The 57,671-nt window shown below is 55.0% G+C and carries 51 protein-coding genes, 1 tRNA gene and 4 pseudogenes (2 of these 56 running past the window's edge); 31 read left to right on the top strand and 25 right to left on the bottom strand.

What is annotated here, in order from left to right; translation table 11 throughout:
- Positions 1-794: the 5' portion of a LacI family DNA-binding transcriptional regulator gene (locus tag AC2TDJ_RS13675; protein WP_480842989.1), read on the bottom strand. 409 nt of this gene lie to the left of the window's left edge; only the first 794 of its 1,203 coding nucleotides appear in the window; its start codon is at positions 792-794; the stop codon falls past the left edge of the window.
- Positions 795-817: 23 nt separating this feature from the next.
- Here AC2TDJ_RS13675 and AC2TDJ_RS13670 point away from each other — a divergent pair, with 23 nt between their 5' ends.
- The 7 genes and pseudogenes from AC2TDJ_RS13670 to AC2TDJ_RS13640 all read left to right on the top strand — a co-directional run bounded on the left by AC2TDJ_RS13670 (position 818) and on the right by AC2TDJ_RS13640 (position 7,101).
- Positions 818-2,086: an ABC transporter substrate-binding protein gene (locus tag AC2TDJ_RS13670; RefSeq protein WP_480842988.1), complete on the top strand. Its 1,269-nt coding sequence runs from the start codon at positions 818-820 to the stop codon at positions 2,084-2,086.
- Between the two features lie 74 nt (positions 2,087-2,160).
- A complete protein-coding gene (locus AC2TDJ_RS13665; protein ID WP_480842987.1) occupies positions 2,161-3,006 on the top strand; it encodes a carbohydrate ABC transporter permease in 846 nt (281 codons plus the stop codon).
- Positions 3,003-3,839, top strand: coding sequence for a carbohydrate ABC transporter permease (locus tag AC2TDJ_RS13660; protein WP_480842986.1), 837 nt, complete (start codon positions 3,003-3,005; stop codon positions 3,837-3,839). Before AC2TDJ_RS13665 ends, AC2TDJ_RS13660 begins: the two co-directional genes overlap by 4 nt.
- Positions 3,840-3,862: 23 nt before the next feature.
- Positions 3,863-4,903, top strand: a complete 1,041-nt coding sequence (locus tag AC2TDJ_RS13655) for an ABC transporter ATP-binding protein (RefSeq protein WP_480842985.1) — start codon at positions 3,863-3,865, stop codon at positions 4,901-4,903.
- Positions 4,904-4,915: 12 nt separating this feature from the next.
- Positions 4,916-6,193, top strand: coding sequence for an amylo-alpha-1,6-glucosidase (locus AC2TDJ_RS13650; protein ID WP_480842984.1), 1,278 nt, complete (start codon positions 4,916-4,918; stop codon positions 6,191-6,193).
- Positions 6,190-6,714: pseudogene (locus AC2TDJ_RS13645) on the top strand (D-lyxose/D-mannose family sugar isomerase); the annotation flags it as partial. The gene AC2TDJ_RS13650 and the pseudogene AC2TDJ_RS13645, both read left to right, overlap by 4 nt.
- An 84-nt stretch (positions 6,715-6,798) precedes the next feature.
- Positions 6,799-7,101 (top strand): hypothetical protein, encoded by a 303-nt coding sequence (locus tag AC2TDJ_RS13640; protein ID WP_480842983.1) that lies wholly within the window; start codon positions 6,799-6,801, stop codon positions 7,099-7,101.
- Positions 7,102-7,405: 304 nt separating this feature from the next.
- Here AC2TDJ_RS13640 and AC2TDJ_RS13635 read toward each other — a convergent pair whose 3' ends face one another.
- From AC2TDJ_RS13635 to AC2TDJ_RS13625, 3 genes are read right to left on the bottom strand one after another with little or no spacing between them, the layout of a single operon-like run.
- Positions 7,406-8,167 carry an SDR family oxidoreductase gene (locus AC2TDJ_RS13635; protein ID WP_480843038.1) on the bottom strand — a complete coding sequence of 254 codons (762 nt, stop codon included), beginning with the start codon at positions 8,165-8,167 and terminating at the stop codon, positions 7,406-7,408.
- A 2-nt stretch (positions 8,168-8,169) separates the two neighbouring features.
- A complete protein-coding gene (locus AC2TDJ_RS13630; protein ID WP_480842982.1) occupies positions 8,170-9,210 on the bottom strand; it encodes a zinc-dependent alcohol dehydrogenase in 1,041 nt (346 codons plus the stop codon).
- On the bottom strand, positions 9,200-10,324 hold the full coding sequence (locus AC2TDJ_RS13625; RefSeq protein ID WP_480842981.1) for a mandelate racemase/muconate lactonizing enzyme family protein: 1,125 nt from the start codon (positions 10,322-10,324) through the stop codon (positions 9,200-9,202). The genes AC2TDJ_RS13630 and AC2TDJ_RS13625 overlap by 11 nt, the downstream gene beginning before the upstream one ends.
- 175 nt (positions 10,325-10,499) lie before the next feature.
- Between AC2TDJ_RS13625 and AC2TDJ_RS13620 the strand changes: the two genes are divergently transcribed.
- Both AC2TDJ_RS13620 and AC2TDJ_RS13615 read left to right on the top strand, forming a co-directional pair.
- On the top strand, positions 10,500-11,207 hold the full coding sequence (locus AC2TDJ_RS13620) for an FCD domain-containing protein (protein WP_480842980.1): 708 nt from the start codon (positions 10,500-10,502) through the stop codon (positions 11,205-11,207).
- The gene (locus tag AC2TDJ_RS13615) at positions 11,208-12,134 is read left to right on the top strand and encodes a sugar kinase (RefSeq protein WP_480842979.1); all 927 of its coding nucleotides are present in this window, start codon (positions 11,208-11,210) and stop codon (positions 12,132-12,134) included. It begins immediately after the preceding gene.
- A gap of 49 nt (positions 12,135-12,183) precedes the next feature.
- Here the strand turns inward: AC2TDJ_RS13615 and AC2TDJ_RS13610 are convergent, their stop codons facing one another.
- The 9 genes from AC2TDJ_RS13610 to AC2TDJ_RS13570 all read right to left on the bottom strand — a co-directional run bounded on the left by AC2TDJ_RS13610 (position 12,184) and on the right by AC2TDJ_RS13570 (position 22,949).
- Entirely contained in the window at positions 12,184-13,617 is a 1,434-nt protein-coding gene (locus tag AC2TDJ_RS13610; RefSeq protein WP_480842978.1) for an aldehyde dehydrogenase family protein, read from the bottom strand.
- Between the two features lie 22 nt (positions 13,618-13,639).
- Positions 13,640-15,142, bottom strand: coding sequence for a sugar ABC transporter ATP-binding protein (locus AC2TDJ_RS13605; protein WP_480842977.1), 1,503 nt, complete (start codon positions 15,140-15,142; stop codon positions 13,640-13,642).
- Entirely contained in the window at positions 15,139-16,119 is a 981-nt protein-coding gene (locus AC2TDJ_RS13600; RefSeq protein WP_480842976.1) for an ABC transporter permease, read from the bottom strand. The genes AC2TDJ_RS13605 and AC2TDJ_RS13600 overlap by 4 nt, the downstream gene beginning before the upstream one ends.
- 61 nt (positions 16,120-16,180) lie before the next feature.
- The gene (locus AC2TDJ_RS13595; protein WP_480842975.1) at positions 16,181-17,215 is read right to left on the bottom strand and encodes a sugar ABC transporter substrate-binding protein; all 1,035 of its coding nucleotides are present in this window, start codon (positions 17,213-17,215) and stop codon (positions 16,181-16,183) included.
- Positions 17,216-17,290: 75 nt separating this feature from the next.
- A complete protein-coding gene (locus AC2TDJ_RS13590; RefSeq protein WP_480842974.1) occupies positions 17,291-18,247 on the bottom strand; it encodes an ABC transporter permease in 957 nt (318 codons plus the stop codon).
- Between the two features lie 144 nt (positions 18,248-18,391).
- Complete coding sequence (locus AC2TDJ_RS13585) at positions 18,392-20,008, bottom strand: GMC family oxidoreductase (protein ID WP_480842973.1); 1,617 nt, start codon at positions 20,006-20,008, stop codon at positions 18,392-18,394.
- 63 nt (positions 20,009-20,071) lie between these two features.
- Positions 20,072-21,103 (bottom strand): zinc-binding dehydrogenase, encoded by a 1,032-nt coding sequence (locus tag AC2TDJ_RS13580; protein WP_480842972.1) that lies wholly within the window; start codon positions 21,101-21,103, stop codon positions 20,072-20,074.
- A gap of 13 nt (positions 21,104-21,116) precedes the next feature.
- Positions 21,117-21,833, bottom strand: coding sequence for an SDR family NAD(P)-dependent oxidoreductase (locus AC2TDJ_RS13575; RefSeq protein ID WP_480842971.1), 717 nt, complete (start codon positions 21,831-21,833; stop codon positions 21,117-21,119).
- A 3-nt stretch (positions 21,834-21,836) separates the two neighbouring features.
- Positions 21,837-22,949 (bottom strand): carbohydrate ABC transporter substrate-binding protein, encoded by a 1,113-nt coding sequence (locus tag AC2TDJ_RS13570; RefSeq protein WP_480842970.1) that lies wholly within the window; start codon positions 22,947-22,949, stop codon positions 21,837-21,839.
- 170 nt (positions 22,950-23,119) lie between these two features.
- On the opposite strand from AC2TDJ_RS13570, the gene AC2TDJ_RS13565 reads away from it, so the two are divergent.
- The 9 genes and pseudogenes from AC2TDJ_RS13565 (at position 23,120) to AC2TDJ_RS13525 (ending at position 31,332) form a co-directional block, all read left to right on the top strand.
- Positions 23,120-24,112, top strand: a complete 993-nt coding sequence (locus tag AC2TDJ_RS13565; protein WP_480842969.1) for a C4-dicarboxylate TRAP transporter substrate-binding protein — start codon at positions 23,120-23,122, stop codon at positions 24,110-24,112.
- Between the two features lie 67 nt (positions 24,113-24,179).
- Positions 24,180-24,662, top strand: a complete 483-nt coding sequence (locus tag AC2TDJ_RS13560; protein WP_480842968.1) for a TRAP transporter small permease — start codon at positions 24,180-24,182, stop codon at positions 24,660-24,662.
- Complete coding sequence (locus AC2TDJ_RS13555) at positions 24,659-25,939, top strand: TRAP transporter large permease (RefSeq protein ID WP_480842967.1); 1,281 nt, start codon at positions 24,659-24,661, stop codon at positions 25,937-25,939. Before AC2TDJ_RS13560 ends, AC2TDJ_RS13555 begins: the two co-directional genes overlap by 4 nt.
- A gap of 7 nt (positions 25,940-25,946) precedes the next feature.
- Complete coding sequence (locus AC2TDJ_RS13550) at positions 25,947-26,711, top strand: enoyl-CoA hydratase/isomerase family protein (RefSeq protein ID WP_480842966.1); 765 nt, start codon at positions 25,947-25,949, stop codon at positions 26,709-26,711.
- Positions 26,708-27,517 carry an IclR family transcriptional regulator gene (locus tag AC2TDJ_RS13545; protein ID WP_480842965.1) on the top strand — a complete coding sequence of 270 codons (810 nt, stop codon included), beginning with the start codon at positions 26,708-26,710 and terminating at the stop codon, positions 27,515-27,517. The genes AC2TDJ_RS13550 and AC2TDJ_RS13545 overlap by 4 nt, the downstream gene beginning before the upstream one ends.
- A gap of 16 nt (positions 27,518-27,533) precedes the next feature.
- On the top strand, positions 27,534-28,700 hold the full coding sequence (locus AC2TDJ_RS13540) for a CaiB/BaiF CoA transferase family protein (protein ID WP_480842964.1): 1,167 nt from the start codon (positions 27,534-27,536) through the stop codon (positions 28,698-28,700).
- A 3-nt stretch (positions 28,701-28,703) separates the two neighbouring features.
- A complete protein-coding gene (locus AC2TDJ_RS13535; RefSeq protein WP_480842963.1) occupies positions 28,704-29,846 on the top strand; it encodes a CaiB/BaiF CoA transferase family protein in 1,143 nt (380 codons plus the stop codon).
- Positions 29,847-29,978: 132 nt separating this feature from the next.
- A pseudogene (locus AC2TDJ_RS13530) lies at positions 29,979-30,662 on the top strand (IS6 family transposase).
- Between the two features lie 241 nt (positions 30,663-30,903).
- On the top strand, positions 30,904-31,332 hold the full coding sequence (locus tag AC2TDJ_RS13525) for a hypothetical protein (RefSeq protein WP_480842962.1): 429 nt from the start codon (positions 30,904-30,906) through the stop codon (positions 31,330-31,332).
- A gap of 303 nt (positions 31,333-31,635) precedes the next feature.
- Here the strand turns inward: AC2TDJ_RS13525 and AC2TDJ_RS13520 are convergent, their stop codons facing one another.
- From AC2TDJ_RS13520 to AC2TDJ_RS13490, 7 genes are all read right to left on the bottom strand, one after another.
- Positions 31,636-32,589, bottom strand: coding sequence for a phosphotransferase enzyme family protein (locus tag AC2TDJ_RS13520; protein ID WP_480842961.1), 954 nt, complete (start codon positions 32,587-32,589; stop codon positions 31,636-31,638).
- A complete protein-coding gene (locus AC2TDJ_RS13515; protein ID WP_480842960.1) occupies positions 32,589-33,899 on the bottom strand; it encodes an aspartate aminotransferase family protein in 1,311 nt (436 codons plus the stop codon). The genes AC2TDJ_RS13520 and AC2TDJ_RS13515 overlap by 1 nt, the downstream gene beginning before the upstream one ends.
- A gap of 8 nt (positions 33,900-33,907) precedes the next feature.
- Positions 33,908-34,936 carry a GlxA family transcriptional regulator gene (locus tag AC2TDJ_RS13510; protein ID WP_480842959.1) on the bottom strand — a complete coding sequence of 343 codons (1,029 nt, stop codon included), beginning with the start codon at positions 34,934-34,936 and terminating at the stop codon, positions 33,908-33,910.
- A gap of 17 nt (positions 34,937-34,953) precedes the next feature.
- Positions 34,954-36,441 (bottom strand): aldehyde dehydrogenase family protein, encoded by a 1,488-nt coding sequence (locus AC2TDJ_RS13505; RefSeq protein ID WP_480842958.1) that lies wholly within the window; start codon positions 36,439-36,441, stop codon positions 34,954-34,956.
- 5 nt (positions 36,442-36,446) lie between these two features.
- Positions 36,447-37,967, bottom strand: coding sequence for a tripartite tricarboxylate transporter permease (locus AC2TDJ_RS13500; RefSeq protein ID WP_480842957.1), 1,521 nt, complete (start codon positions 37,965-37,967; stop codon positions 36,447-36,449).
- A gap of 10 nt (positions 37,968-37,977) precedes the next feature.
- Complete coding sequence (locus AC2TDJ_RS13495) at positions 37,978-38,517, bottom strand: tripartite tricarboxylate transporter TctB family protein (RefSeq protein WP_480842956.1); 540 nt, start codon at positions 38,515-38,517, stop codon at positions 37,978-37,980.
- A gap of 77 nt (positions 38,518-38,594) precedes the next feature.
- Positions 38,595-39,530, bottom strand: coding sequence for a tripartite tricarboxylate transporter substrate binding protein (locus AC2TDJ_RS13490; RefSeq protein WP_480842955.1), 936 nt, complete (start codon positions 39,528-39,530; stop codon positions 38,595-38,597).
- Positions 39,531-39,866: 336 nt separating this feature from the next.
- On the opposite strand from AC2TDJ_RS13490, the gene AC2TDJ_RS13485 reads away from it, so the two are divergent.
- The 6 genes from AC2TDJ_RS13485 (at position 39,867) to AC2TDJ_RS13460 (ending at position 48,640) form a co-directional block, all read left to right on the top strand.
- Complete coding sequence (locus AC2TDJ_RS13485) at positions 39,867-40,523, top strand: hypothetical protein (RefSeq protein WP_480842954.1); 657 nt, start codon at positions 39,867-39,869, stop codon at positions 40,521-40,523.
- Positions 40,524-40,537: 14 nt separating this feature from the next.
- Complete coding sequence (locus tag AC2TDJ_RS13480; RefSeq protein WP_480842953.1) at positions 40,538-41,890, top strand: aminotransferase class III-fold pyridoxal phosphate-dependent enzyme; 1,353 nt, start codon at positions 40,538-40,540, stop codon at positions 41,888-41,890.
- Between the two features lie 13 nt (positions 41,891-41,903).
- Positions 41,904-44,369: an FAD-dependent oxidoreductase gene (locus AC2TDJ_RS13475; RefSeq protein ID WP_480842952.1), complete on the top strand. Its 2,466-nt coding sequence runs from the start codon at positions 41,904-41,906 to the stop codon at positions 44,367-44,369.
- A 24-nt stretch (positions 44,370-44,393) separates the two neighbouring features.
- Positions 44,394-45,623: a Tm-1-like ATP-binding domain-containing protein gene (locus AC2TDJ_RS13470; RefSeq protein WP_480842951.1), complete on the top strand. Its 1,230-nt coding sequence runs from the start codon at positions 44,394-44,396 to the stop codon at positions 45,621-45,623.
- Positions 45,624-45,637: 14 nt separating this feature from the next.
- A complete protein-coding gene (locus AC2TDJ_RS13465) occupies positions 45,638-47,695 on the top strand; it encodes an oxidoreductase (protein WP_480842950.1) in 2,058 nt (685 codons plus the stop codon).
- A gap of 183 nt (positions 47,696-47,878) precedes the next feature.
- Positions 47,879-48,640: an IclR family transcriptional regulator gene (locus AC2TDJ_RS13460; RefSeq protein ID WP_480842949.1), complete on the top strand. Its 762-nt coding sequence runs from the start codon at positions 47,879-47,881 to the stop codon at positions 48,638-48,640.
- A gap of 129 nt (positions 48,641-48,769) precedes the next feature.
- Here AC2TDJ_RS13460 and AC2TDJ_RS13455 read toward each other — a convergent pair.
- Positions 48,770-48,869: pseudogene (locus tag AC2TDJ_RS13455) on the bottom strand (IS6 family transposase); the annotation flags it as partial.
- Between the two features lie 359 nt (positions 48,870-49,228).
- Here AC2TDJ_RS13455 and AC2TDJ_RS13450 point away from each other — a divergent pair.
- On the top strand, positions 49,229-49,582 hold the full coding sequence (locus AC2TDJ_RS13450; RefSeq protein WP_480842948.1) for a glycine zipper family protein: 354 nt from the start codon (positions 49,229-49,231) through the stop codon (positions 49,580-49,582).
- 131 nt (positions 49,583-49,713) lie between these two features.
- Positions 49,714-50,796 carry a linear amide C-N hydrolase gene (locus tag AC2TDJ_RS13445; protein ID WP_480842947.1) on the top strand — a complete coding sequence of 361 codons (1,083 nt, stop codon included), beginning with the start codon at positions 49,714-49,716 and terminating at the stop codon, positions 50,794-50,796.
- A gap of 307 nt (positions 50,797-51,103) precedes the next feature.
- On the opposite strand, the pseudogene AC2TDJ_RS13440 reads toward AC2TDJ_RS13445, so the two are convergent.
- Positions 51,104-51,430, bottom strand: a pseudogene (locus tag AC2TDJ_RS13440) (DDE-type integrase/transposase/recombinase); the annotation flags it as partial.
- A gap of 563 nt (positions 51,431-51,993) precedes the next feature.
- On the opposite strand from AC2TDJ_RS13440, the gene AC2TDJ_RS13435 reads away from it, so the two are divergent.
- Entirely contained in the window at positions 51,994-52,875 is an 882-nt protein-coding gene (locus AC2TDJ_RS13435) for an SDR family oxidoreductase (RefSeq protein WP_480842946.1), read from the top strand.
- Here the strand turns inward: AC2TDJ_RS13435 and AC2TDJ_RS13430 are convergent.
- Positions 52,872-53,774: a LysR family transcriptional regulator gene (locus AC2TDJ_RS13430; RefSeq protein ID WP_480842945.1), complete on the bottom strand. Its 903-nt coding sequence runs from the start codon at positions 53,772-53,774 to the stop codon at positions 52,872-52,874. The genes AC2TDJ_RS13435 and AC2TDJ_RS13430 overlap by 4 nt on opposite strands.
- Positions 53,775-53,877: 103 nt before the next feature.
- On the opposite strand from AC2TDJ_RS13430, the gene AC2TDJ_RS13425 reads away from it, so the two are divergent.
- Together AC2TDJ_RS13425 and AC2TDJ_RS13420 are read left to right on the top strand one after the other, a co-directional pair.
- A complete protein-coding gene (locus AC2TDJ_RS13425; protein WP_480842944.1) occupies positions 53,878-54,303 on the top strand; it encodes a PACE efflux transporter in 426 nt (141 codons plus the stop codon).
- Between the two features lie 151 nt (positions 54,304-54,454).
- Positions 54,455-55,690 (top strand): adenylate/guanylate cyclase domain-containing protein, encoded by a 1,236-nt coding sequence (locus tag AC2TDJ_RS13420; RefSeq protein ID WP_480842943.1) that lies wholly within the window; start codon positions 54,455-54,457, stop codon positions 55,688-55,690.
- A 351-nt stretch (positions 55,691-56,041) separates the two neighbouring features.
- Here the strand turns inward: AC2TDJ_RS13420 and AC2TDJ_RS13415 are convergent.
- A tRNA-Ala gene (locus AC2TDJ_RS13415) sits at positions 56,042-56,117 on the bottom strand.
- Positions 56,118-56,256: 139 nt separating this feature from the next.
- Positions 56,257-56,577 carry a TIGR02300 family protein gene (locus AC2TDJ_RS13410; RefSeq protein WP_480842942.1) on the bottom strand — a complete coding sequence of 107 codons (321 nt, stop codon included), beginning with the start codon at positions 56,575-56,577 and terminating at the stop codon, positions 56,257-56,259.
- A 100-nt stretch (positions 56,578-56,677) separates the two neighbouring features.
- Between AC2TDJ_RS13410 and AC2TDJ_RS13405 the strand changes: the two genes are divergently transcribed.
- Both AC2TDJ_RS13405 and AC2TDJ_RS13400 read left to right on the top strand, forming a co-directional pair.
- On the top strand, positions 56,678-57,373 hold the full coding sequence (locus tag AC2TDJ_RS13405) for a M48 family metallopeptidase (RefSeq protein WP_480842941.1): 696 nt from the start codon (positions 56,678-56,680) through the stop codon (positions 57,371-57,373).
- Between the two features lie 30 nt (positions 57,374-57,403).
- On the top strand, positions 57,404-57,671 hold the start of the coding sequence (locus AC2TDJ_RS13400; protein ID WP_480842940.1) for a GntR family transcriptional regulator. 380 nt of this gene lie beyond the right edge of the window; the window shows 268 of its 648 coding nt (coding positions 1-268); the start codon lies at positions 57,404-57,406; its stop codon lies off the right edge, out of view.

Below are 57,671 nucleotides of genomic sequence, written 5' to 3'. Positions count from 1 at the left end.
TATCCTGCTATACGCTCTTCACGCACTGATGTTTGCTCGGTACCGCCAAAATAGGCAATGTGCCTGTGCCCTAAATCGATCAAATGCTGTGTTGCCCGAGTGAGAGCTTCGGTGTTTAGAACGCCTACATAGTCAAGAGACTTCGACACCTTTCTCATGAAGGTGACAGTGGGTACGTTATGAGCCTTTATGAGCTCCAGTGATTCTTCCTGTGTGTCGAGCGCCGGAACCCAGATCAATCCGCCGCGGCCAAATCGAATACATGCCTCCATGAGGCGGTCTTGGCGTTGAAGATCCCCTTGCGCATCGAGGATTGAGACCATGAAACCTTCACTTTCAAGAAGGTCTACGGCGCTGCTCACAACTTCTGAATTAAATGGGTTCGCCAGTTTATTCAGCATAAAGCCGACTTCGCGATTTTCACCGGATCGCATGGTAGCCGCCGCGTGATTTGGAACGTAACGAAGTCGTTTCGCTGCGCTCAGAACTTTCTGACGCGTCTGTTCTGAAATTCGACCCGTGTTGCGCATGACCTGACTAACGGTGGGAACCGACACGCCCGCTTCTTTGGCAACGCTAGATAGGGTGGGCTTTTTTATCATGATGACTGCAGTTTCCAGGTATAACGTTCTTCTTAATTTGCAGGTGACTCTGATTACTTCAAGTAAATTATGAAAAAAGCGAAAAGGCCTCGGGCTTGACTCGTGATATAACGATGTATCATATTGTCGATATTCGCCATTGGCTAACCCAAGTTCTTCGGCGAGGGAGGGAGGTTGCCAGGTTTCGGTCAACCTCAGGCATAACGGAGGAAAACATGTCTATTCATTCGAAACTGGCGGGTGCCGTATCCGGTGTTGCCATGCTTGTCGGCGCCGCTGCCGTACAAGCGGAAACTCTGTTCTGGTCTACGCAGGCCCGACCTGCCGAAGAAGCGCAGGCGATGCGGACCGAAGTCCTCGGCGGCTTTGATCGCGAGGTTGATTACCAGCCGAACGAAGATGGGCCGTGGCTGACACGTCTGCAAGCCGAACTGCAAGCTGGTTCTGGCAGCATTGACTTGCTGGGCTCATTGCATGGTAACTTCTCGGCGATGAATCCCGAAGACCTAGTGGATCTCGGTGATTTGGGCGTCATGTCGTCCTCAGACACTTTTAACGATCTTGCCAAGCTGGGAACTGACAGCCTTCATTACATGCCCTGGATGCAAGCAAGCTATATCATGGCCGCGAACACTGAAGCGCTGCAGTACCTGCCTGAAGGCGCGGATATCAGTGCACTGACCTATGACCAGTTGATCGCATGGGCGGCGAATGTGGAAGAAGCGACTGGTCAGAAGAAATTCGGCTTTCCTGCAGGCCCCAAGGGTCTGAAACACCGCTTCTTCCAGGGATACCTCTACCCGTCCTACACTGACGGTGTTGTCCGCACGTTTGCATCGCCGGAGGCAGTGACGGCGTGGGAGAAATTCAAAGAGCTGTGGAGCCACACAAACCCTGCATCGACCAACTTCTCTTTCATGCAGGAACAACTGTTGAACGGCGATGCCTGGATCGTTTTCGATCACACCTCGCGCTTGGCGCAAGCCTTCAACGAGCGCCCTGACGACTTCGTTGCCTTCCCGGCACCTGCGGGTCCGACTGGTCGCGGTTTCATGCCTGTTCTGGCAGGTGTTGCCATCCCGCGTACTGCACCGGACGCCGAAGGCGCGAAAGCTCTGGTGACATATCTGATGCAGCCCGAAACACAAATTGCGACGCTAAAGGCCACAAACTTCTTCCCCGTGGTTGACGTTGAATTGCCCGACGACCTGCCACCTTCGGTAAAGGCGGCTGGTGAAGCAGTTGCCACAATGAGCGGATCGGCAGACGCCAATCCTGGACTATTGCCTGCAGGCCTGGGCAGCATGGGTGGTGATTTCAACCGCGTCTATGTGGACACGTTCGAGCGCATTGTTTTGGCGGGGCAACCCATCGAGCAGGTTCTGGAAGATCAAAAGAAGCAGCTTGAAAAGATCATGAACGAAACTGGCGCTCCTTGCTGGGCTCCTGATGCGCCTTCAGACGGCCCATGTCCCGTCGAATAAACCCAAACAAGCAATTGGGCCGTTTTGACGGCGGCCCATTTCCCAGCATTTTAAAATTTCAAAGGAGCGGTCCGATGGAAGCGCGGCTATTGCCATACTTTCTGATCCTCCCGGTGACCCTGTTTCTCTGTCTGTTTTTCCTCTACCCGTTTGTGCTGGTCGCGCAGGAGGCGTTTGGAACGGAGAACGGTTTCTCACTGGATAACTTTCGCGAGGTTGTGAGCTACTGGAAGTTCCCGATCTCGATGAAGAATACATTCCTTCTGGCCGCAGCTGTAGTGCCGATCCAGCTGGCACTGTCCCTTCTGATGGCCACGATGGTCACGAAGATGCAAAAGGGCCGCGATTTGGTTCTGTACATTTGGACCATTCCGCTTGGCATCTCTGACCTTGCTGCCGGTATCATCTGGCTGGCGATCTTCGAGCAATCGGGTTTCCTGAACTCGATGATGGTGGGACTTGGTGTCACGGACCAACCTGTGAGTTTACTTAGTTATCAAACCCCGTGGATCGTGTTCCTGGCGATTATGCTGGCCGAGATTTGGCGCGCGACCGCGATCATGCTCGTGATACTGGTGGCGGGCATCGGTCTGATCCCTAAAGAATACTATGAGGCCGCCGATGTGTTTGGTGCCTCTCGCTGGAAGCAATTCACCCGGATCACCCTGCCAATGTTGCGTCCATCGTTGCAAACAGCATTGATCCTGCGCGTCATTCTGGCTTTCGAAGTCTTTGCTGTGGTCGCGGCGCTCGGTGGCACGCTCTTCCCGGTGCTTATGGGCGAAATCTACGCTTATCAGTTTGACCTGCAAAATGGCGGAGCAGCTGCCGCACTAGCAATCATCGTTCTGATTATCTCGATCGTCTTTACTCTGCTCATCATGCGCGCACTGCGTGTCCCGAAAGGAGCAACGATATGACCGCTGTAGCTGATGTTGTAGCCCCTGATGCCCGCAAGGCGGGCAGGGGGGTCTACCGGGCCGGAGTGATCTTGCTGTGTGCTTGGGTAATTGTTCCCCTCTACCTTTTGTTCGTGAACACAATGTCTTCACCGGAAACGGTGAACAGCTTCCCGAAGAGCTTCTTTCCGGAGTTCAATATGGGATCCATAAACTTCTTCATGGGGTTCCAGGGAATGCTGATGGCTCTGTGGAACTCGGTTGTGGTTGCTGTGCTGACGATGGTGATGTCAATCACCATCGGAGCGCCGGCAGGCTACGCCCTCTCTCGGTTTGAATTCCGCGGGAAAGAGCTGTTCAGGTTGCTGATCTTGCTGACGCGGGCTTTCCCGCTTCCGCTTCTGGCGCTTCCCCTTGCAGTTCTCTTTATACGCACAGGGTTGGATGACACGGCCTTTGGCCTGTCTCTTGTGCACACGACCCTGGCGATTCCTTTCGCGGTTCTGATTACCTTCTCGCTCTTCTCGGGCATTCCGCTGGAGTTGGAGGAAGCTGCCTGGACTTTGGGCTGCACGCGTCTGACTGCATTTACCAAGGTGATCCTGCCACTGGTGTTGCCGGGTATCACGGCCTCGGCGATCTTTGCCTTCGTGATTTCGTGGAACGAGGTATTCGCGGCTGCCGTGCTGACCATCGAGAACCGGACGCTTCCCGCGTTCCTGTTGCAGACCCTTGGCGAAGCACCGCTGCACCTGAAATTCGCAGGCGGCTTCATCCTCGTGGTGCCTGCGCTGATCTTCATCTTCGCTGTGCGTAAATATCTCTTTGCCATGTGGGGCATTGCCAACCGCTGAGCGGTGGCTGAAAGGAAACTGTTATGGCTGAAATACAGATCAAGAACGTCGCCAAGAACTTTGGATCTTACCAAGCTCTTCACGACATCAACCTGACCATCGCAGACCAAGAGTTCATGGTCCTTCTTGGGGCCTCGGGCTGTGGTAAGTCTACGCTTTTGCGTATCATCGCTGGTCTTGAGACGGCCACAACCGGCGAAGTCTGGATCGGCGGGCGCCGCGTGGATCACCTGTCGCCCAAAGATCGCGGCATTTCGATGGTGTTCCAGAACTATGCGGTCTTTCCGCACCTGACAGTGTTCGAGAACATTGGCTTTGGTCTGCGGATGCAAAAATTGCCCGATGACGAAGTTAAGCGTCGGGTCGAGCGCACCGCGGGGCTGATGCATATCGAGCAGCTCTTGACGCGCTATTCGGGCGAGCTGTCAGGCGGACAACGCCAGCGTGTAGCAGTTGCCCGGGCGTTGGCGATGGAGCCTGATGTGATCCTGATGGACGAACCGCTATCTAACCTGGACGCACTGTTGCGGATGGAAATGCGGGCTGAGCTAAAGGGCGTTTTGGCCGAAAGCAAAACCACCGCCATCTATGTGACCCACGACCAGGTCGAAGCCATGTCCATGGCCGACCGGATCAGCGTCATGCATCAGGGCAAAATCGTTCAGGCAGCCTCGCCCATCGAGGTTTACAGGGATCCAGCGGCCGAGTTTGTGGCCAGTTTCATTGGCAATCCACCGATGAATTTCCTCCCCGCTGAAGCTGCGGGCTCCGGTCGCTGGACAGTGGCAGGACAGAACTTTGACGGACCGGCAAGTGGCAAAGATCTGAAGTGGGCCATTCGCCCGGAAGATCTGCGCGTTGCTGATGCGGGCTTTGGTGCGCGCGCTAAGGTCGTTGAGCCTTTGGGCGCACATTTGCTGGTGACTTGTGATGTCGACGGACACCAGTTCCGCGCTGTTCTGGACAGTGAGCTCAGCGTAAAACCTGGCGACGTACTGACGCTGGCGCCCCAAGAGGGCAGGGGACGCTGGTTTGACTCGGAAACCACTCTGGCCGTCGCCTAAAGGAGAAGCAGGATGAGCCAAGCGCTGATTGATCAGGCCCGCGGCATCATGGAAGGGAATGACCGGGGCGGCTATACAGTGCCCACCCACGGCCTCTATCCCTTCCAATGGAACTGGGACAGCGCTCTGTCCGCACTTGGCTTTTCGCATTTTGACATGGACCGAGCCTGGATCGAAGTCGAGACACTTATGGCGCATCAGTGGGATGACGGTATGGTGCCCCATATCATTTTCCACGAACCTGACGACGGGTATTTCCCCGGACCTGACGTCTGGCAAACCGGCCAAGTTGTGCCCACGACCGGCATAACCCAGCCGGCGGTCGCGGGCTTGGCATTACGCAAGCTTTACGGTCGTTCTGATGACAATGCAGTCGCACGTGCCCGTCTGGCCAAGCTCTTACCCAAAGTCCATGCATGGCATCAGTGGTTTTATCGAAACCGGGATCCCGAAGGCACTGGTCTGGTGGCGATCATCCACCCATGGGAGTCTGGTCGGGACAATTCTATAGATTGGGACGAAGGGTTAGAGGCTGTGCCAACAGAGGGTGTAACCCCTTTCATGCGACGCGATACGACACATGCCAATCCCGATCATCGCCCAACGGATGATCAGTACCAAAGGTATATCTGGTTGGTTGAGCACTTCCGCGAATTGGGATGGGACAACGCGAAACTCCACGACGCTTCACCTTTCCGACTGGTTGATCCGGGCTTTAACGCCATCCTGATACGGTCCTGCGACGATGTCGCGGATTTGGCAGACATCTTGGGAATTCCGTCGATGGCTTCTGAAGCCCGTAAAATGGCTGCCAAGGGTCGCGCATCGCTGGAAAACCTATGGAATCCAATGCTTGGGCAATACTCGTGTTACAACCGCGCCGCGAGGAGCTTGCAGGACACGCCAACGGTTGGTGGCTTACTTGCGGCAATTGCACGCGTGCCTAACGGGCGCGCTGAAGCGCTCGCGCAAAGGATCAACTTGTTGGCCGAGCGATGTGGTTATCTGGTGCCCAGTCACGACCCGGCTGACGACGCCTTTGACAGCAAACGCTATTGGCGTGGACCGACATGGTTGGTCGTGAACTATATGATTGCAGAGGGTCTGAACTTGTCGGGGCAGAACGCTATTGCGCAACGCATTCTGGCTGACAGCTTGCGCCTCATCAAGAAAAGCGGCTTTGCGGAATACTATGATCCTGTCAGCGGCGAGCCATGTGGTGGCGAAAACTTTACTTGGACGGCCGCAATGGTAATCGAAATCCTTAAGGTTCAAAAAGTGCCCGCATGAAACGTTCACGCATCAACGAGATTATGGCGCACGCGAACGACGTAATTCGCTCTCACGGTTTCACTTTGCCACCTTTCGCCTATTGGACACCCGAGGAGTTCAAGGCGAGTGAAAGTGATGCCCGGCACGTGATCGACGCGCGTTGAGGCTGGGATATCACCGATTACGGTGACGGTGATTTTGATAGGATGGGCCTGTTTCTTTTCACGCTGCGCAACGGTTTACAGAGTGATTTGGCCAAGGGTGGAGGCATGTGCTATGCCGAGAAGCTGTTGATTTCACGGCAGGATCAGTTGTCGCCCATGCATACGCATGTTCTAAAGGCTGAAGATATCATCAACCGCGGCGGCGCAACCCTGGTCGTTGAACTCTTCGGCTCTGATGACGCGGGTCGGTTTGCAGAAGACCGCGGCGGAGTAGTTTGGTTGGACGGCATCCGCCACAGCTTTGGTCCGGGTGAGAAACTGCGCCTGGCGCCCGGTGAAAGCGTCACTTTACGGCCCGGTGATTGGCACGCGTTCTGAACCATGCGCCTCCTGGGCATTGTCGTTGGTTTTTGCAACACTCAATCGATTGACCCTCAGGCTGAAGCATATGATTGACACATGCACCGCTTCTTATGCAATTTGCGATTCCCAATTGAGTTGGAAGATAACGTGAAGCCAGAGCAGCTTGGAATGGCCAGCCATGTAATTGGCACGTTTAAGAAGGAGTCCGCAGACCTTTCGCGTGTCTCTCGGATTACGGTACATCTATCTGAGGCTGGAATAAGCAGGCTGAGCCACGCCATGATTGAGGCAATGCGGATGGTTCTGTTGCAAATTTCTTCGAAGATTACATGGATGGAGTTGGCGATCCGATTATTGCGCGCCTTTGAAGGAGATCATGAGCTGGCTTTCAACTGGTGAATTCGGTTGGCCGGCCACCGCCTAACCTGCACAGCTCCAATGGTCAAAAGTTTGCAACAAAACCTATGACACTGTGTACTGCATACAGAAGTACACTGCGTGTAAAACCACGTCCTCAGGGAATGGGCAGCCTATTAATGTAATCAAGCCAAAAACTACCAGAGGACTATGTGCTAAAAAACAAACGTCATAACCCGCGTGCTTGTCAATTGTAGCTTAAAGCTTGCGACACATCTCTGCCGCCTAAGTTCACTGCGATCGCCAAGCCAACTTGCTGCGTTCACAACTTTCCAAAAAGCCGTCTCTAACGACCCATCCAACCGCCATCAACGACCAGGATTTCACCGTTAACATAGTCCGAGGCAGCAGAGGCAAGGAAGACGGCAGGTCCGGCGAAATCGCGAGGTGTGCCCCACCGGCCCTGCGGTATACGTTCCAGGATGGATTTTGCTCTGACCGCATCTTCTTGCAGGGCCTTCGTGTTGTCGGTTGCGATATATCCAGGGGCAATGGCGTTGACGTTCAAACCTTTCGGAGCCCATTCGTTCGCCAACGCCTTGGTCAATTGCCCAATTCCCCCCTTGGAGGCAGCATAGCCGGGAACCGTAATTCCACCCTGAAACGTCAAGAGCGAAGCTGTGAAGATGATCTTTCCTGACCCACGATCAATCATGCCCTTTCCGATCTCGCGGGACAGGATGAACTGAGCGGACAGATTGACCTCGATCACTTCGTCCCACCATTCGTCCGGATGTTCGGCTGCAGGTTTGCGTCTTATGGTGCCTGCGTTGTTGACCAGTATGTCCGGTTGATGGCCGTCCGCATTCAATTCAGATGCAAAGGCCATCACAGCGTTACGATCCGAGAAGTCACACCGATATCTTGAAAACTCGCGGCCCCGACTACGTACGGCTTGCTCTACCTCACTATCCGCTGGCAGGGTTGCAGAAACACCAATGATATCGGCGCCGGCCTCAGCCAGAGCTTCGGCTATCCCGCGACCAATGCCGCGTTTGCATCCGGTTACCAGCGCCGTCTTACCGGCGAGATCAAAGTCTTTCAGTATGCTCATTGCCTCTCTCCGACCTTGATCAGACTTTTCATCGCAGTGGGGCTGCGATCAAGAGCTTCGAACGCAGACTGGATGTCGCTCAATGGTGCGACATCAGTTATGAGCGTTTCGGCGTCTACCCCGCCTGACGCAATGATCGATATGGCCTTCTCATAGTCTTCGGGTTCGTAGACTCGTGCGCCGATCAGCTTTAGTTCGCGCCAGAAGAACTGAAACATGTCAATCTGCGGCTTCTGCGCATGGATTGCCACCATAACGATACGTGCACGCGTGGCAGCAACCGCTGTCATGGCATCAACGCCCGCTTGGGTGCCGGAAACTTCGAACACCACGTCGGCGCCTTTTCCGCCTGTCCATGAATTGCTCTTTGTAACCAGATCGACCACTGTCGGGTTCAGTGTCTCGAAACCCAGTTTTTCGGCAATCATCAGACGGTTCGGGTTGACCTCGAAAATCACCACCCGCCCGCCTGCATCCCGAGCTGTCATGGCGACCAGAACACCGATAGGCCCGCCGCCAATGACCACGACATCTTCACCGGGCAAAAGACCTGACATGCGCACATCGTGGCAAGCGACGGCCACGGGTTCAATGAGTGCTGCATGATCAAGGCGCAGATTGGCCGGAAGCACGTGAATTGTGTGTGACGGTACGACCCAAAGCTCCTGCATTGCACCGTCAGTATCCAAGCCCAGAAACTTCAGGTTGTGGCAGATATGCTTGTGTCCGGCCTTGCATGCAGGACAGTCGCCACAGTGATCCAGGGGCCGAACCACAACGTTCTGGCCTAGCAGACCTGACGAAACGCCCGCTCCCACCGCTTCTACAACGCCGGACATTTCGTGCCCAATAACGCGGTTCTTGCCAACGCGGGCATCCATGTTGCCGTGATAGACGTGCATGTCGGTCCCGCAGATTCCGCAATACGCGATGCGGATACGAACCTCGTCGGGGCCAGGCTCCGCAGGTTTTGATTGTTCGACAGCGAATGTCCGGTCACCACGGTAATATGCGGCTCTGATGGGTTCAGCACTCATTTTTGATGCCCTCATGTGCAGCTTGCAGTTTTGCCCAGTCGAACGTCACGCCAATGCCAGGCGTCGAGGGTGCCACGGCCAAGTGTTCCTCAACCAATAGCGGGCGGTTCGTATATTCGTCGATCGGGAAGGAATGGACTTCTATCCAGCCAGCATTTGGTTGCGCGGATACCAGGCTGACATGCAGTTCCTGCATGCCATGCGAGCATACTGGGATACCGTAGGCCTGGCTGAGCTTCGCAACTTTCATCCAGCCTGTGATTCCGCCGCAGTTTGAAGCATCGGGCTGGATGAAGCTCAACCTGGCGTCCTCAAACGCGTATTCAAACTCGTGGATCGTATGGAGATTCTCACCCATCGCCAGTGGAACGCCCGTGACCTCGGCGATGCGGCCGAACCCCTTGTAGTTATCAGGGATAATTGGCTCCTCGAACCATGTAATATCATAAGGTTTGAATGCTTCGGCAGCGACTATGGCTTCGTCCACGGTCATCGAATAGTTCGCATCGACCATGAAAGTGATGTCTGGCCCGATAAGTTGGCGCACAGCTTCAACGCGGGATACATCCTCGGCCAGAGTTGGTTGGCCGACCTTGATCTTAACGCCATTGAACCCCCTCTCCAAGTAAGTGCGAATGCTGTCCAGCAGCTTTGGAAGCGGGAAGTTCAGATCGATGCCTCCCGCATAGGCCCGGCACCGGTCCGAGGTCCCTCCGGCCATTTGCCACAGAGCCTGGCCCGTTCGTTTGCCACGAAGATCCCAGAGCGCGATGTCAATTGCAGAGATCGCGAATGATGCGATGCCGCCGCGCGCGACATAGTGAACATGCCACTGCATTGCCTCGTAGAGTTCCTCGACACGGGTGGCATCCCACCCGATCAGGAACGGTGCCAGATCGAACTTGATCATCGCGGCAATCGCACGCCCGCCTCTTCCGCCCGTATAGGTGTACCCGGTTCCCTCGGACCCATCCTTCAGGCGCACAGTTACACAGATCAGTTCGAAATGCGTGTGATCGCCGTGTTTGGCGTCGGTCAATACTTCGGCCAAGGGCACTTCGAACAACCGAACCCGGGAATTGACAATCTGATAGTCGGCGTGGGAAGCGTTCATAGAATTCTCTTTTGGTACGACCAAACTGAAGCTACGTAACCAATTGTCGGAATTTTTGTCAAGTTTATTGCGCTTCTCTGGGTTTTTATCGTACAAAAGCATGACGCCTATTAAGCGTCGATGGACCAGGGCCGTGCAGGCGGCCCTAAGCCCGGGAATATTCAGGAGTACCAGGATGGCCGAACAAGAAGCAGCAGGCAGGGCAGCCGATCAGGTCGTCCGTGAAATCGAAAATCGTGTGCATTCGGGCCACCTGGCCGATGGCGAACCACTTCCGCCGGAACGCAACCTGATGGAAGAATTCGGTATATCTCGCACGGTAGTTCGCGAAGCCGTTCGTGTACTGTCTTCGCGCGGATTGATCGAGGCCAGGCCGCGCCATCGTCCAGTTGTACGCAAGCCCAGTTTTGATACGGCGGTTGACGCAATCAGCGGGATTGTGACCCATCTTCTGACTGAACCCGGCGGCGTCAAAAACCTGTTCGATTCCCGCGTCATGATCGAAGTGTCTCTTGCCCGGCAAGCTGCTGTTTTGGCCAGCAAGGATGACCTGGCCAATCTGAAAACCGCGCTCGACGCGAATGGTTCGGCCATCGATGACAGCCAGCTCTTTTACGCGACAGATATGGCGTTTCACAGGGTTCTGTACGAGATCCCCAGAAACCCGGTACTGCCTGCAATCCACAAGGCATTTGTGGCCTGGCTGGAGCCGCAGTGGTCACAAATGCCTCGCCTGCCCGATCGCAATCGAGAAAACTTTCGCGCCCACACTGCCATCCTGGAGGGCATCATGATGCGTGATCCAGACGCCGCCGAAACTGCAATGTCCGCACATCTCAAAAATGCCTGGAACCAGGTCTCTTCGACTTTCGAGGATCTATAATTGCGCCAGTCTAAACGCCCGCTGCGCCGCATTGCGTGCATCGGAGAAGTGATGATCGAACTGATAGCCGGCAAGGACAACGCTGCAACGCTGGGCGTTGCCGGGGATACGTATAACACAGCTGTCTATTTGGCAAGACAACTGCGCGGCGATGCCGCCTCTGTGTCATACGTCACCGCCTTGGGCATTGATCCATATTCTGACCGCATTCTCACGGCAATGCGTTCACACGGGCTCGACACTGACTTTGTCGAGCGGCGGGAAAGTCAGATGCCGGGGCTCTATGCAATAGAAACCGACGAGATGGGCGAACGCAGTTTCTACTATTGGCGCTCTGCCGCAGCGGCTCGCAGCCTGTTTCAAAATCCATGTCACGTAACGCTGGACAGCCTTGATCAGTTCGATCTCATCTTCCTGACTGGTATTTCGATGGCAATCCTACCTCAGCGCATTCGAAATGAGATCATCGATTGGTCAGATGACTTCCGCAAGAATGGTGGAACTCTGGTTTATGACAGCAATTACCGAGCGCGCCTGTGGGAATCCACCAATGTGGCGCGACAGGTCAATGACGCGATGTGGGCGCGCGCTGATATCGCGCTGCCTTCGGCCGATGATGAAATGTCCCTTTTTGGGGACGCCAGCTCACTGGACGTCCTAAAGCGTTTGAAAACCACTGGAGTGTCACGAGGTGCCCTGAAGCGCGGGGCAGAAGGCCCGGTGGACCTGAGTTCAGGCAATACGCCAGATGGTTTAAGTAGCGTGGTAAAAGTCGTTGACAGCACGGCTGCTGGTGACAGTTTCAACGCAGGCTATATCGCAGCGATTGTGCAAGGCTATGGCGATCTGGACGCCGCGCGCGCGGGCCATAATCTTGCCAGTCAAGTTATTCAGCACCCCGGCGCGATTATTCCGGACGCGGCTTGATTAATCGGTCGCCCTCAACGTTCCTGCCGTTTCTCTGTTTTGGTTTCGTTTAGTATTTTTGGTAGACCGTGCGTTTCTGCAAATAACCTTCGATCCCATATACGCCGTCCTCACCGCCCACACCGCTCAGCTTGTGGCCGTTATGGTAGCCCTGAATGTAGCCGATGATTCCGGAATTCAGAAATATCGTTCCGGTTTCAAGGCGCTGTATGGCGTCCATGTAGACAGACGGATTCTGGGTCCACAAATAGGCGGACAGTCCGTCGGGTCGGTCATTGGCAATTGAAAGCGCTTCTTCGTAATCGGCCACTTGCACGATTGGCAGAACCGGCCCGAAGATTTCTTCGCGCACTGCAGCGGTGTCGGGTGATGCTTTGATCAATACGGTGGGTTCGTACCAATTGCCTTTCGCGTATGCCTCACCCTCGGGCCGCTTTCCACCGGCGGCAATCTCGGCCCCACCCGCAACCGAGTCGGCAACGATCTTTTCCACCCGCTCCAGTGCATCCGGAGTTGTAATTGGCCCCATTCCGCCATTTGTCATTGGGTCACCCACCTTGATCTTGGCAACATGGGCAAGCAGCTTCTCGGTGAACTCTGCAGCGATTGGCTCTTCGACCAGAACGGACTCCGAACAAATGCACACTTGCCCTGCATTGGCAAAACGGGCAATCGCACAGGCTTCTGCTGCAGCATCAATATCCGCATCCTTGAGCACGATGAAGGGTGCGCTGCCCCCCAGCTCAAGCGAGAGTGCAGTGATATTCTTGGCTGATGCCTGCGCCACCGCCTGCCCCGCCCGGATCGAGCCTGTCAAGGTGATCAGCCGCACAATCGGGCTTTCAACCAGCGGCGCACCGACCTCAGCGCCAGTACCCGTGACCATGTTAATGACCCCCGGTGGAAGACCTGCTTCTTCGACGATCCGGCAGAACACCGAAGCCGTTACCGGCGTTGCTTCATGCGGTTTCAGGATCATTGAGTTGCCCGTCACCAATGCAGGCCCGGCTTTGCGTCCGATCAATGCGAGCGGATAGTTATAGGCACAAAGACCCAGAGTTACACCGTAGGGCACTTTGTAGATGAAGAGTTGTTCACGCGGGTTATCAGACGGGAAAATATCACCCCGCAAGCGCCGCGCCGCTTCGGCGGAATATGTCATATAGCGAATGGTGTCGGTGACCTCTCCGGCAGCCTCGGCGCGCGTCTTGCCCTGTTCCTTGACCAACAGCTCTTCCAATAGGGTCCGTTCACGCTCGATACCCTCGGCGATCTTGTATATGTAGGCGGCACGTTCAATTGGCGGCAGCTGCGCCCAATCCTTCTGAGCTCGCGCGGAGCTTTCCAACGTGCGGTTGACCTCTTCTTTTGTACAGGCTGGCACTTCGGCCCAAACCTCGCCGGTTGCCGGATTACGCACGTCCATGCGGGCACCGTTGGCCGCTTCGACCCATTCATTGTCGATGAAGCATTTGTAGAACACGGCGGTTCTCCCCTTTTTTCGATTAGTGCGGCTGACCGGCACCTGCCATATCTGCAAGCATCTGGTCTTTCTCGAAGTCCGGGTACACGTATTCCGACACACTGCGCCCCTGATAGAGCGTCAGGACCCGGTCCGCCAACATGATGACCTCATCGATCTCGTATGACAGAATCAGGATTCCGACGCCGCGTTCGGCCAGATCTTCGATTATCCGGTAAATGTCAGCCTTGGCATGCACATCGATGCCACGAGTGGGCTCCAACAGGATCAACAATTCAAGGTCTTCATCCAACCAACGCGAAAAACAGATCTTCTGCTTGTTTCCGCCTGACAAGAAACGAATTTCCTGCTCGGGAGACGATGTTTTAGTCGAGGTATCCTGGATTGCTTTTTCCACCACCCTATCAATGTAGGCGCCGTCGATGATCCCCCCTCGGACAGACTTTTCGAGAAACGGCAAAGCGATATTGTCCCGCACGGACAAAGGCGGCAGAATGCCGTTCTTGTCTCGGTTCTCGGTCACTAACCCCATACCTTCACGCACTGCAGCGGACGGTCCGCGCCCGGGTCTGAGCGGTTGTCCCTTGTAATGGATCGAACCCTGATAGTCGCCGTCCAGTCCGAAGATGGCCTTGGCCAATTCTGGCGCCCCACAACCGCGCAACCCGGTCATAACCACGATTTCGCCCGGTCGGACCTCTAGCGAAACTTGATCATAGGATCCCGCTTTGCAAAGCGCCTGCACGGACAGTAGCGGTTGGCCATTGATTTCCTTGTGCGGTTTGACGAAATGCTCCAATTCTTCGCCGGTCATTGAATGTATAACGGCGTCTTCGGTTGTATCCGAAGTACGCTCCGACAGGACGATGACTCCATCTCGCATGACCGTAACCTGTTCAGCGATCGAGAAAATCTCTGGCATATGGTGCGAGATGTAGATGATCGCGATACCTTCGGCCTTCATCCGGCCGATGAACTCGAACAAGCGGTCCTTGTCTTCTTCGGACAGGGCAGATGTAGGTTCGTCCATCACGATCAGCCAGCTATCGGACATCAGCGCGCGGATGATCTCGACGATCTGCTTTTCACCTGAATTCAGATCGCGTACGGGTCTGTTCGGGTTCAGCGACAGTCCGAAACGGTCCAGTTGTTTCTTGACCTGTCGCGCCATCTCGCGCTTGTCGAGAAACGGAGTACCACCCCGCTTCAATTCGCGACCAAGAAAGATATTACCTGCCACGGTCAGTTCGTTGATCAGTGACAGTTCCTGATGGATCATCGAAATCCCTGCATTGCCGGCGTCGGCAGGAGCATTTATTTCAATCGGACGCCCGTTGTGTTCGATCACGCCCTCATCTTTGTGATAGACACCGCCGAGCACCTTCATCAACGTGGATTTCCCGGCTCCGTTCAGCCCGACCAGGGCGTGAACTTCGCCCGAAATGCACGAAAAATCGACGTTGTCGAGCGCACGATTTTCAAAGAAGCTCTTGCCGATGCCCTTCATATCGATCCGGTTTTTCATGCCGATTTACCCCGCTGCGTATAGGTGTCCAGCAGCACGACGCCCAAAAGGATCATGCCTTTGATCAGGCTTTGCAGGTACGGGTTGGTTCCGGTGAGGACGAGACCGTTGATGATAATACCGTAAAGCAGCACGCCGAGAATTGTACCCAACAGCATTCCTCGGCCACCGAACAGCGACGTGCCACCCAGGATAACAGCCGTAATCGCATCAAATTCCAAGTACAGACCGGCCCAGGGTTGACCCGACGAAACCCGCCCCACGGTAATAATGGCGGACAGCCCGGCCAGTGCTCCTGACAGTACATATACCCAGACTAGTGTCCGCTCGGGGCGGCGACCCAGAACAAAGGCGGTCGCAAAGTTCGAACCCGCCGCATAAACGTCTCGACCAAAGGTTGTCTTGTACAGAACTATGGACAGCGCCACAAACACAAGCGCGACAAACGGAATGACGACCGGCATGTTGCCCCAGCTGACACCGCCCAACCACAAAAACGTCGGATTCGAGACATTGATCGAGTTGGCATCATAGATCACCAGCGCCAAACCGCGCGCCAATGCAAATGTCGCCAGAGTCACCATAAAGGCCGATAATTTTAACCGCCCAATGAAGACACCGTTTACTGCGCCGATAGCCATGCCAGCAAGAATAGCGGCGCCAAATCCAATCAACGCGCTACCGGTCGTGGTCAAGGCAATAACGCCAACCCCGCCAGCGAAGGCAACGTTTGAACCGACGCTGAGGTCGATACCCCCTGTCAACATGACAAACGTCATGCCCATCGAGAGCAGGAACAGGACCGCGATCGACCGTAACAGAATGCCGATGTTCGCCAGCGAATAGAAGTTTTCGTTGGCAAGACTGAACCCGACCGAGGCAATCACGATCAGCCCGATCAGAACCAAATACCGTAGGGTCAGACCGTCGAGGCTCTTTTTGGTGCTTGATACAGGAGCCATAGTTGTACTTGTCATCTTTTGTGTTTCCCAATCGGAGGCACGCCGGCACCTGTGAGGGTGCCGACAGTGTCTGGGATTACTTTACGCTATCGGGGCCAAATTCCAGGTAGCCGTTTTGGGCGACCTCCAAAGCCTGATCGACGTAGTAGACCTCAACATCCTCGGGAAAACCGTTTTCCAAGGCGATCTTGTGATTTTCTTCCGTCAAAACCAGCGGCGTGAAGAAATCATAGACTTTCTCAGGTGTTTCGCCTTTGTGGATGCGATAGGCCATCTGGACGAAATTCCAACCCTCGCGCGTACCGGAAAGCAGGATATCCGCCTTTACGTTTCCATCCTGCATTTGCTGCATGATCGGGATATCGCCGTCATATCCGTAAAAATGCAGATCCGTGCGGCCGCTGTTTTCCGCGATGGCGATTGAAGGGTACATGTAACCATCTGTCACCCCGGAGATTGCATTGAGATCCGGGAATTGCGTCAACCAGTTTTCCGCAATCGACTGTGCTTTGACCGTATCCCAGTCCGCAGGTTGCTCGGCCACGACTTCTACGTTGTCGCAGGTGGCGATACCTTTCAGGATACCTTCGCGGCGGGCTTCACCCGATGGGTTACCAGCCTGCCCCAGCATGATACCGACCTTATAGGGTTCGCCACCCGACAGAGCACACATGGCCATACCCTGGTTCGTTCCGTTCGTTACATCACCCAAAGTGAAGCTGTAATCGGCGCTTTCCATTGGTGAATGAACGGCGATCCATGTAATTCCTTCGGCCTGCGCCTTGGCAACCAGCGGTTCGAACGCGTCTACGTTGATCGCGTTGACGAACATGACGTTGGGCTTTTCATTTATCGTCACTTCCGCCTGCTGAATCATTTTCTCCAGCGAGCCTTCTGCGGACAGCCAGCGCCCCGTGACCTTCACGTCGTCGAATGCCTCGTCATAGGCTTTGATCGCATCTTCGAACCCGGACAGCCAAGCCACATGATAAGGTGCAACATGTCCATCGTTGATGAACACGATATCAAGGGCATCGTTTGCCAATGCGGCGCTTGCACCTAAGGCGGAAACAAGGGCGGTGGTGGCCGCCAACGTTTTGGATAACTTCATTGGATTATCTCCTCCATATTAATCCGTTTCATGATCCGGCTGATCCGGCTTTTTTCGGTGTAGTTGCTTCTCTTTTCAGTGCGCTTCTGCTTGGCGGGATTGCCAAAGCAACCAGTTCGCGCCGAGCGCCGCCAGGATGACCACGCCTTTGAAAACCTGGTGCCAGACGTCTTCGACGTTCAGCAGGTTCAATGAGTTGTTGATGACACCAATGAACAGAAGCCCCCAAAAAGCCCCACCGATGGTGCCGCGCCCACCCAAAATCAAAGTTCCGCCGATGATTATCGCCGCAATGCCATCCAGCAGCAGCCCATTGCCATCCAGGCCGGGCTGAACAAAGCCCATCCGCGTCGACAGCATGATCCCGGCAAAACCGCTGCAAAGACCAGAGAACATAAAGATGCCGATCTTGACCCGATCGACGTTGATCCCGGCCAGTTTTGCGTTCTCTTCGCTATTGCCGATTGCGACGATGTATGAGCCCCAACGCGTGTGGTTGTAAACGACGTAGGCCAGCACGAAGAGGGCGACGAGAAACAGGAACGACCAGTAAAAGCCCATGAATTTTTCTGACCCCACGAAGCGAAAGAACCCGCCCATCAGAAAAATCTGCTGCCCGCGCGGAATAATGAGCCCCGACAGGCCTTGCGCCATGAAAAGCATCGAAAGCGTTACGATGAAGGCTGGAAGCTTGAATTTGGCGACCAAGACACCATTGAAAAAACCGACGGCCAATGACGCCGCAATAACGGCCAAAATACCGATTGCCACGCCCCCGGTCAGACCAAAACAAACACCCAACAAAATAGCGAACAAAACTGACCCCATCCCCATCGACAGGTCGATATTGCCGGATACGACGACAAAAAACTGACCCAATGCGATGAGACCGATGGGAACGATCTGACGCGAGATTGCCGACATGTTCTCGATACTCATGAAGCGGGGGCTGATCAGGAAGAACACCAGGCACAGAGCCAAGGTTACAAAGATGATGTTTTTCTCTCGCAGGAGTTTTCCGAAGTTAGGCATTTGATCCCCCGCTCCTCCATTCGCACCATTTGGTACGACCAAACACAATGCAAGAGGACCTAATCTTTGCCGAGTTGTCAAGAAAAGTTTGCAAAATCGACTTATCGTCGTACAAAACGCTGAACCTGGGGCCGAAAATTATCATCACAAAGCCCCCAAAACCATGTCTGCGCACCGGTCACCCAGCATCATTGCAGGGGCGTTGGTGTTTCCGGCCGGAATCTCAGGGACAGCGGACATGTCGCAAATACGCAGCCCCTGGATGCCTCGGACACGCATCCGCGCGTCCAAGACAGCCATCTTGTCGCCATCCGCGCCCATTTTGGCGGTGCCAGCCGGGTGGAAATTCGTCTTGACGACTTTCTTGCAATGTTCGGTAAGTCCCTGGTCTGACATGTCCAGAGGTGCGACGACCTCGTCGATCTTGCTGGCCAGAGGCTCGGTATCCATAGTCCGCCGGAAATACCGCAACCCCTTGATCATTTCGTCCATGTCACGTTGATCAGCCAGGAAGTTGGGGTTCACCAGCGGCATGTCGGCCGGATCGGCCGAGGCCAACCTGACATCGCCGGTGGAATGCGGCTTCAACAGAACCATCTGAATTGAAACGCCGTAATCCTCTTTGATGTCCCTGAGCTGTTCGTCATTCAAGTACATCACGGGTATGCAATAGGCTTCGTGGGTCGGCGGGGCTTCGGGGTCGGTTGGATTCAAAAAACAGGCCGCCTCCAACCCAGTTGTCGTTATTTTGCCGCGCCCGAAGAGTTTGAACTCAAGACCGTTGCGGATCATGTTCCAGCCGCGATCCTGCCCCCAATACCCATATGGACCATTGGCCCGAGCCACGACGGACACGTCCGGATGATCCTTTAGGTTCTGCCCAACACCCGGCAGGTCTTCCTCTACCTTTATTCCGTGCGATTGCAGGTGGTCCGCCGGACCCAACCCCGACAGCATCAGGAGTTTTGGAGTGATCAGCGCCCCTGCCGTCAGAAGCACTTCGCCATCAGCTCTCGCCGTGTGTTCGGCTCCGGATTTGTCTTTGTAGACGACACCTACCGCCTGCTTCCCTTCGATCAGAATTCGCTGAACCTGCGCATTCAGCCGAACCGTCAGGTTTGGGCTGTTCTTCAACGGGTCGATAAAGGCGTAAGCAGCCGAAATCCGCTGCCCATGATTGTATGTGAACTGAAAATAGCCAACGCCGCGCTGGTTTTTGCCATTGAAATCAGGATTAAATGGCTCTCCCTGCGCTTGGATGGCTTGAACAAACCATCGGGCCATGTCGTCAATGTAACCCGGGTCGGAGACAATCAGTTTCCCGTCGCAACCGTGCAATTCGTCATTGAATTTCTTGTTTCCTTCCAAGCGCTTGAAATGCGGTAAAACGTCTTCCCAGTCCCAACTGACCGCGTCGTTGTTGCCGCGCAGGATTTCGTTCCATTCGTTGTAGTCACTTGGACGCCCGCGCACGTAGGCCTGACCGTTAACAGTTGATCCGCCGCCAAGCACGTTGCCTTGAGGTATCTTTGCCTGGCGCCCGTTCAAATGAGGCTGTGGAATGGACATATGGTTCTTAAAGAACTTCGAGTCATTCTTGAGCAGCTTGAAGACGCCCGGCGGCATGTCCAAAAGCGGATGGCGATGATGAAACCCGCCTTCCAACAGCAACACGTTCGCACCGCTTTCGACCAGCCGAGAAGTGGCCACACATCCGGCCGATCCACCCCCAACGACGATGTAATCAAAAGTCTCAGTCATTGTCCTCCACCCTGCTTTCCCGCCACCCTGCCGTCCTCCAGACAGGTCGCGTTAAATCTCGCCTCAGCCAACCTCGCCAAGGATTATGATCTTTCCATACGCGCCACCGCTTGCCATCAATTCCAGAGCGTCTGCTGTGCGCTCCAATGGAAAAGTGTCGGCTGTCAGTACGTCGAAATCGATCGAACCCGCTTCGATCAATCGCACCGCTTCCTCAAACTCTGAATTGAACTGAAACGAACCGACAATTTTGATTTCCTTCAGCATAATCAGATGAAGCATCACTTGTGCTTCGCGCAGCTGGATATTGCTGAGAATTGAAACATGCCCCTTCGGACGCACGGCCTTGAGCGCTGTATTAAATGCGGGCAAGGCGCCGCTGGCTTCAATGACGACGTCAAATTGCCGTTCAAGATCGGATTCTATGAACTCCCCTGCAACCAGGCCGAACTGCGCACCCGCTTCCAGGGCCACCTCGACTGCTTTGGAACGCAAATCCAACGCGGTGACATCTGCACCTCGCGCCGCGGCTCCAGCAATGGCAAGCAAACCCATTGGGCCGCAGCCAGTGACCAACACTTTTTGACCTTCGCTGACATTAGCCTTGTTCAGCGCGTGCAATGCGCAGGCCAACGGTTCAGCAAAGGTCAGGTGGCGCGGGTCAACGTGTTCGGCGACCGGTCTGCAGCATCGAACGGGATGATCTATGACCTCGCGAAAAAACCCGTCCAGATGCGGAATGGTTGTGGCCGAGCCCGGAAATTTTTTCGCGGTGCAAAGGTTTTCTTCCCCTCGCTTACAGGCATCGCAATCCTGGCAATTCATGATCGGATTCAAAGCTACAAGCTGACCGGGTCGTAACCCAGAGCCGTTCGAGTCCATGACCCACGCACAGGCTTCGTGGCCCAAGGTCACAGCGTTCTGAAGTGCGAAACCGGCGTTTGCGAAATTCGAAAAATAGTGCAGGTCGGTTCCGCACAGACTGGCCACCGCCATTCGCAGCCGAGCGTATCCTTCTGGGATGCGTTCGGCGATCTCCTGATCGTTAGTCGAAACAGCACGTGCTGCGGTCAGTTTCGTTTCGATATGCGACATTGCACCCCCCCCCTCAAAATCCGATGGCGTACCCGCCGTCGACCGGCAGGTTTGCGCCGTTGACATAGGCGGCCTGATCGGAAGCGAGATAAAAAATGGCATTGGCGACATCGGTAGGCGTACCAAAGGCGTGTGACGGAATTCGGCCTTCGATCTTCTCTCGACGCGTCGGGTCCTTCGCCAAAACGGCGCGAGTCATATCGGTGTCGATGAAGCCTGGGCTGACCGCGTTACAGCGAATTCCGAACGGCGCGGCATCAACGGCGACAGAGCGGGTCAACCCAACTACAGCTGTCTTGGCCGTGACATAAGCTGCGGCCGATGGCAAAGCCATGATTCCACCCATCGAGGCCACGTTGACAATGGCCCCACCGGTGTCGCGGTGCAATGCCACGTAGCGTCCGCAAATCGCGAACATGGCGCCTACGTTAATACCCAGCACCTTATCCAGTTCATCCAGAGAGACATCCCACACCGGCTTCTTCAAATGTACGCCAGCATTGTTGATCAGCGCGGAGATGGGACCGGTTTCGCGATGGATTTCTGCAAGCCAGGCGGCATCCCGGTCAATGGCGATATCGCAATCGACAAAATGTGCGCCTTGTCCCAGGGTATCGAATTCGGACCGGCTGCGCGCGACGACATACACTTCGAATCCAGCATCGAGAAAGCGGCGCGACTGGCTTAGCCCCAGCCCCTTGTTTCCCCCGGTGATGACAGCAACAGACATTGGTCAAGCCTTTTGAAGATGGTGTCGAAAAAGAGTGTTGATCTGACTCAGAAAGTCGTCTGCCGGGATAGCTTTGCGGAAATAGCCCGGCAGGATCTCGCAGACTTCATCCACGAATCCGAGGAACCAGATATCGCGCGGGCGCGTCCATGCGTTGTCAATTGTGTGAAACGCGCCCTTAAAGAATCCCGCCAGATCCGGATTGCCGGCCTGCTCCAACCACGTGTTTCGGTTGGCCGGCTGACCGTTATTGTGCAGATACACCCCGGATTGAACAGATTGCGAAGTGATCCACTGCGCAAACTCTATGGCTTCCCCGGGGTGCTGGGTCTTGGCGGAAACCCCAAGACCAGCACCCCCGAGGATTGCGCGAGGCAGGGAGTAACCCTCGCATAATGGCAAATCGAAATAGGCTATTCGGTTATCCCGGAACCCGGGGCGGACATAGTTTACATAGCCGAACAGACAGGGAGAACAGGCAAATTCATCCGTTGTGGTCAGGGTTTCGAGAACGCTGATCGGGTTCATCTCGATTTGTTCGGATGGGCCAAGCGCGTAGAGGGCTCGCATCACGTTCAACGCGTATAAACCATTGTTTTCTGTAACGAATGTGTCAGGATTGTGAGGCATGATCTCTCCACCACGCCCTGCGACCAAAGTCATAAACATGTCGAAAGCGTCAACGGGCAAAAGCGGCGTAATCGCCTGAAACTGATGAGCCTCCGGCTTGAGGAAATCTTCCCAAAGTACGGGCAGTGGCCTGTTCATATCGGGTCTGTATGCCGCCATTTGGCAAGCTGCATCCACCGCATAGGCCCAACACTTGCCGTTCCAATAGTAGCTTTCAGCCGACCCGCCCAACGATGCATCGGGATCTTCCGGCATCGGCAATGGCAGTAACGCACCTGCTTCGGCGACCTGACCCACATGGGGATGATCCAGCACGATGAAGTCATAGCGTTCCGCCAGTCCAGCAATCGGCTCATCCGCAAATGCCTGAAGAGAGCGCTTGTCCCAAGAGACCGCAACGCCCTTGCGCGCTGCATATGCCTCCGATGCTACGACAACCGGGTCGTACCCCCGCGGGTGATCCCAGGTCATTCCCTTCAGTTTCATCTCACGTGCCTTTTTTGGACACCGGTACAGTGCCGCAACTGGCACACAGTTTGCAAGTATAAAAATAACTTTTGTATTTGAAAACTGTTATGCTAAGTTATGAACGGTCAACCCGCACGCTGAGATTCGGCTGCGGCGCTCTTACGGGCCTTACGACTGAGGAGGAGACAATGTCGTACAATTTCGGCCGCATAGGCCATGTGATTGCCGCTGCTGCTTTTGCAGTAGCTCCACTTGCTGCGAACGCTGCGGACTATACTTTTCGCCTGGCACACGTGACATCCGACAAAGAACCATTGCAGGCAGCGATGGAAGAATTTGTCAAAAACGTCGAAGCGCGCACGGACGGTCGCGTCGAAATCCAGATCTTCCCGAATGCGCAGCTTGGTTCGAACCCGGAAGTATTCGAACAGGTCCGGGCCGGCGCACCGATCATAACGATTTCCGACCCGGGTTATCTGAGCGATTTCGTTGCCGATTTTGGTGTGCTCGGGGGGCCTTACCTGATGAATGACCCGCGTGACTTCCAAAAGATCGTCGACTCCGACCTTTATGCTCAGTTGAAGGACCAGTTGAGAGAGGAATCTGGTATCGAACTGTTGGCGTTGAACTGGTTGTTCGGGTCGCGCCACATGCTCTCCGACAAGGCAATCAGCAGCCCGGACGATACTGCAGGCATGACGTTTAGGACTCCGCCAAACATCATGTGGGTCGAAACCTTTAACGCCATGGGCGCCCGTCCGACGCAAGTCGCCTGGGGCGAGGTCTATTCTGCGCTTTCAGCCGGAGTTGTCGATGGAGCCGAAGCACCGTTGCCTTCGATCTACGGTGCCAAACTGCACGAAACCAAAAATGTCATCTCGCTGACCGGCCACTTCAAAGGATTCACGGGTCTGATCATTAATGCCGATGTCTTTGCGGCCCTGCCCGAGGACATTCAGGCAATTATGAACGAGGAAGCCATCAATACAGGCGTTTTCATGACAGACCTCATGATGAACAGTCAGGAGGAGTGGATTTCAAAACTTGAAGCCGAAGGCGTCACCTTCAATCGCGATGTTGATGTCGAGGCCTTTCAGGCCGCAACGGCAGATGTCTACAGCAAATTTCCGGACTGGTCGGACGGACTCTACGAAAACGTCCGCTCCATCCTGGACAACTGAGAAAGGCAAGGATGCTCAGGCGCTGCAAGGTGCCTGAGCCTTATGGGGAGGCAACGCGGTGATCGGGATGGGACATTGGATTCGAAGGATAGAAAACCTGATATCCTTCTCGGCTCTCGCCGTATTGACCGGAACAGTTTTGTGGGGCGTCTTGACCCGCTACGTCACCGAGCGCCCAGCGGTGTGGACAACGGAATTGTCCGGTATCCTGTTCACCTGGGTTGTATTCATCGGCGCCATGACAGCTTATCGTGATGGTCGACACATCCGGGTCACGTTACTTGTCGATACCTTGCCTGAATCATTGCAGAAGGCCATCACAAAACTCGGGGAAATCATCGTCTGCCTCTTCCTGATCTACGTGACTTATCTAAGCTTCCTGATGATGGGAAAAGGCGCAACCCGGCCTTCTCCGGTTCTTAATATACCGTTTTCATATGTGTACCTCGCCACTCTCATTTGTTTTGCCGGAATGTCGGTAACCTCGGTTCTCAGGTTGCTCGGACTGGCAGAGGAGCCGGACCCCAATCAGGCGGAGGAAGTGCTGTGACACTCGCTCCGGTCCTCGTATTATTGTTGGGTATCGGTATCGGCATTCCGGTCGCGCTGGCGATAGGAATTGCAGCTTTGTCATTCTTTTTGATTTCGGGCGCCATGCCACCGGAGTTATTTGTTCAGCGCATGGTCGCGGTCACGCATTCATTCCCACTCCTTGCCGTGCCACTTTTCGTCATGACGGGCGTCGTGATGAACTACGCCGGCATCACGTCGCGCATGATGAGCTTTGCTGAGGCGATGACCGGACACTGGAAAGGTGGCTTGGCACAAGTGAACGTGTTGCTCTCGACATTGCTGGGCGGCGTATCCGGTTCAGCGAATGCCGACGCGGCCATGCAGTCCAAGATCCTTGTGCCGGAAATGTCGCGCCGTGGGTACGACCCGGCTTTTTCAACCGCCGTAACAGCGTCCTCGTCGATCATTTCGGTCATTATTCCACCAGGCATTGGCCTGATACTCTACGGTTTCATGGGTGACGTTTCGATTGGAAAACTGTTCATGGCTGGCATCGTGCCCGGGGTTGTCATTTGCGCCGCGATGATGGTTGCGGTTGCCGTGCAATCTCGCCGGCTGAACCTGCAGCCCGCCTTTTCGGCACCCATGCGGTGGGCGGATCGGGGCCGCGCCTTCACCGGAGCGTTTTTGGCTCTGTTGGTGCCGGTGGGCATCGTTGCGGGAATTCGGCTGGGGTATTTCACACCGACGGAAGCGGGCGCCATGGCGGTTTTGTTCGCGGCGGTCGTCGGGATTGTCTACGGTGAGTTGAAGCTGAAACACATCCAGCCAATTCTCGAGCAGACCATGCAGGCCACGGCGGTGATTCTGCTGGTAATCTGCGCGGCCAGCGCATTTGGGTTCTATATGACATGGGAGCGGATTCCCTCACTTGTGGCTGAGGCCATGCTGGCCTTGACCGAAAACCCGCTCACTTTGCTGATCCTGATCAATCTTTTGTTGATCCTTGCAGGCATGTTCATTGAAGGGTCTGCAGCGCTTATTCTTCTGACGCCGATCCTAGTTCCAGTTGTGACGAATGTCGGAATCGATCCGGTTCATTTCGGTATCGTCATGGTGTTCAACCTGACGGTTGCCGGAGTCACCCCACCGCTCGGAACCCTGATGTTCACGACGTGTTCAATTACAGGGGTGTCCATCGCGCAGTTCATCAAGGCATCGGTTCCTTTTTACATCGTCTTGTTCGGCATGCTGCTGGTGCTGACCTACGTGCCGCAACTGTCGTTGTGGCTGCCTGACCTTCAATTCGAATGAGGCCAACATGAGTGAAACCCAAGTAGGTTCTGTGCGCATCGAGATCGAAGAAAACGTCGCGGAAATCGTGTTGGACCGCCCCGCCAAGCACAACGCTTTGACCCCTGAAATGTATCGGCAGATTGCTGCGCGCTGCGCCGAGGCAAACGAAGCAGAAAACGTGCATGTCGTGGTTTTTCGAGGCGCTGGAGACAAGGCGTTTTGCGCCGGGTCCGATGTCAAGGCATTGGAGGGATACGAGGATTTCTGGGCGTGGCGAAACCGGTTTGACTATATCCCCCCGATCCTTGGTATTCGCAAGCCAACCGTCGCTGCGGTGAAAGGCTGGACATTGGGCGGCGGCCTTGAAATTGCTTTGGCCTGCGACCTGAGGGTTGTGTCGCGGTCAGCCGTATTTTCCGCACCGGAAGTTCAACTGGGCTGGAATGGTGCCGGAGGCGCAGCGCAGCACCTGACGCGAATGTGCGGATTTGGCCAGGCGATGAAAATCCTCCTCACCGGCGACAGGTTTTCGGCAGAGGAAGCTGACCAGTTGGGCATGGTCGAATACCTTGTGGATCCGGGAGAGGAACTGCCGCACGCCCGTACAATTGCCAAAAAGATTGCAAGCTATTCGCCTGTCGCGACGCAAGCGGTCAAGGCAGCGGTTCGCGGTGCGATGGATTTGAGTTCCGAACAGGGTCTTCGCAACGAAAATGAACTCATGTCCCTCTGTTTTGCAAAGATCGAGCAGGCTAAACTCCGGGCTTCGCTTGGAGGACAATACCGATGACAAAACCTGACGCAGTTGCTACCGCCACACCAAAGAAAGAGAAGTCGACGGTTCCTGCAGTCGAGAAAGCGCTGGATGTGCTGGAACTGGTAGCAGAGTCTCCAAACGGACTCACTATGAACGATATTGTGGACGCGCTTGGCCGGACCATGGGAGAGATCTATCGGGTCGTGGTCTATCTGGCAGAGCGTGGATACCTGCAACAGAACGAAGAAACCAATAGGTACGCATTAACTCTGCGAATGTTCGAACTGTCGCATCGGCACGACCCGACGGAACGCCTGATCCATGCCGCCCTGCCAATGCTTGAGAGAATTGCGGCGCGCAGCATGCAATCTTGCCACTTGGGTGTCTTGAACCGCGAAAACATCCTTGTTCTTGCATCAGTTCAAAGCCCGCTACCTGCCGGATACTCTGTCCGGACCGGTGCCTTTTTTCCCGTAAGTCAAACCAGTTCGGGGCACGTTATCCTCGCGTTTTCGAGTGAAGATGTTCAGAGGCGCTACATCGCGCGACAACCTTTCGAAAGCCAGAAAACGCTTCAGGAGCGCCTTGAGCAGATCCGCCAAGATGGTTTCGAAGATACACCCAGCACGATGATCACCGGCGTGCGAAACCTCTGCGTGCCCGTTTTTGATAGCCGTGGCGTTACCGCTGCGATCACCTCGGGGTTCATCGGGCAAACCAAAGAAACGGCATCGGCAGAAGAAACTCTAGCCACTATCCGTATGGCAGCCGCCGAACTGTCGCAATCTCTGGGCTTTAAACTGAATTCAAGCCCCTTCGAAGCAGCGTTGACTCTCTGACGGGAAGGATCAATTCATGACCGAAATTGCTGACAACCTCCCCCTTAGCGGGTTGCGTGTTTTGGACTTTGCACAATTTCTGGCTGGACCGGTTGCCGCGCTGCGCTTGGCCGACTTGGGTGCCGAAGTGATCAAGATCGAGCGGCCCCAAGGTGGCGATCTGTGCCGATCCATGGTGGTGAACGACCAGACGCTGGCTGGTGACAGCCTTGTGTTCCACACTTTCAACCGGGGCAAAAAAAGCGTCACGGCCGACCTGAAAGTCCCCGCGGATCTTGAAAAGGTTCGCGCGCTGATTTCCTCCAGCGACGTGATGATCCACAATTTTCGACCCGGCGTGATGGAACGGATTGGCTTGGACTATGCCAATGTCCAAGCATTGAACCCAAAGATCGTATATGGCGCGGTGTCAGGTTACGGCACAAGCGGACCGTGGGCGTTCAAACCAGGTCAGGACCTGCTTGTCCAATCCCTGTCCGGCATTGCCTGGCTCAACGGCAACGCGAATGATGGACCGGTGCCGACGGGTTTCGCCATGCTGGACGTCGCGACGGCAGGCAACCTGGTTCAGGGTATCCTGGCATGCTTGGTCAGGCGGGGGGTATCGGGCAAAGGCGGGCTTGTAGAGGTTGACTTGTTGTCAACGGCTATCGATATCACGTTCGAACAGTTCACCTGTTTCCTGAACGACGATAACCGTCAACCGCAGCGCCACCAAATTGGCAACGCCAACCCATACCAACCCGCACCCTACGGTGTCTACAAGACGCTGGACGGTCATATGGCGCTTGCGATGGCACCGTTGGCAAAACTGGCTGAACTTCTGGGCGCACCTGAGTTAGCGTCATACGAGCAGGATCAGGCATTTTCCGATCTGAACGAAATCAAAGGATTGGTCGCCAAAACCCTTGTTCAGCGTCCGGCACGACATTGGCTGGACATTCTTGAACCGGCGGGCGTCTGGTGCGCGGAGGTCCTTGACTGGCCAGGATTCGCCAAGAGCGACGGTTTCAGGGCGCTAGACTCCATTCAGACCATTCGAACGCAAACGGGGGAAGAAGCAAAGACAACACGTTGCCCGATCAGAATCGATGGCGATGTTTTGATCAACCCAGTTGCCGCCCCGTCACTCGGCGCCGACACCGCAGCGGTTCTGAATACGCTGGAATACGAAGACAGGTGATGGATGAGCACGCCGCTTGAGGGGATTACCATCGTCGATTTCAGCCAGTTTTTGGCCGGTCCCTACGCGTCGCTCAAATTGTTGGACATGGGCGCGCGCGTCATCAAGGTCGAGAACCCAGAAAAAGGCGATCTGTGCCGCCATCTATACCTGTCGGACACCAAAGTGGACGGCGAGTCGACACTGTTCCACGCCATCAATCGAGGCAAAGAAAGCATCGCGCTCGATCTCAAGTCCGATCGGGGATTAGAGATTGCTCGCCGGTTGTTATTGAAGGCGGATATTGCCATTCAAAACTTTAGACCGGGTGTCATGGACCGTCTTGGGCTGGGGTATGATGCGGTTCGTGAACTGAAACCAGACATCATCTACGGTTCGGTGTCAGGGTATGGTGACACCGGGGAATGGGCTGATCTTCCGGGCCAGGACCTTTTGGCTCAGGCGAGATCCGGCATCATGTGGTTGAACGGCAATGCCGATCAAGGCCCGGTACCCGTTGGCTTGCCGATCGCAGATATCAGTGCAGGTGCTAACCTGGCTCAGGGCCTGTTGGCTGCGCTTTTTCACCACGCTCGTTCGGGCCGTGGCTCATTCGTGCAAACCAGTCTGCTTGAGTCGTTGCTGGACTTGCAGTTCGAATTCCTGACCACTTATTTGAACAATGGCGAAACCCCCCCCCGGCGGTTGCAAAAGGGATCCGCGCATGGATATCTGGCGGCGCCGTACGGCGTATATGAGACCGCTGAAGGTTACTTGGCGCTGGCAATGACGCCGCTTGAAACCCTTGCCGAGCTTATTGATTTGCCGAATCTGCCCTCGAGTGTTCGCGCACCAAATATCGCGTTCGAGAAAAAAAGCGAAATCTACGACATTTTGCAAAGGGCCTTTCTAAGCCGAAGCGCGACCGAGTGGGAAGACTATCTGAGCGCACATGGTGTTTGGTGTGCCCGGGTACTTGACTGGGAAGACGTGTTTTCACTTGCTTCCTTCGCAGACATGATTTCGACACCCACCCAAACAACAGAACCGGTGATACGAATGATCCGCTCCCCTCTTAGGTTCGAGAGGCGGCGCGCCGATTGCCGGACGTCTGCTCCGCGGCTCGACGAACACGGATTCAGGGTCTTACGGGAATTCGGCCTATGATTTTCGCCAGTTGATGAATGTGCGCCTCTGGGCAAGATGTTTTCGGATGTGTCGCAAACTACGAGGTCCAATTGACGAGCCTGCCAGATCTGACGTTTGTCCCCGTCGAATGGATTTCGAACAGGATTCAACATGATCTCCTTGAAAGGCTGCCATTTCCCCAAAGACGCGGTTTTGTACGCTGTGTAATTCTATCTGCGGTACACGGTGTCATACCGCGATTTGGAAGAGATCATGGCTGAGCGCGGTGTTCAGGTTGACCACGCTACTCTCAACAGATGGGTTGTAAAATTCTCACCCATGGTAGCCGCGCGAGCGCAATCGAAGAAACGCCCAACGCAAAAGTCCTGGAGAATGGACGAGACCTACATACGTGTTCGAGGCAAATGGATGTATCTCTATCGAGCAGTCGACAAAGCAGGAAATACCCTTGATTTCATGCTGTCTGAGCGAAGGAACAGCCCAGCAGCAGCAAGGTTCTTTGCTAAAGCGATGTCGTCAAACGGAATCCCGCGCAAGATCGTCATCGACAAAAGTGGCGCTAACGCGGCCGGTATTCGAGAAGTCAGCAGAATTCTGAGGCGATTTGGATGCTCAGCCAAAGTACAGACCATAAAGTCCAAGTATCTGAAAAACATGATCGAACAAGATCATCGAGTCATAAAGCGGCGTGTTCGGCACATGTGTGGGTTTAAGTCGTTCGCATCCGGCTCAGCCACATTGGATGGCATTGAGGTGGCCAACATGATCCGGAAGAAGCAATTCTCTAGCGCTACGATCTCGGAATTTCGGATGTTTGCTGAGATCGCAGGGTAAATGTGATCAGTAATTGGCCGCCTCTGGACGTTCCAAAAGTTTGCGACAGTTCCACTTCAGCTTCGACCGCAAGGTCCAGCTGGCTCATCCTGCGTCGTTTTCGCCACTCTTTCAGCATGCCCGGATAGGATGTCATGGGCCGAGTCTAGCAATGGTCCGGACAGAAATCACTTACCTCTGAGGTAATTGATTTGCGCCTGCCGCAAGTCGCATGAAAGACGCATATCGAAAGGAGAAGATCATGACCCAACAACAGTCAGCGATGCGGATTTCAGGTGGTGTTCTTGTTGCGACCGGGGTGCTTTTTGCGCTGGCCGCGCTGCCGTTTCTGCACCCCGTCGCGCATATCTTTCTGCAAATTGCGTATTGGCCAATTCATGACATTCCTGCGGAGCTGACGGTTCCGTCGCCCCTGTTGCTGGTCATCACCGGTGGCCTGACGGTTGGTCTGGGTGGAATGCAGTGGGCGCTGGGAACCTATGTTGCCGCAGTATCGGCGGTGGCCGCAGCCAAGACCGCGCAGATTGTGGCATGGGCCTGGTTCTGTGTCGACAGCTTGGGCTCCGTTCTGGTGGGCGCGCCCTTCAACTTCGTCCTGAACCTGACGTTCTTGGTACTGATTTTGGTGTCCAGCCGCCCCCGGACGGCAAGCGAACACGCAATGTCCTGATGCGGTTCGACTTCCGCGGGGCGTATGAAGAAAATAGATCGGTTTTTCAGAAACCAGTGGTGCACATTTTGCGATCCAGTGGTTCAAGGCCGCACGTTCGGCGGAAACACCAATTTCAACCGGGATTTCTTCCATATCCCGGCATGACACTGAATAGCGCAGGAAAAAGACACTGTGTGCGAGATCACGACCTCCGGAAAAAGTGCTACTTTGAATGAGGTTTTCCCATCTCGCCTCGTTCGAAATACCGCTTGGCGATACCTCCGTGTACGCTGCGCAAGGTTGTTGTGAATTGGAGCGAATCTATTTCGCAGGAGCCCGCAGACGGAGGTATTCATCTACCATCGGAAGAGCTGCGGCCAAAAACCTCTTTTGGCGTGTCTCCGCGCCCGGTTCACTCATTCTGGTGATGATCCAGCCCAAGTAGGTCAATGTACGGATCAGCATGAACTGCGGCAACAGGGACGTGTCCAGCGGGCGTATATTGCGGTAGCCCTCAAGAAATGCTGATTGCAGATCCTGATAGTCAGGTTCGGGGCGGTTTTTGAACAGGGCAGTGGCCACATCGAAAAGCCGGAACCCGTAGCCACTGTCGTCAAAATCGATCAGGCCAATATTCATTTGTCCGTCGATCATGACATTTTCCCGCAGCATATCGGCGTGAATAAGACCAAAATCCAGATCACTGTCGGATAAATCGCCGCGCAAACAGTCGCGCGCTGTCAAAATGCGCTTTTGTTGAGTTGCATCCAATCCAGGGTTTTCCCAGAAGCGGTCCCACAAGGGTGACTCACCCAATAGACCCTCGATGTCCCAGCGCTTTCTTTGAAAGTCGCTGGGCATGTCCCAGGTGTCCGAGATCTGATGTACCCTAGCCATCAATTGTCCTACACGGCGAAATGTGCCTAACCGATCATCCAATTCAAGCGGGGTCCCCGTTGCCCCCATTGGCTTGCCGCCGAGCCAAGTGAGCAGATCGGCGTGGTAACCATCTACCTCAATCAAGAATTCGCCAGAGGTTGCTGGAACCGGTGAGGGTACTCTCAGCCCTTCAGCGCCCAGGTGGTGCATCCAAGCCAACTCGGACTCCATCATCTGTACGGATTGGTATCCGGGTCGATGCAGGCGTAAAGCAAACTGGGACCCCGAGCCGTCCTTTACCCGAAAAACTACGTTCTCACGTTGTGCGACAAGCGATATCTGCGCGTCTTCAAGCGCCCAGGCCGCTAAGGCTTTTCGTGCGGTGGATTCAACCATCAATTCAGCTCTACCCGACGCAGTACCCGATCCAGCGTGTCAACCAACTGGTCCGCGTTTTCGCGTGTGAACTGCATATTTGGTCGGATCTTGAGCACGTTGTAGTGGATGCCCAGGAAATTTATGAGAACGCCTTCGTTGCGCATTTCATTTGCCAGGCGCTTTGTGAAAGCGGTGGCCGGTTCCTTCGTTTCGCGGTCCAATACCATCTCGGCCCCAAAGAACAGGCCGGATCCGCGGACATCTCCGATACATGGATGATGCTCGGCCAAATCTTGCAGTCGGTCACGGGCGTAGACACCAACATCGTGTGCCTGTGAGACCAGACCTTCTTCCTCGAGAACGTCCAGAACCGCTTCGGCCGCTGCGCAAGATACAGGGTTGCCGCCGAATGTATTGAAATAGCGGAAGGAGTTTCGGAAGGTTGACATGACATCCATTGAAGTCACCACCCCCGCGACGGGATGGCCGTTGCCCATGGGTTTGCCCAACGTGACGACATCCGGATTCAGTCCGATACGCTGGTGGCCCCACATGTGGCTGCCGATCCGGCCAAAACCTGGCTGGACCTCATCTGCAATCACGATACCACCTGCGCGACGCACAACCTCGACCGCTGGATCCAGGAAACCGCGGTGCAGATCGGGAAAGCCTTCATTGGCAAAATACGGGCAGATAATCAGCGCCGAGAAGCCGTGACCGCTGGCTTCCAGATCGTCGATCTGTGCCTGAATCGCTTCGGCAAAGGCGCGGGCATGGGCGACGCCAGGCTCGCCACCCAATGGCCGGTAACTATCGGGCGCGGGCACGTGGCGCACGTGGCTACCGTCACCCGTGCCTGGGCGGTTTGTCATGGACAGTTGCGCGACGACAGTGGTGTTGCCGTGATAGGTGTGGTCAGTTGCGATAACGCCGCGCTTGCCGGTCACAGCCTCGGCCATGCGCAGGGCGATATCATTGGCCTCGGAACCGGTACACGTCATGATCGCGGTCTTCAGGGGTTGATCGAATGTCGACGTTAGCTTTTCGACGTAGCGAATGATGCCCTCATGGAGGTAGCGTGTATGCGTATTCAGCGTCGCGGACTGCTTGCAGATGGCCTCCACCACCCTTGGGTGGCAATGACCCACATGCGGAACGTTGTTGTAGCAATCTAGATATTTGCGACCATCGACATCCCAGACCCAAACGCCATCCCCTTTGACCAGGTGTACCGGTTCTTCGTAGAATGTACTTACTTTTGGACCGAGCAGTCTTTCCCGGTCTGCGATCAGTTCTGCGTTTGTGCGTCTCGCGTTCGATTGAGCCATTTGTTTTACTAAGTCCTGCTTGCGTGCCGGTTAACCGAAAACCGGTTTTTGACGTATTCAGACGGTCGTATTCCGAATTGCTGGGTAAAGGACTTTGTGAAATTGGCCCCCGACCCAAAGCCGGTGGCCGTTGAAATTTCGATGATCGAAAGATCAGTCTGCGTTAACAGATCTCGCGCTTTCTCAAGTCGCTTGCGCTTGATGAAGCGGCTTGGCGGCATTCCCGTGATGCTCTGGAAAGTACGTTCGATCTGGCGGCGGGACATCCCGTATTCTTCGACCAGATCGTTCACGCTAAGGTTTTCGACCCTGTTTTCATCTATCGCCTGGACAACGGAAAGGAACATCCGGTTGCGCGTGTTGTACCGCACCGATGCGCTCAGGCGTTGAGGTGTTTCCGGCGGGCGCGAGATTTCCCCGAGCATGAAGTCCGCGACCTTTGCAGAAATTCTCTCATCCAGGTCTTTGGCGACCAATGTCATCATCAGATCAGTCGTCGACTGACCACCCGCACATGTCACGAAACCGGGATATTCTGTGAAAATCGAAGGTGCTGGCGGCAGGTCCGGATAACGCTCTTCAAAGGCGGTGCGAATACTCCAGTGGACCGTGAATGGGCGCCCCCTCAATATTCCAGCTTCGATGACCGTAACGGCAGATGTACCGAGACAACCCAGAAACCGATTTCCGTGCCGTTCTCTATGGCGAAGCCATTTTAGTAGTGTCTTGCCAGGGCTAGTCCACGGTTCATCGAATGCGAGAAGGAAACATCTTGCATCCGGCCGGATATCCGAAACTTGACCATCAACGGAACGAGCGTGGCCATTGGCGCATTCCACAGGTTGGCCGTTGGCGGAATAGATCCGGAAGTCATATACCGACCGTTCGCAGATCCGATTGGCCGCGGCCAGTGGGGCAACTGCCGCCGCAAGGTCCAGAGGATTGTAGCCGGGGACCAAGATGAATGCGAAACTGATCGTTTCGCCTGCTTCGGGCGCGCGATTGTCGGGGTGGAATGATCCGGTAATCTGGTTCAAAGACTTTTTCCTTCACATTACAGTTTGATCCAGGCGGTCTTGAGGTCCAGAAACTTGTCGAATGCATGCAAGGACTTGTCGTGCCCGTTTCCAGACTGTTTTACGCCACCCATGGGGACGGTAACGTCCGGGCCGCCATAAGTGTTCACATGAACGACGCCCGTGCGCATTTCGCGAACCATGCGATGCGCACGTGAGAGATCAGCTGTCCAGACACCACCGGCGAGGCCAAAGTCCGTACTGTTGGCAAGGTGAATGGCCTCGGTCTCGGTGTCGAAGGGCGTGACCGCCAGAACGGGGCCGAAAACCTCACTTTGAGCCAGCGTGTGATGCTCTGCCACGTCGGTCACGATCGTCGGCTCCATGAAAAAGCCCCCGGTTTCCTCAAGGATACGGTTGCCACCCTGATACAAGGTGCCACCCTCGACCTGGGCCGTTTCGACAAAGGAAAGGTTCTGTTTCAACTGGTTGGCGTTGTTGACCGCTCCTGCCTGCGTGGAGAGGTCAAGCGGATCTCCTACGCGCATTTTCCCGGCGGCCGTGGCCAATTCCGCGACGAACTCGTCATGGATCGAACGCTCGACCAACAACCGTGATCCGGCCACGCAAACCTGGCCTGAGTTGCGGAAAATGCCAGCGGCGCTGACAGCAGCAGCTTCGGCCAAGTTCCTGGTATCAGCAAAGACAACATTCGCGGATTTTCCCCCCAGTTCCAGATAGCATCGCTTCATGTTTGAAGCAGCCGACGCCTGCAAAATCCTGCGACCCGTTGCACCAGATCCTGTGAAAACGATGACATCCACGTCCATTGAGCGGGAAAGTGCCTCGCCCACGATCTTGCCGTCGCCGGTAACGACGTTCAGGACGCCCGGCGGCAGACCTGCCTCAAGCGCCAGCTCTGCCATGCGGATCAGGGTGAGTGACGCAGTTTCCGATGGCTTCAACACGACCGAGTTTCCGGCCGCGAGAGCTGGACCCAGTTTCCAAGCGCCAATCATCAATGGGAAATTCCAGGGGATGATGGCCGCGACGACGCCAACAGGTTCTTTGTGGACCAACCCCATGACATCGTCGCCTGTGGGGGCTATTTCGCCATAGATCTTGTCGACGGCTTCAGCATAAAAGCGGATCGTTGCAATCGCCGAGCCGGGTTCCGCTTTCAGTGCCATGCCGATCTCGGTGCCGTTATTGCGCACGCCAAGTACGGCAAGATCGAGCAGCTCGGCTTCCATCAGATCTGCCCATTTGAGCATGATCTTCTTGCGAGCATTCGGCGGCATACCGCGCCAACGCTTGTCATCGAAAGACCGGCGCGCCGCAGCAACTGCCCTATTGGTGTCCTCCATGGTGCCTGCTGCCGTTGAAGCCACCACCGCCCCGTTCAATGGAGAGATGACATCATCCGTTTGTCCCGAAACGCTGTCGCACTGATTTCCATCAATCAGAAGTTTCTGCGGCGGGATGGGTTTGTCACGCAGCGCGTCGATTTTGGACTGGTCGGTCACAGATGCTACCTTTGCTGAGTGTCATGTATTTCGTGATCAATTTCGGATTCGGCCAACCGAGCCACATGCTCTTTGCGCAAGGTGCGGATATGCATCACGATTACGAGTACGATAAGCGCAGCAAGAATTGCCGCAATTGGCCGGTCCACGAAATCCATCGGCGAATTCACCCGGATCATGGCCGAGCGGAGTTTGACCTCCATGATGCCACCCAGGACCATACCGAGGACGATGGGTACTATGGGCAGATTCAGACGCTTCAGGACCAGCCCCATCACTCCAAAGCCTGCCGCAATGGCGCAATCGACCACGGAATTTCGCAAACTGTAGACGCCGACAAAGCTCAGCGTCAGGATGATCATGCCAAGGAACCGCGTGGGCACCTGGATGATCTTAGTCAGCAGGTTGGTGGAGAACATCAGGAAGATGATGACGATTACGTTTAGCAGGATCATCGCCACATAAAGCGCGTAGACGAAGTCCAGTTGGCTTTGGAACAACTGCGGTCCCGGAATCACGTTGTGAACATAGAAAACGGACAGCATCATTGCAGTAAGCGCCTCGCCCGGAATGCCTAGCGCCAGAAGCGGAATCATGGCGGCGGCGGGTACTGCATTATTGGCGGCTTCCGAGGCAATCAGACCCTCGGGGGCGCCGTCGCCAAAATCATCGGGCGTTTTCGACGTCCGTCGAGCGTACGTGTAGGACATGAACTGCGCAGTGAACTCACCTACGCCGGGGATCATGCCCATCAGAACTCCGAAACCACCTGCAACGGTTGCGACACGTTTGTACAGCCATGTTTCTTTCATGGCGGCGGCCAGCGACCCTTCGACCGGCTGCGGATCGGGGGCGCTGTCTTTTTCGGTCAAGAGCAAGAAGGCCTGCGACAAAGCAAAGAGCCCGAGAACAACGACGATCAGGTCAAATCCGCCGGTCAGCCATGTCTGCTCAAACGTCATGCGTTGATTGTATTTGACGTCCAGTCCGACAGTGTGAAGCAGGACGCCAAACCCGGCCAATCCACCGGCAGCAAAAACCTGACCCCGGTGAGCCAGAACCACAAGGATAATGCCGAGCAGGGCAGCAAGGAAGATCTCACGGCTTCCGAAATGCGGCGCCACGAGCGCCAGGACGGGTGAAAGAAAGATCAGACAGAGAATTCCGAACATCCCGCCCCAGAACGAAGCGGAATAGGCAAGCGCGAGCGCGCGACGGGCCTGACCACGTTTTGTCATCGGGTAACCGTCGTAAGTGGTTAGCGCGTTCACGGCTGTGCCGGGCGTGTTGATCAGGATTGCAGGCAAGGCGCCGCCATACATCGATGAGCCGTAAATTCCCAAGAGCATCGTGAGACCCACAATCGGATCCAGCGAAAAAGTCGCGGGCAGCAAGATGGCGATGGCGACCGCCGCGCCTACGCCAGGAACGGCCCCGATAATCACGCCGCCGATTGAGCCGATGAAAAGCGCAAGGACGACGTCCCAACGCATCAGAAGCTCGACACCTGAGAAGAAAGTTTCCATGTTTCGGCTCCTAGAAATACGTCAGGAAAAAAGAGCGAAACGCGGTCGGGAGGTATTCATAGAGCGCTCCGCCCGGCACTTTCACTTGCAGGAATGACTTAAAGACGATGACAACGACCGCACCGAACAGCGCGGCAGAACCCAAGAACTTGAGGCCGCGATAGTTCAGGCGATATGCCAGAGCGACCGCAAAGATGATGGTTGTCGGCAGGTACCCAAGTTGCGGAACGATGATTACATAAATCATGAACCAACCGGCAAATTCGACCGATCTCAACCAGAAGCCAATCTCCTTCCATCTTCCATCGAGTTGCGGTGACACAAGGCTGGAGATTAGGTGCAAGACGGAGCACACCAACATGGTGATGACGGCTGCGTAGGGCCAGAATGCCGGTTGCGCCAAAAGTTTGGTGCCCGAGGCCCAGGTGGTTTGGGACGGCAAGTTGACAGTTAGAAACAAACTGAATGCGACACAGATACCGGCATAAAACAAATCGCCTGGTCGGCGATAGCGTTTGAACAGATCCTGTAATGTGCGTGCTTTGATCATTTGCCCCTCCCCAACGATGATCGGTCTTGTGGTGCGGCTGGCCTCGCAGCCAACCGCCGTGCCAAGCGACTTGGAGATTATTCCAGCATTGCGTTGATATTGGCGAGCGTTTCGCTATCCGCTTCGATCTGAGCCGCCGTGTCTTCAGCGTTTTTCCAATACACAAGCGCTCCGGTTTTCGCCATGAAGTCCTGTGCCCGTTCGGACGCCATGGTTTCCTGAGCGACAGCGATGATTTTCTCACGCACGTCAGCAGGCGTATCCTTGTGAACAAAAAGACCGTTCCACAAGGCCAGGGTCAGTTCGGGGTCCAGCTCGCCAACAGTCGGAGTGTCCGGTGTCAGACCTATCCGTTCGCCGCCAATGGATGCCAAAACGTTGATGTCGTCGAGGCAAGGTAGAACCAACTGAAGCGTCGTGTTCATGACGTCCACATCGCCTGAAGCAAGCGAATTGCAGTCCAGAATGTCGAAAGCTGCATCTGCTGCGAAAGTGAACCCTTTTTGTTGCGCCAAGGCGAAAGTGACCTTTGTCGGGATCAACGGCGCACCGAAATGGCCCAAAACGACATCGTTGTCTTTTGCATAGGCGGCGAGTTCGTCGATGCTGGAATAGGGGGCGTTCTTGCTTGACACGATCACGAAAGGATAAGTCAGAAACGCACCCAGAGGCTCGAACGGGTTCGGGTTCAGTTCCGGAATGCCGATGTTGGGGCCAATCACCGGAACCGCGAGTATGAACGATCCGACGGTGTAGCCATCAGCGGGTGCCTTGGAGACTTCAACAGCACCGGGGAATGGGCCGCCGCCGCCGCCTGGCTTGTTTACAACCGCGGCTGGCACGCCGTATTTGGCCTGAAAGTCCTCTGCGATCATCCGCGTCAGCACGTCCTCGGCATCGCCCGGAGGCCACGGCACAACAAACTCAACCGGCTTCTCTGGATACTCAGCCACGGCAATTCCCGGCATCAGCGCCGCGAGCGCTGCCGCGCCGGCGATCAATGTCTTTTTCATTCTAGTCTCCCTGTTGAATGGTGCATTATTCACACCGATGGTGTAAAATATATTGATCTAGGAATCAACTTCTGTCAACGATGGAGGAAACTCAACTGCCGCCAAATCGCGGCCGGCAAACAGTGCTTATGAAAGGAAGGGAGACGACGTGTACATGGAAGCCATTGGCAATGAACGCGTATTTGTCGCCGCGAGAACTCCGGACGCCTCCCGTCTTGCTAGGTGCGCCCCTTGGACAGTTGCACGAGATGGAGCCGCAAAAGACCTGCTCTTGCGAATCGTCAGTTGTTGCAAGGGCCCAGTTCACTGGCCTCGAACCGGATGTGAGGCACAGAAATGAGTACAATCCGCACAAATGCACTGGTGTCGCACTATAGGGAGGTCATCCCAAATACCCTGTTCGAACCACGTGGTCTGATTGAACGGGCATTGGGTTTGAAACCAGGCCAGCTGACATGGCGCGGATCAATTACGCCTGTGCCTGGCCAGCTCAGTGTGTCGATACGGGCCAAAAAGGTTTCGGAGCGCGAGTGTTGGCTGACGAGATCCCGCGAGATCGGCACATTTATCGCGAAGGCGTGGGCGAAAATGACTGGGCTGCCGGTTGGCGCGCGAGGGGACGAACCAGACGAGGTGATCCGGCCCGAGTATCTGCAGCCTCTGGTGCGGGTGAATTCGGCAGGAGACTTCGTTGCGACGCTGTTTGCCGAGCTTGATTTGTTCTTCGGTCCAGCGTTCCAATCGCGGCGCGGTTGTTTGCCGAAAATAGATGCGATTCACGAGACGCCCTTAAACGAAACGTTGAAACAGCCAGTGGCGGCTTATGAATACTTCATCGCCGAATTGAGCCTGTCGGCGCAAGACTGCGTTCTATTGGATGACCAGAAAAGCAATACCGACGGTGCGCAGGCCGTCTGCATGACCACCGTTCATTGTGACGTAATGCACCCAAGTGCGAGCTCGGCTGAGGCTGAACGCCCGCTTGGGCATTAGGAGAGGATACCAGGATGAAGGACAGCAATTTCCTGAAAGAAAACAACGCGCGTTACATGTGGCATCCGATGGCGCATCCCGCCGACAGCCTTGCCAATCCGCCGAAGATCATCACCGGCGGTAAGGATGTCCGCATCGTGGACGTGGACGGAAATGAGACAATTGATGCCGTGGGTGGGCTTTGGAACGTGAACCTCGGCTATTCCTGTGCACCGGTAAAAGAGGCGATAACGGCGCAACTTGAACAGCTACCGTATTATTCAACATTTCGCGGGACCTCAAACGACGCGGTAATTGAACTCAGCTACATGTTGCAGGAGTTTTTTGAACCCGACGGGCTGAGCCGCGCGTTTTTTACCTCGGGCGGATCCGACGGAATCGAGATTGCGCTGCGTCTTGCGCGTCAGTACCACAAAGTGCGCGGTGAGGCGGGTCGAACCAAGTATCTGAGCCTGAAAAAGGGCTATCACGGTACTCATACCGGCGGTGCCTCGGTCAACGGAAACTCCAATTTTCGCAAACAGTATGAACCGCTGATGCCCGGGTGCTTCCATATTCCTGCCCCCTATACATATCGCAACCCTTTCAATGAGACCGACCCCGAACGTTTGGCACAGCTTTGCCTTGCAGCTCTGGAAGACGAAATTGCCTTTCAGGGCACCGAGACGATCGCCGCGTTCATTATGGAGCCCGTACTGGGTGCGGGCGGTGTTATTCCTCCGCATGCCTGCTTCATGCCCGGTGTCCGGGAAATTTGTGACCGGAACGGCATTCTGCTGATTGCGGACGAAGTCATTACCGCCTTTGGGCGCACGGGGTCTTGGTCGGGTTCGCGACATTGGGGCGTCAAACCGGATTTCGCCGTGACGGCAAAGGCCATCACCAACGGGTATTTCCCATTCGGCGCCGTGATGATTGCCGATCATTTGACCGAAACCTTCGAAGCGGATGACACCGGAAAAGCCAATATCGCAAGCGGATACACTTATTCTGGCCACCCGGTCGGCGCCGCTGCGGCCATCGCCTGCCTGACAGAAACACAACGCCTGAAGGTGAAGGACAACGCCGCCGCGCGAGGGCGCGAGATGATGGCAGGTTTAGAGGCGTTGAAGTCCAAGCACGAAATCGTCGGCGATGTGCGTGGAGGCGAGGGCATGATGAACGCTCTCGAGCTTGTGTGCGATCGAGACACAAAAGTGCCCTTGGATGCTGCCCGGATCAGGACGGTCTTTGATACGACCTATGCCAATGGCGTGATGGTTCGCGTTTCAGGCCCGAACATCATTTTGTCCCCGCCGTTGGTATTGACCGCGGAGGACGTGCAACAGGTTCTGTCGGCTCTCGATGCCGGCCTGGCCGCCGCTTAAAGGGAAATCGAACATGAGCAAGTCTTTTCCTGAGAAGGCGCCCGCAGTTATTATTGGCGGCGGCATCATCGGGATGTCGACGCTGTATCACCTTGCGCATCGCGGCGTGCCTGCTGTGTTGATCGAACGCCGCAAGATCGCCAGCGGTACAACCTGGCATGCAGCCGGGATCGTGGGGCAGCTTCGCGACAGCAATTCGCAGACCGAGCTTGGCAAGTACACCGCACGGCTTTTCCGGGACCTTGAAGAGGAAACGGGGCAGGGCACAGGCTACAAGCAGAACGGTACGATCAACATCTCGCTCAGCGATGTGCGGCATGAACAGTTGTTGCGCCAGCATGATCATGCCGCTCGGATGGGCATACCGAGCCGAATGCTCGCCCCGGAGGCCGTGAAGGAGCATTGGCCGGCGCTGGTCATCGATGATGTGCAGTCAGGTCTGTTTGTGCCTTCGAACGGTCAGGTCAACCCGCTTGACGTGACGATCGCGTTGTCCAAGGGCGCCCGGCAAAAAGGGGGGCAGGTATTCGAGGAAACCAAAGTAGAAAACCTCGAAATTCGTGACGGCAAGGTCGTTGGCGTTGTCACGGACAAGGGCACAATTGCGACGACTCAGGTACTGCTGGCAGGGGGGATGTGGTCGCACCTCTTTGGCAAAGCACATGGAATTACCGTTCCGCTTCATGCGGCCGAGCACTTCTACATCGTGACCGAGCCTGTAGAAGGCCTGCCCCCGGATCAGCCGATCCTGAACATTGTAGAAGAGCGTAACTATTGGAAAGAAGACGCGGGCAAGATCCTAATTGGCGGGTTTGAGGCGTATGGCAAGGCTTGGGCACAGGACGGTATCCCTGACGATTTCGAGTTTGACGAACTGCCGTTTGACATGGAGCACGTCGAAGAAGATCTGATGCGCATGTTCGCCCGTATGCCTTCTTTGGAGAATATGGGAATCCAGACGTTCTTCTGCGGTCCGGAAAGCTTCACGCCGGATGGGCGACCCTATATGGGCCCTGCCCCCGAATTAGAGGGGGTCTTTCTTGCAACCGGCATGAACTCGAACGGTATTCTGAATTCGGGTGGGGCCGGGCTGACCATGGCGGAATGGATGATCGACGGAGCGCCGTCTCGCTCTATGGGACCGCTTCTGGCGGCGCGGGCGCATCCGTTCCAATCCAACACGCGCTACAATCAGGAACGGGCCGCTGAAAGCGTCGGCTTCCACTACGGGCTGGCGTGGGCTGGGCGGCAGGTCAAATCGGCACGCGGCGTACGCCGTGTCCCGTTACATCGCGACTTAAAAGACGCAGGTGCTGTCATGGCCGAGCGCATTGGCTGGGAAGTGCCAATGTACTTTGGCGCCAAGAACCCCAACTGGTCCGATGAGCCGTCAATTCGGTGGAAACCATGGTCTGCGCAGATCAAGGAGGAATGCCTGGCCGCACGTGACGCGGCCGTGATCCTGGACCAGTCGATGTATGCGAAGATTCTTGTCCAAGGTCCTGATGCCGTACGCATGTTGAACCATGTGAGCGGCGCACAGATGGATGTCGAAGTCGGGACTTCGGTCTACACCCAGTTTCTCAATACTGGGGGAGGGATTGAGGCAGATGTGACCGTGACCCGTATTGCGCCGGAAGGTTTCATGGTGGTTACCGGCCACCCAAGCCAGATGCGTGATCAATATTGGATCAAGACGCATGCCGATCCGTCATGGAGTTTTCAGGTGTTTGACGCAACCTCCGGATACTGCCTGTTGACGATTCACGGGCCGAAATCGCGCGAAATTCTGCGATCGCTGACGACAGATGATGTCTCGAACGATGCCTTCCCCTTTGGTGCTGCACGCGAAATGGATGTGGCCCATGCCCGCGGTTGGGTGATCAGGCGGTCGTTCCTCGGAGAGCTTGGCTATGAAATGATGTTCCCCACAGAATTCACGGCGGGCGTCTATGAGGCCCTGATGGAGGCAGGTAAGCCACACGGCTTGCGCCATATGGGCATGTTTGGAATGAATTCTTGCCGACTTGAAAAAGGCTTTCGCCACTTCGGCCATGACATTGCCGAAGAGGATACGCCCTACGAAACAGGTCTAGGCTTTGCTGTGAAGCTCGACAAAACGGGTGATTTTCTTGGTAAGCCGCGCCTGACGCGACAAAAGACCGAAGAGGGGCCCGCCTACAAGCACCGCATGGTGTCAATCATGGTGCCGGGGCTGACCGCCGAGGAGGGGCCATACCTGACCCATAACGAGCCTATTTGGAAAGGCGGCGAGATCGTGGGTCATGTGACGTCCGGCGATTGGGGCTTCCGGCTGGAAGCAATGGTTGGATTGGCCACGATCGAAAATGAGGACGGCGTACCCAAATCTTGGATCGATGAAGGTGGGTTCGAGGTGCAGATTGCCGGAAAGACGTACCCGATCATTGCGCAACTTGGGCCGTTCTACGACCCGAAGGGAGACATAATGCGCAGCTGAGGAGCGCCCATTAGGGAGGAATAAATGACTGACAAAACTGTACTCGTCGTAGGAACCTACGATACCAAGAATGACGAGCTGGAATACATGGTGGAGCGCATCCGCAGCATGGGCGGCGGGACGCTGAGCATGGATATTTCGGTGCTGGGCGATCCTGAGAAACCTGTCGACTATTCAAAGCATGATGTTGCTGAGGCGGGTGGCAGCACGATTCAGGCGGCAATCGACAGCGGTGATGAAAATACCGCGATGCAGATCATGGCCGAAGGAGCCAGCACGCTTGCGCGCAAGCTTTTCGAAGAGGGAAAGTTTGATGGCGTGGTGATCCTAGGCGGAACGATGGGTACAGATGCCGCGCTCGATATATGTCAGGCGTTGCCGCTTGGCGTGCCCAAATATGTAGTGTCCACAGTGTCTTTTTCGCCTCTGATCGAGCCACAGCGCTTGTCGGCGGATATTCAGATGATCCTCTGGGCCGGGGGGCTTTACGGTCTAAACTCGGTCTGTAAATCCTCATTGAGCCAAGCGGCCGGTGCCGTACTCGGCGCAGCACGCGCCGTTGAGCCGCCCAAGGGGGACAGGCCCACAATCGGCATGACGTCGCTTGGTTCATCCTGTCTGAAATATATGAAAGCCCTCAAGCCTGCGCTTGAGGAACGCGGTTTTGAAGTGGCCATATTCCATGCCACAGGTATGGGAGGCATGGCCTACGAAAGCATCGCGCGCAATGGTGGGTTTGCTTGCGTAATGGATTTTGCGCTGCCTGAACTTGGCAACCTACTGGCTGGTTCGGTGATCAACGGCGGTGACGATCGAATGCTGAATGCGGGGCGCGCCGGTATTCCGCAGATCATCGCGCCGGGCTGTCTTGATCTGATCGACTTCGCCGGTTGGCAGGATATTCCCGAACAGTACCAGGATCGCCCGTTCCATGCACATAACCGGTTGATCAAGTCGTCCGGTCTGAACGCCGAAGAACGACGTGAGACTGCACGAGAGATGGCAAAGCGTCTGAAAGCCTCTGATACACCTGCGCATGTTGTTCTTACGAATGGTGGCATCGAGGAATGGGACCGTGAAGGTCAGGAGGCACATGATCCCGAAGCCTTTGCCGAGTTTTGCGATGAGATGCGCAAGCAAATGGTGGACCCAATCCTGTTTACTGAACTCGATTGCCATATCAACGACCAGGCCTTTGCCGACAAAGTGCTGGAGATCTTTGATGGCTGGGTCGCCGTCGGCACCATCAAATAAGAGAGGCACACGGAATGGCAGACCGAGATCCACGCTACGACATCCTGTTTGAGCCGGTAAAGATTGGACCAGTTACCGCACCGAACCGATTCTTTTCAGTTCCGCACGCCACCGGGCATAGCCCGCTGATGCCAAACGGCTCCATCGGGATTCGCGAGATGAAGGCCGAAGGCGGATGGGGCGTGATTTCCATGCAGGTGGCGGAAATTGACCCATCCTCGGACATTTCCAACCTTCCGATGGAGAAGTTCTGGGACGATACGGATGTGAAATCCCACGCTATGATGGTGGAACGGGTCAAAAAGCATGGTGCCATTACCGCCGTAGAGCTTGCCCATACCGGCATCCGCGCACGCAACATGGACACCGGCACACCCGTGTTGGGGCCGTCTTCACAACGCATCCTGAAGCCACAAAACCCAATTCAGTCCAAGGCGATGGACAAATCTGACATCAAGGCGTTCCGGGACAGTCATCGCCGCGCGGTGCAGCGCGCAAAACAGGCGGGCTATGACATGGTCTATGTCTACGCAGCCCATGATGCAGCGTTGGTCTGGCATTTCCTGAACCCGATTTATAACAAACGCACTGATGAATATGGCGGATCGTTTCAAAACCGCCTTCGTCTTTTGCGCGAAGTTCTGTTGGACACAATGGAGGAAGCCGCCGGTGAGGTGGCCGTCGCCGTCCGCATTCCGGCACATGATTTCAAATCCGGAAGCCCGCTTACATACGATAACGAAGCACGCGCCGTGATCGAGAGTCTTGCAGAAGTTCCCGACCTTTGGGATGTCAACGTCGCCAGTTGGCCACGCGACAGTGGCACATCGCGCTTTGACGATGAGGGTCATCAGGAAAAATACACTTCCTATGTCAAGCAGGTGACGACGAAACCCGTGGTGGGTGTCGGGCGCTATACATCGGCGGATGCCATGGTCAGCCTGGTCAAGAAAGGCGTCTTTGATCTGATCGGTGCCTCGCGGCCCTCGATTGCTGATCCGTTCCTGCCCAACAAGATCAAGGAAGGTCGGATCGACGACATCCGCGAGTGCATCGGGTGCAATATCTGTGTCTCAGCGGACGCGTATTCGGTTCCGTTGATGTGCACGCAGAACCCCACCATCAGCCAGGAATGGCGTCGTGGTTGGCATCCGGAAATCATCCCGCAAGCTCCGCACCGCGAGAACACGCTGATAATAGGATCCGGGCCATCGGGTCTGGAATGCGCCCTGACCCTCGCCCGGGCCGGGCACGAAGTGACTGTTGCCGAACGCGCCTCCGAATTCGGTGGGCGCGTCCTGAAAGAAAGCGCACTCAAGGGGCTCGCAGCTTGGGGCCGGGTTAAGGACTATCGGTTGTATCAATTGCAGCAGATGGGCAACGTGTCCCTTTACGCCGAGAGTGATATCGCCGTCGGAGACGTAGCCGATTTCCAAGCCGACAACATCGTCGTGGCCACTGGCGCCACGTGGCGCGGCGACGGGGCAGGGGCCAATGCGTTCGGCGGGGTCGACGGGTTCGACGGAAACGCGAAAACGCCAGATGACGTGATGGCCGGCGCCGATTTCGATGGCCCCATAGTCATTTATGACGACGATCACTATTACATGGGCAACGTGCTGGCGGGGCATCTCGCGGCGAAGGGTCACGAGGTACATCTCGTCTGCCCGCTGCCCTCCATCGCGGAATGGATGGGGTATACGCTGGAAAGCCCGCGCGTGCTGGACGAGATGGTCGCGCTCGGCGTTGAAATGTATCCAAACACGACCGCCAAAAGCTGGTCCGGATCATCGTTGGAAGTCATGCGCTCAGACACTGGCCAGGCCCTGCCCGCCATCGCGGCGAAGCACCTGGTCACCGTCGGCGCTCGACAACCGCAAGACAGCTTGCTGACCAAGTTGAAAGAGGTGGACGAGTTGCGCGGCAAGGTTTCCGGCATCGGCGATTGTCTGGCCCCGGGAATTATTCAGGCCGCAGTGTTCTCAGGCCATGCAGAAGCGCGTCGTTTGATTGGTGATGTGCCCAGCACAGGCATTTACAAGCGCGAGACACCTGTCCTGTTTGACAGGTAATTCGCCAAATTAGCAAAGAGCGAGAAAACAGTGTTTGCAATAATGCGCTCGACACCACCTCGTCATTCAGTCGATATCATTCCAGTGAACTGAGCAAAGAGTAGACTAAGATAACTGGTGCAATATTGACATCGTTGGTGCGATTGTTACGCTGTGCTCTATTCTCAAACATCGGCCGAACGTATGAAAACAGTCGACAAAGCTCTCTCCGTTCTGGACCAGTTCTCAATGGAGAACACAGAAATCGGATTAAGTCAGCTGTCCAGAATGGCAGATCTCGACAAAGCTGCAACACGCCGACTGCTTGTTGCGCTCTCCAAACATGGGTTCATCGAACAGGCTGCAGATACGCGAAAGTATCGATTGGGACACGGTTTCCTGCGTCTTGCCAGGATTCGCGAAGCAACGGTTCCAATTGTGCGCGCCGCACAGGAGGTCGCAGACTGGATGGTTGAGGAGGCAAATGAGACAGTTCACGTCAGCATCCCGGGTGCGCAGGGTATGACAACGATCGCGCATCGCCTTCCGAGACGCGGCAACGTCATCAATATTATCCCGTCTCAAGTCCTGTTTTATCATGCAACGGCGTCCGGACTGGCATTTCTAGCCTTTGCGAGTGATGAAACTGCCAACAAAATCCTGAAGCTGAAGCGCGAGAAAATGACAGGTGCCACTGTTACGTCAAAGACGGAGCTTCAAAAAATGGCCGCGAAGTTCAAAGATCAGGGTTATTCCCAAACCAAAAACTCCTTTGAAATCGACGTCGCGAGTATAGCGATGCCCTTCTTTCAGGATGCAACTGATCCTGCGGGATCAATTGCCATAGCTCTTCCAAAAAACGATCTTACCGATTCACGTCGCGACGAACTTTTGCCTTTGCTACGTGAGGGCGTTTCAAGGATGGAAACTGCACTGACGGGGTTGGGTTCTGTTGCAAAGTCATAGTCCGGCTTGTGTTGCGAAGTTTCTTGCGGGACGAAGGTGTCACGCCGCACCCAAAAGTTGAGCAGCCCGTTCCGCAATTTGACGAAACAGACAGGCTCGGTGCGTGAGTTGACTTTTGAGGATCATGTAGTTCAAGTAATTCCCTCACCATCTCGTTTAGGACCTGGCAGCCAAATCCCTTTGGCATCTTGTTGATGGCCTTGATGCCTGTGATGTTGGCGCCACTCTTGCCCCTTCAGGCAGTTAGTGAAAATTGCAAGCTGACGTTCGCAAGTTGCGAGCCGTATGAATTCCAAGCGAAATTTTCGACAAACTCTCTGTGCTACAAAGCTCCTGTTCAACTCGTTTGTGACATTCAGTTGCGCGTGGTCATTCAATCACCAGGGACACTGATTAGTAACGCCTGTATCATGCTGCTAGCAGTCGCTTGAGAGCCCTGATTGATCGGCAGCTTATTTACGCAGCGTCAAATTGTCGGAATCAATCTTATAACAAAACCGTGATTGCTTATGTGAGCAGTGTTCAGAGAGTGGCCGATCCGAACACTCGTTACTCAGGCCAATGTCCTTGATTTGAAGGGAAGCGATCATGAAAAAACTCGTTCTCGTTGCTGTGCTTGGCGTAACCGCTTGCACTCAGTATCCGATGCAGAAACCGCTTGCAGTGGACGGTACAAGAAATGCGAACTTTGCTCTGGACGAGGCGCACTGCACCGCTCTGGCTGTAAACTACCAATCCGGCAAAAAGGGAATGGACACCACCTTCGGCGCAATCGACGGTGCACTCACTGGCGCCATGATCGGGGATAGGTATGATGCTCTTGGTGGGGCAGTCGCAGGCGGGATACTTGGCTCTGTCAAAGGTCAATACAATGACGAGTTGGTCCAGCGTCAGGTTCTTGTGAATTGCATGCAGGCCCGTGGGCACAGCGTCATTGGGTAAGGGTTGCGATGTCAGCTTGTCGAGGAATTCAGTAGAAATAGGGCTGTCTTTGAGGGCCCGGAAAGCGTACCGCAGCGCGTTTCTACAGGTTCTGCGCGACACTTGAGCCCCTGAAGCCCCCGATCTTCCCATTGGTCGCCATTCGAAACACATCATGGAGATTCAAAATGAAAAATACTGCTCGAAATTTTTTGGCCGGACTCAGCGGTATCTGCGCTGTATCAGCAATGACGGTATCTGCCGATGCCTGCACGCGATTAGTCTACAAAACCGGAACGAACAGCTTCATCACAGCCAGAAGCATGGACTGGTTCGAGGATGTCGGATCAGATTTCTGGGCGTTTCCCAAAGGCATGGAACGGGACGGAGGCCTGGGCGAAGGTTCGATTGAATGGGTCTCCAAATATGGATCAATCACCTTGTCCGGCTATGATATTGGCACGGTTGATGGCATGAACGAAGCCGGGCTTGTTGCGAACCTGCTTTATCTGGCCGAAGCCGATTACGGTGTTGCGGAAGGAAAGCCAACGCTGTCCGTAGGTGCATGGGCGCAGTTTGCACTCGACAATTACGCGACGGTCGCAGAAGCGGTTGAGGGCTTGTCTGCACAGCCGTTTGCTATGGTGGCACCACGTCTTCCTAACGGCCATGAAGCTGGATTGCATCTTTCACTGTCGGATAAAAATGGGGATTCTGCGATCTTCGAATACGTCGCTGGCGAGCTCATTGTGCATCACGGTGACGAGTACCGGGTCATGACAAACTCGCCAACCTATGATGAGCAGCTTGCTTTGACTGCCTATTGGGATCAGGTGGGTGGCTTGTCTATGCTGCCGGGCACAAATCGTGCAGCAGATCGATTTACGCGAGCTGCTTTCTATCTTGAAACAGTGCCTGAGTTCGAGGATCGCCGAATGGCCACCGCAGCCGCCTTTTCGATCATCCGCAATGTCTCGGTTCCCCTCGGGATCACCGACCCGGATGCACCCAATCTCGCAACGACGGTTTGGCGCTCTGTCGCGGATCACGAAAGTGGAAGATACTACTTTGAGTCCGCCATCAGCCCGAACGTGTATTGGGTCGATATCAACAAGCTTGATCTGTCAGAGGGTAGTGAGCCTCAAAAACTGGAGTTAAAGGGGCATCCGATTCTGGCGGGCGATGTATCGGGTCAATTTGTACCTGCTCAGCCGTTCAATTGGCTTGCACCCTAGGTGCACGTTTTTTAGTGCAAAGGAAGTTTCCGCCGTGTCGGCTCGATGACCTGGACTGTCTATTGATTTGTGCATCGAGCTGCGGGGCGGAACGGGGCGGTGCCAAGTTGTTTGTTCTGGCCCGAGTGCAACCTGATCTCGGTTCTTTAGGCAACGTCCGGAAGGCATAGTTGGTCCACAAGTCGAATGAATCGGCTTGGCATAGTGGTAGGATTTGGGTTGAGACGTTAGCCATGTGGACGGAAGATCGAACTGAACCGATCATGGGATCCTTGATGCAAAATCCCAATAAGAATGGGCGGCAGCCTTATCGGGATTCACGCGGCAATCCTCTGGGAATACGCACTTGATACTGTTGGGCCGGCAACGATTTCTTGAACCGTCCCATGTGTTTCTTTCGCGTTCTAGTAAGCCTATGCGATCCATTGATGCGATTGTTGTGACCCTCGCTCGCATGATTCGCGGTGTTCGCGGCAGGGTTGCGGATTGAACTGGTATAGACTCGTAGTTTGTCAGGGATCATGACCCTTGACGTGGTAAACAGCACGATTGGCCGCTTTTTCTGACGCTTGGTGGTTTTCGCATCGCGTTGTTTTCGAAACAGGATGTCTAGAATACCGTCCTTCGCATCAACCGACGGCCATAGTCAGAATGTCATGCTTTTTATGGAAACAACAACTTCACCCAGATACCATATACCGCCGTCGAAAAGCATGCCGAGTTTGATATAGTCGGCAAAACTACTTTTGAACCGGTTTACCTGTTTTCGCTTGAATCTCGGCTGACGTCACAACGCGCTCAGTAGATTGATCCTCGACATCCGACGCATTAGTGCGAAATTTGATACTTCCAGACCTGTTAGATGATGATCTTGCAGGATAATGATCGCACTCATGGCGCTGCAGTTTGGAGGGTATGCTCATCCTTGCCGCTGACACAAAAGCCGGTGCGCAAACTAGTTTGCAATACCTTTAGGTTGTCTGATTGTCCCTATAGCGCAGCCGGAAGCCTTTCCAAATTCGATCTTGTTGCGAGCAGAGGACACAGGCTCTGTATGCAACCGCCTCACACACTTTCAATGAGCTTTCCATGACCGAGATGATCTTGTTTGAAATGGTATCGGTTTTACAGATGGGTTGTAATTAAACGCATCGCTACCGAATCTGTAGAAGCGTCGCTGAAACAGGAGATATCAACATGACCAAGAAGATCACCATCATCGGCGCGACGGGCCATTTGGGGCATCGCGTGACCGCAAAGCTTGTCGAGAAGGGTGCAGAAGTGACTGCCATCGTGCGGGACCCGAGAGCAGCCGGAACCAAGCTGCCTGCTGACGTTCGACTCGTACAGGGCGACGTTTCTGATCCGGCTAGCCTGACAATAGCATTGCAGGGAACCGAGACCCTGTACATCACACTGAATACCGAGTCTTTGGACACCTCCCTGCCTTTCCACACCGAACGGGAAGGTGTGATCAATGTTGTCGCGGCTGCAAAGCAGGCTGGCGTTCAGCACATCATGCAAATTGCAGGGGTCGACACCGCATATCCTGAGTTTTCGACCGAAGGCATGGCCTATGGCACCAATGCGATTCGCCAAGGCGGGATCGACGCCATCAAGGCGTCCGGCATTCCCTATACATTCTTCTATTGCTCGTTCTTCCTGGACTCATTGCCAAAATTCCTGATGGACAACCAATTGGCCGTAATCGGAAATCACGTGCATCCCATCTGGTTCACCAATTCCAGCGATTTGGCCGAACTGGTCTTCAATGCAATTGATAACGACGCGGCCAAAAACAAAGAGTTTGCCGTTCAGGGTCAGCAAGCCAAGACCTACACCGAAGGGGCGACCGAGTTCCTGGAAGCATTTGCTCCCGAGGCAGAAGTCATTCAATTGCCGATTGAGGCCGTAGGCCAGATGGGGTTACCGGAAGAGCAAGCGGCTTTTATCGAACACTTGTTAACATTCGTTCAGCAGCTGAAGGAGGAGCTGGTGGCCGACGAAACCTGGAAGGTCCTTGGATCACCAAAATACACGATTACCTCCTTCGCCAAGGAGCTTCGCGGCGAGGCTTAAGTCACAGTGGAATTCTGAATGACGGCGTTTTCGGTTAGTTGCTCCAGCAGCTTGGCAGTTGCCTGACCCATGGGTTTTTCGAAAGACCAGACCATATCCACCGAGCGTTCGGCATAGGGTTTGGTCTCGAATTGCAATGGCAGGATCTTCAGCGCACCGGTCTGAACAAAGACATCCACCGCATGCAGTGGCAGCGCCGACCACCCCAGGTCGGCCTGTACCAGATCAATGGCCTCCGATGCAGTACTGACCTGCCAAATTGATGGCGAGGCCTTAAGGATAGCGCTGTTGGGGTTGTCGGCTTCCTTCAACAATATTTGACGATGCAGACGCAACTCCTCCCAAGAGACCGATGGCATTTGCGCAAGCGGGTTTTCCGGATGGCAGACGCAGACCAGCCTGAGTGCGCCTAATGAGCGAAAGTCCAGCGCTTGAGGGATGCCCTCGGGCTCCAGAATAATGCCCAGATCCACTGCTCCCTGAACGACCAATCGTTGTATTTCACCGGCAGTGAATGACTGTATCTCGACATCAACAGATGGGAAATCATCGCTGAAGGAACGAATGATCTCTCCCAGGTTCGCCAGCTTTATGTGCGGTGCCAAGGCCAGCGTCACTCGGTTCTCCACGGTCATGGACAAGGCATCCGCCACCGCCAGAAATCGACTGCGGCGCTCCAGCAGAATTTCGGCATTTGAGATCAACGCCTCTCCTGCCTTGGTGAGGGTCGGATATCTTCGGCTGCGGTCGAATAGCTCAACGTCCAGATCGACCTCAAGATTGGCGACCAGTGTGCTAACCACTGATTGGGCTTTGTTGCATTTTCGGGCGGCTGCGGAAAATGAACCTTCGCTGTGGGTCGTGACGAAAGCTTCCAATTGTTCGAAGGATGCGCGCATCGGAAGTTCTCTTCCATCTATCTGTTTAGCATATGGTATCCACCTTTATGGATCACAACAACAGGGTAAAACACTTGCGAAGACATAATAGAGGAGAACACTTATGAGTTTTGCTGGTCGGATGGTGCACGCGGTGCTGTTTGAAGTCTTTGCGCTATTGAGCATTGCCCTGCTGCTTCCGCTGATCTCGCATGTCGATGTACAGAAATCGCTGGTCCTTGGGGTGTTCTTTTCCTTGGCTGCAATGCTGTGGAACTTGGTCTTTAACATGACGTTTGATTGGTTTTTGGTGACCATCCGAAAAAACGCGCAAAAATCAGTGGCTGTGCGGATGGTTCATGCACTTCTATTCGAGGGCACCTTTGTTGCGCTGACCCTGCCTGTTCTCGCCTGGGCCCTTGGCTTGACACTTTGGGATGCGATGAAACTTGAGGCGGTACTGATTGTGTTTATTTTAGTATATACATTCTTCTTCAATATCGTCTTTGATTGGTCTCGCGTGAAACTGGCCAACCAAACTGCGTCGTGACCAAAATGTGAAAGTCCGCATTGGATTGTGTGGGCCGCCGGCGCAATGACCGCAAAGGGCTGCAAGCGCCGTGGGAAAATTGAATTTGAGGTGTCCTTGAAGTGATTTAGACTGGGAACTAACTGTTCAGATAGCTCATTGTGAGGACATCATGGCAGCTCCTTTAATCCAAAACTGGGAACTGACCGCCGCCATACAGGACTTAGCCGATTGGTTGGTTCAACAGGGTTTAGAGAATGCGCCGGTTGAAATCTGGCTAGAAGAATTCTGCAACCGTCTTGTTTCGGCAGGAATCCCGCTTCAACGCGCAAACATCACTGTGCGCGCTCATCATCCCGAGATTGGGACGGTCGCTTTCCGCTGGCACAGGGATGGAGGAAATGAGCGACAGGAGTTTATCCGAAGAACGGATGCGCCTGAAGAATACATCTTGAGCCCGATTTACTATCTTCTGGTAAACAACGTTGAAGAAATCAGACAAAACCTCACAGTCGAGGAACCAGAGCTAAATTTTCCTATTTTCGACGAACTTCGCGAGCGCGGTGCGACGGACTACTTCGCTGTTAAACGGTTCTTCCTTATTCAGGATAATGCTACGCCTGTCGATCCAATGCAGGCCGAGGAAGGCGCTATTATCTCGTTGACAACCGACGCGAGCGGGGGCTTCACAAGCCAGCAACTTGACGGATTGCGCCAACTGATTTCTCCACTTTGCCTGACGCTGAAATGCGGGGCAAACAGACTGATGGCAGAAGACATAACGGCTGCTTATCTGGGCCGGGACGCCAGTAGGCGCGTTCTTTCCGGGGACATCACCCGAGGTTCATCCGAAACCATTTCAGCGGTGATTTGGTATTTTGATTTGCAAGGATTTACCAAATTGTCAGAGGCGCTTCCGGGAAATTCAATCATAGAATTGCTAAACGACTACTTCGCAGAAGCCGTTGACGTGGTCGAACGCAATGGCGGTAACGTTCTGAAATTTATGGGAGATGGAATGCTTGCCATCTTCGACATCGATCAGGTTCCGGACGCTCGCCGCGTCGCAATTCACGCAGCAGTGGAGTTGCGAGATTCATTTGATAAACTCAACCAACGACGGCAAGCAGACAGTCTACCAACGACCGGCTTCACTCTTTCCTTGCACGCCGGCGATGTACTTTATGGCAACATTGGTGGCAGGTCTCGGTTGGATTTCACAGTAGTCGGCCCGGCAGTCAATACAACGTCCCGCATTCTTGGCATGTGCAGCGCGCTCGATCAAAACATTGTTGTTTCCGACAAGGTGGCTGGCGACTTGGTGAAAACCATTCCAAGTCTTGTTTCCCTTGGCCAATACAGACTACGTGGTGTTGCTGAAAGACAGGAGCTGTTTACGATAGATTAAACGTGAAATGAAAAGCACCACCTACACCGAGTAGACAGCCGGCTGTCTTCTTATACGTCAAGAAGATCTATTCTGAAGAACGTGGGGCTATTGGGTAGAACGCTTGAGCTGCCCACGACTAAAGTGAACCGCCCATCATGTGCAACAGTTCAAGCACCGAGATCATCCGATCAAGGTCCGCTATGGGCTGCAACCTGCCTTTTGCATCTATAGCACCCTAGCAGCGCATCAAAACCCGGTTGGGGCTCATTCCGGCCATTTGCTGAACGGAATATTTAAGGCCGCTTCGGTCCCAAAGGAAAATGCTGCTGCCAAAAAGGAAAAACTTTGGTGCTCGTACCAGTTAGGTTTTGGTGGAGCCTAGGGGAGTCGAACCCCTGACCTCTTGCATGCCATGCAAGCGCTCTCCCAACTGAGCTAAGGCCCCATTCAGGTACCGTCCGTGCGGTGGACGGACGTTTATGAGACGCCGCTGCCGAGTGCAAGACCAAATTTCGGAATCCGGCAAAAAGAATCTGGCGACGCGGTAGGCAGGGCGAGGCGGCCGGGACCGCCTCGGGCCGGGGTCAGGACTCGTCTTCCGACGACATGTCCGTGATATCGTCCAGCGAAACGTTGTCGTCGTCGTCATCTTCCAGCAGATCGTCATCCAGCTCGACATCGACGTTATCGTCATCGTCCAGAACCAGATCTTCATCCGACGACGCTTCGCGTGCTTTGACCGATGCGGCATCCTCGGCATCCGCAGCGATCATGCGGCTTTTGCCGGTTTCCAGCTCCACGATCTCGCCGGTATAGGGGCTGACGATCGGGTCCTTGTTCAGGTCGTAAAAGCGTTTGCCGGTTGTCGGGCAAACACGCTTTACGCCCCATTCTTCCTTGGGCATATCAAATCCCCTTGATATCAGGTGAATCTCAACAATGATTCAGGTCACCTGCCACAAGCGGCAGGCACTGTCAAAGCCTTTGCGCTAAGGAGAACGGCCCATGGGGCGACACGCATTGCCCGGACAGCCACCGGTTCCGTTAACATTGCGCAAATCGGCGCGGGCGCGGCGGATCTCGTTGCGGATTTCTCAGTTGGATGGACGGGTTACGCTGACTTACCCGCAGGGTGTCGCTGAAACCGATGCGCTGAGTTTCGCTCATCAGAAAGAGGAGTGGATTCGACAACACCTTCAGGACCGTCCAGAAGCGGCGACCGTCCAATTCGGCCATAGCATTCCCATTGAAGGCGTCGAACGCCGAATCGTTCCCGCTCGGGGTCGCCGGGTTCAGTTGGGCAATCACGACATCGCGGTGCCGGAAGGGGCCGAGGCGCGGCGGCTGGCCAAGTTTCTGAAGGAACTGGCCCGCGATCGTCTGACCGAAGCGTGCGATGACTATGCAGCCATGCTGGGGCGCCCCTATTCAAGTCTGACGATGCGCGATACGCGGTCGCGTTGGGGATCGTGCAGTTCCGCAGGTGGTCTGATGTTTTCCTGGCGGCTGATCCTAGCTCCGCCCGAGGTGCTGCATTACGTGGCGGCGCATGAAGTCGCGCATCTGGCCGAGATGAACCATTCACCCGCCTTTTGGGCGCAGGTCGAGCGAATATTCGGGCCGTACAAGGCGCCAAGGTGCTGGTTGCGCGACCATGGTGCCGGGTTGCATCGGTATCGGTTCGACGCCAGTGCGAGTTGACCCCGCGGTTTTTTGTGATCACATGGGGGCATGTTGACGACACGCCCTGCCGACTCGCAAACCGCCACTCATGATCGTGTGTACCGTTCCCTGCGATCCCGGATCATGCATGGAGAGACCGCTCCGGGACAGGCGCTGACGTTGCGTGGGATTGGCAAGGAGTTCGGGGTTTCCATGACACCTGCGCGAGAGGCCGTGCGCCGCCTTGCGGCCGAAGGCGCGTTGTTTCTGTCCACATCGGGTCGGGTTTCGACGCCAGAACTGACCAATGATCGCATAGAGGAACTGGCTGCGCTGC

The sequence above is a fragment of the Ruegeria sp. HKCCD6647-2 genome (assembly GCF_057221075.1).
This window is presented reverse-complemented; position numbering and strand designations above follow the sequence as displayed.

What these genes read in the sequence shown, in the direction of transcription:
- AC2TDJ_RS13670 (WP_480842988.1), top strand. Translation starts at nt 818, where the DNA reads ATGTCTATTCATTCGAAACTGGCGGGTGCCGTATCCGGTGTTGCCATG.
- AC2TDJ_RS13665 (WP_480842987.1), top strand. Translation starts at nt 2,161, where the DNA reads ATGGAAGCGCGGCTATTGCCATACTTTCTGATCCTCCCGGTGACCCTG.
- AC2TDJ_RS13660 (WP_480842986.1), top strand. Translation starts at nt 3,003, where the DNA reads ATGACCGCTGTAGCTGATGTTGTAGCCCCTGATGCCCGCAAGGCGGGC.
- AC2TDJ_RS13655 (WP_480842985.1), top strand. Translation starts at nt 3,863, where the DNA reads ATGGCTGAAATACAGATCAAGAACGTCGCCAAGAACTTTGGATCTTAC.
- AC2TDJ_RS13650 (WP_480842984.1), top strand. Translation starts at nt 4,916, where the DNA reads ATGAGCCAAGCGCTGATTGATCAGGCCCGCGGCATCATGGAAGGGAAT.
- AC2TDJ_RS13640 (WP_480842983.1), top strand. Translation starts at nt 6,799, where the DNA reads ATGCACCGCTTCTTATGCAATTTGCGATTCCCAATTGAGTTGGAAGAT.
- AC2TDJ_RS13630 (WP_480842982.1), bottom strand. Translation starts at nt 9,210, where the DNA reads ATGAGTGCTGAACCCATCAGAGCCGCATATTACCGTGGTGACCGGACA.
- AC2TDJ_RS13625 (WP_480842981.1), bottom strand. Translation starts at nt 10,324, where the DNA reads ATGAACGCTTCCCACGCCGACTATCAGATTGTCAATTCCCGGGTTCGG.
- AC2TDJ_RS13620 (WP_480842980.1), top strand. Translation starts at nt 10,500, where the DNA reads ATGGCCGAACAAGAAGCAGCAGGCAGGGCAGCCGATCAGGTCGTCCGT.
- AC2TDJ_RS13605 (WP_480842977.1), bottom strand. Translation starts at nt 15,142, where the DNA reads ATGAAAAACCGGATCGATATGAAGGGCATCGGCAAGAGCTTCTTTGAA.
- AC2TDJ_RS13600 (WP_480842976.1), bottom strand. Translation starts at nt 16,119, where the DNA reads ATGACAAGTACAACTATGGCTCCTGTATCAAGCACCAAAAAGAGCCTC.
- AC2TDJ_RS13595 (WP_480842975.1), bottom strand. Translation starts at nt 17,215, where the DNA reads ATGAAGTTATCCAAAACGTTGGCGGCCACCACCGCCCTTGTTTCCGCC.
- AC2TDJ_RS13590 (WP_480842974.1), bottom strand. Translation starts at nt 18,247, where the DNA reads ATGCCTAACTTCGGAAAACTCCTGCGAGAGAAAAACATCATCTTTGTA.
- AC2TDJ_RS13585 (WP_480842973.1), bottom strand. Translation starts at nt 20,008, where the DNA reads ATGACTGAGACTTTTGATTACATCGTCGTTGGGGGTGGATCGGCCGGA.
- AC2TDJ_RS13580 (WP_480842972.1), bottom strand. Translation starts at nt 21,103, where the DNA reads ATGTCGCATATCGAAACGAAACTGACCGCAGCACGTGCTGTTTCGACT.
- AC2TDJ_RS13575 (WP_480842971.1), bottom strand. Translation starts at nt 21,833, where the DNA reads ATGTCTGTTGCTGTCATCACCGGGGGAAACAAGGGGCTGGGGCTAAGC.
- AC2TDJ_RS13570 (WP_480842970.1), bottom strand. Translation starts at nt 22,949, where the DNA reads ATGAAACTGAAGGGAATGACCTGGGATCACCCGCGGGGGTACGACCCG.
- AC2TDJ_RS13565 (WP_480842969.1), top strand. Translation starts at nt 23,120, where the DNA reads ATGTCGTACAATTTCGGCCGCATAGGCCATGTGATTGCCGCTGCTGCT.
- AC2TDJ_RS13560 (WP_480842968.1), top strand. Translation starts at nt 24,180, where the DNA reads ATGGGACATTGGATTCGAAGGATAGAAAACCTGATATCCTTCTCGGCT.
- AC2TDJ_RS13550 (WP_480842966.1), top strand. Translation starts at nt 25,947, where the DNA reads ATGAGTGAAACCCAAGTAGGTTCTGTGCGCATCGAGATCGAAGAAAAC.
- AC2TDJ_RS13545 (WP_480842965.1), top strand. Translation starts at nt 26,708, where the DNA reads ATGACAAAACCTGACGCAGTTGCTACCGCCACACCAAAGAAAGAGAAG.
- AC2TDJ_RS13540 (WP_480842964.1), top strand. Translation starts at nt 27,534, where the DNA reads ATGACCGAAATTGCTGACAACCTCCCCCTTAGCGGGTTGCGTGTTTTG.
- AC2TDJ_RS13535 (WP_480842963.1), top strand. Translation starts at nt 28,704, where the DNA reads ATGAGCACGCCGCTTGAGGGGATTACCATCGTCGATTTCAGCCAGTTT.
- AC2TDJ_RS13525 (WP_480842962.1), top strand. Translation starts at nt 30,904, where the DNA reads ATGACCCAACAACAGTCAGCGATGCGGATTTCAGGTGGTGTTCTTGTT.
- AC2TDJ_RS13520 (WP_480842961.1), bottom strand. Translation starts at nt 32,589, where the DNA reads ATGGTTGAATCCACCGCACGAAAAGCCTTAGCGGCCTGGGCGCTTGAA.
- AC2TDJ_RS13515 (WP_480842960.1), bottom strand. Translation starts at nt 33,899, where the DNA reads ATGGCTCAATCGAACGCGAGACGCACAAACGCAGAACTGATCGCAGAC.
- AC2TDJ_RS13500 (WP_480842957.1), bottom strand. Translation starts at nt 37,967, where the DNA reads ATGGAAACTTTCTTCTCAGGTGTCGAGCTTCTGATGCGTTGGGACGTC.
- AC2TDJ_RS13495 (WP_480842956.1), bottom strand. Translation starts at nt 38,517, where the DNA reads ATGATCAAAGCACGCACATTACAGGATCTGTTCAAACGCTATCGCCGA.
- AC2TDJ_RS13490 (WP_480842955.1), bottom strand. Translation starts at nt 39,530, where the DNA reads ATGAAAAAGACATTGATCGCCGGCGCGGCAGCGCTCGCGGCGCTGATG.
- AC2TDJ_RS13485 (WP_480842954.1), top strand. Translation starts at nt 39,867, where the DNA reads ATGAGTACAATCCGCACAAATGCACTGGTGTCGCACTATAGGGAGGTC.
- AC2TDJ_RS13480 (WP_480842953.1), top strand. Translation starts at nt 40,538, where the DNA reads ATGAAGGACAGCAATTTCCTGAAAGAAAACAACGCGCGTTACATGTGG.
- AC2TDJ_RS13475 (WP_480842952.1), top strand. Translation starts at nt 41,904, where the DNA reads ATGAGCAAGTCTTTTCCTGAGAAGGCGCCCGCAGTTATTATTGGCGGC.
- AC2TDJ_RS13470 (WP_480842951.1), top strand. Translation starts at nt 44,394, where the DNA reads ATGACTGACAAAACTGTACTCGTCGTAGGAACCTACGATACCAAGAAT.
- AC2TDJ_RS13465 (WP_480842950.1), top strand. Translation starts at nt 45,638, where the DNA reads ATGGCAGACCGAGATCCACGCTACGACATCCTGTTTGAGCCGGTAAAG.
- AC2TDJ_RS13460 (WP_480842949.1), top strand. Translation starts at nt 47,879, where the DNA reads ATGAAAACAGTCGACAAAGCTCTCTCCGTTCTGGACCAGTTCTCAATG.
- AC2TDJ_RS13450 (WP_480842948.1), top strand. Translation starts at nt 49,229, where the DNA reads ATGAAAAAACTCGTTCTCGTTGCTGTGCTTGGCGTAACCGCTTGCACT.
- AC2TDJ_RS13435 (WP_480842946.1), top strand. Translation starts at nt 51,994, where the DNA reads ATGACCAAGAAGATCACCATCATCGGCGCGACGGGCCATTTGGGGCAT.
- AC2TDJ_RS13430 (WP_480842945.1), bottom strand. Translation starts at nt 53,774, where the DNA reads ATGCGCGCATCCTTCGAACAATTGGAAGCTTTCGTCACGACCCACAGC.
- AC2TDJ_RS13425 (WP_480842944.1), top strand. Translation starts at nt 53,878, where the DNA reads ATGAGTTTTGCTGGTCGGATGGTGCACGCGGTGCTGTTTGAAGTCTTT.
- AC2TDJ_RS13420 (WP_480842943.1), top strand. Translation starts at nt 54,455, where the DNA reads ATGGCAGCTCCTTTAATCCAAAACTGGGAACTGACCGCCGCCATACAG.
- AC2TDJ_RS13410 (WP_480842942.1), bottom strand. Translation starts at nt 56,577, where the DNA reads ATGCCCAAGGAAGAATGGGGCGTAAAGCGTGTTTGCCCGACAACCGGC.
- AC2TDJ_RS13405 (WP_480842941.1), top strand. Translation starts at nt 56,678, where the DNA reads ATGGGGCGACACGCATTGCCCGGACAGCCACCGGTTCCGTTAACATTG.